This is a genomic window from Actinoallomurus sp. NPDC052308 (assembly GCF_040679195.1).
GTDB classification, from domain to species: Bacteria; Actinomycetota; Actinomycetes; order Streptosporangiales; family Streptosporangiaceae; genus Actinoallomurus; species Actinoallomurus liliacearum.
In genome coordinates, this window is record NZ_JBFAUM010000017.1 from 1 (window position 1) to 57,671 (window position 57,671).

Consider the following 57,671-nt stretch of genomic DNA (forward strand, 5'->3'; position numbering starts at 1 on the left):
TCGGCATCGGCGGCGACAACAGTAAGGGCTCCGCCGGCACCTTCTACGAAGGCGTGATGACCTCCGGCTACCCCTCGGACGCCACCGAGGTCGGCGGGACCGCCGACCACCCGGGCGCCCCGGGAGAGCAGTGCGACCAGCCCCCGCCGAGTGATCGCCTGTTCATCGACCACGAACACGCCTGTCACGCCCCCGACATCCGGTCGCCGTCGGTTCCGACTGCGGTCGGTCGTTCAGAGGTTCGCCAACTGGTCGAACCTGGCCACCAGGATCAACTGCTTGACCCACAGGTTGGGCGCCCAGTTGTTGATCCAGTCCGGGTTGTTCGGGTCGCTGAGGTCGGCACCGTAGGTCTTCAGGACGTCGTAGCCGTGGTTCATGCAGTTGTTGCCCCACAGGTAGTAGCCGCGACTCTTGTTGGCCTGGCCCTGCAGGTCGGCGGCGTGCACGGAGCTGTTCGAAGTGTTCTTGCAGGTGTACTGCTTGTAGTACCCGTCGGGATGCTCGCCGGATTTGGCGTTCCGGAAGGCGTCCTTGACCTTCTGCCAGGTGCCGTTGTCCTCCCAGGCCCCGTTGTTCTGGCCGGGATTGATCTTCTTGGAGTTCGGTCCGCCCTCCTCGCCCGGCTGGCCCTCGGTCGCGCCGAAGAACCAGTGGTCCTTGGGCGGCTCCTGAAAGGCCCAGCCGACGTGGCCGGCGCCCTTGGCCCCCTTGGGAGCGACGAAGACGCAGACGCGGCCGGCTCCGAGGGCGTGGGCGGGCGAGGTCGAGGTGAGGGTGACGCCCGCGGCGAGAACGGCCGGGGCGATGGCCAGGGTGAGCTTTCGCATGACCTTCATCTGCCGGCTCCGTTCAGGGCTGGGTGATCTGCCAGTTCTGGATCTGGATGACCCCGCAGCCCAGGGCCAGCTCTCCCCAGCCGTGGGTGACGGTGCTGGCGTGGCGTTCGATGCCCGGCCAGCACCAGATGTGCAGGGTCCAGGCACCGTCGCCGGAGCAGTAACCGTGAATCCGGTTGTCGTGCTCGTACTGGGCGTTGCAGTCCAGGCTCGCCGCCTTGGCGGGCGTGGCGGCCTGCGCGGGGGTCGCCGCGGCGAGCGCTGTCAGCGCCATCCCGGCGAGCGCGCCGGCGAGTGCTGTTCTGGTGCGCATCCGATCTCTCCTCGGGTGACCGGCGGGGCGGTGCGCCCCGCCGTACGTCCGACTCTGCGGGAGAGACGTTGAGGAAACCTTTGATCGATCTTGCCGTGGTCCTCAACAAAGCGGTCGGGTACGGTCAGAGCGGCTGTCCGGAGGAGGGGCCGTCGCGGCGCCGCCGGCCGTGGTGGAGGGTGTCCGTGGAGTTCCAGGTTCTCGGCGCGGTCCGGGCGTACGCCGCGGGACGCCCCTTGGATCTCGGGCATCCGCGACAGCGGTGCGTCCTCGCCGGGTTAATCCTCGAGCCGGGCGTCGTCCAGCCGACCGAGCGCCTGATCCGGCTGGTCTGGGGGGAGAGTCCGCCCGATTCCGCGCGCAACGTGCTGTACGGCTACGTCTCACGGCTGAAGAAGCTCCTCGGCGCGCACGGTGTCACGCTGGCGCGCGACACCGGCGGATACGTTCTCGACGTCCCCCGCCACGCGGTCGATCTGCACCGCTTCCGCGCCTTCGTGGCCGACGCCCGGCGGGCCGACGACCGCTCCACCGCGTCGGCGCTGCTCCGCGAGGCGTTCGGGCTGTGGCACGGCACGCCGTTCGCCGACCTGTCCAGCGAACGTCTGGGCAACGTCCGTGCGGCCATCGAACAGGAGCGGCTCGAGGCGCTGCGGCTGTGTCACGCGATCGAGCTGGACCTGGGCCACCACGCCGAACTCCTCGGTGACCTGCGGGAACTGACCGATGACCACCCGTTCGACGAGACCGCCGCCGGCCACCTGATGCTGGCGTTGTACCGCTGCGGTCGGCAGGCCGACGCCCTCGCGGCGTACGAGAGGATCCAGCGGGCGCTCGCGGACGAGCTCGGCGCCGATCCGGCCCCCGAACTACGGGAGCTGCACCAGCGGATCCTCCGGCACGACCCGAATCTCGCGCCGGCCGCCGTACGGACCGGCTCCGGCGGTGCGCGGCACGTACGGCGGCCGGCGCAGCTGCCGCACGGCGTGCACGGCTTCATCGGCCGGGACGCGGAGCTGCGGCGCCTCGGCGCGCTGGCGGAACGCCCGGCGGACGAGGACGGCCCGGGCATGGTGCTGACCGGTGTCACCGGCACGGCGGGGGTGGGCAAGACCTCCCTGGTCGTGCACTGGGCCCAGCGGACGGCCGACCTCTTCCCCGACGGCCAGCTCTTCGCCGACCTGCGCGGGTACGACGCCGAGCAGGCACCGCTCCCGCCAGCCGACGTGCTCGGGCAGTTTCTGCGGGCGCTCGGCGTGCCGTCGAAGGACATCCCCGCCGACATCGGGGAGCGCGCGGGACTCTACCGGTCGGTGCTCGGCGGCCGCCGCGTCCTCGTCGTGCTCGACAACGCCGCGACGTCCGACCAGGTGCGGCCCCTCCTGCCGGGCGGCCGGTCCTGCATGACGGTCTTCACCAGCCGCAGGCGACTGTCCGGGCTGGTCGCCAGGAACGGCGCGCACGAGATCACACTCGACGTGCTGGACCGCCGCGAGTCGCTCGAACTGCTCACGGGACTGGTCGGTGAGCGGCGCGTGAACGACGAGCCAGAGGCCGCGGATCAGGTGGTGTCCCACTGCGCGCGACTGCCGCTCGCGCTGTCCATCGTCGGCGCGAAACTCGCCGGGAACGCGCGCGGGCGCCTGCGCGACACCGCCCGCGCGCTCGCCGCGGACGACCGGCTGAAGGCCATGGCGCTCGACGACGACCCACAGGCCGCCGTCGACGCCGCCATCGGGCTGTCCTACCAGGCGCTCCCGGAGGACTGCCGGCACTACTTCCGGCTCATCGGGCTGGTGCCGGGCCCGGATTTCACCCCGCACGCGATCGCCGCGCTGACGGGATCATCCCTGTCGGCGACGTCGGCGGCGCTCGACCGGCTCACGGCGTACCACCTGATCGAACAGCACACGGCGGACCGCTACCGCTTCCACGATCTGCTGCGGCTCTACGCCGCCGACCGTGCCGCCGCCGATGAGCCCGCGGCAGTGCGCGACCAGGCGGTACGGCGGCTGTTCACGTGGTACCTGCAGACGGCCGAGGCCGCGGTGCGCTCGCACGACCTGCAGTTCGTCCGGCTGCCGCGCGACGGTGGCGACCCGGTGCCACCGGAGCTGAAGTTCCCTGACCGCCCGGCCGCGGTCGGCTGGCTCGACGCGGAGCGGCCGAACCTGTTCGCCGCCGTTCACCGCGCCACCCGGTCCGGTCCGTACGCCCTGGCGTGGCACCTCGTCGACGCGCTGCGCGGGTTCTCCCGGCTCCGGCCGAGCGGCATCGAATGGCTCTCGGCGACGGAGGCCGGGCTGGAGGCCGCCGCCCGTCACGGTGACGAGTCGACGAGGGCGGCGATGCACCTGAGCGTGGCGGACGCGTCCGCGAACCTCGGTGACGAGGAGCGCTCGCTCGCGCACGACGGCGACGCCCTGGACCTCAGCCGGCGCAGCGGCTGGCTCGCCGGGGAGGTCACCGCGCTGGGCGGCCTCGGGCGCGTGCACTGGGCGCGCGGAAGCCTGCACCAGGCGCTGAACCACCTGGACGAGGCGCTGGCGATCTACCGCAGGCTCGGGCACCGCGTCGGCGAGAGCGTCAGCCTCGGCAGCCTGGGCCGCGTCTACCACGACCTCGGGCGGGTCGAGACCGCCCACGCCACGTACACGCGGGCCCTTCGGCTCAGCCAGGAGATCGGCGCCCGGGTCGGGGAGGCGCTGACCTCCATGTACCTCGGGGTGGCCGACGACTGGCTGGGCCGGCCCGAGCGGGCACGCGAGCACCTGCACCGGTCGCTGGCGGCCAGCAGGGAGATCGATTTCCGGCTCGGGGAGGCGCTCAGCCTGTCGCACCTGAGCGGCCTGGACGGCAGGGCGGGGCGGTACGACCAGGCGGCGCGGTACGCCCGCCAGGCGTTCGCCGTCTTCCGTGACACCGGCGATCAGCGGGTCGAGGCCGAGTGCCTGAACGCGATGGCCGACCATCTGCCGCCGGCCGGGCACGAAGAGGCGAGCGCGTACCACGAGAAGGCCCTGACGACCGCGCGCCGCGTCCAGTACCGGCGGGGGGAGATCCAGGCGCTGATCGGCATGGCCGCGGGCGCGCTCCGCGGTGATGGGCTCGACCGCGCCCTGGCCCACGCGACGGAGGCGCTGGTCCTCGCCCGGCGGGGCGACTACCGGGCCTTCGAGGGGGAGGCGCTGACGATCATCGCCGAGGTCCGGCGGCGATCGGGGGAGACGGGGCAGGCCGTCGACGACTGCCGGCGAGCTCTCGAGATCCACGAGGGCACCGGCGTGCTCGGCGGCCAGGCGCGAACGCTGCGGATCCTCGGTGCGGCCCTGGGCGCGGCGAAGGGACGGGCCGCGGCCGAACCCCTGTGGCGGCGGGCCCTCGAGCTGTTCGAGACGCTCGGGTCGATCGAGGCCGAGCAGGTACGCGCGCTTTTGATGAACCGGTCCGACTGACCCGGGCGGGTTCCCGAAGCCCCATCTTCGCTACGATTGCGATAGTAATAACTATCGCGGTAGTAGTTCATCTCCAAGTCGTAGGGGTACGGGTGTCTCATCTGACGTATACCGAGGCCGCCGTGGTCGGGCTGTTCCAGGGCGTGGCCGAGTTGTTCCCGGTCTCCAGCCTCGGGCACAGTGTCCTGATCCCGGCCCTGGTCGGTGGCCGGTGGGCACGGGACCTGAACGTCTCGACGCCCGAGTCGCCTTATCTCGCCTTCATCGTCGGCCTGCACGTGGCCACCGCGCTGGCGCTGCTGGTCTTCTTCCGACGAGACTGGCTCCGGATCATCGGCGGTTTCCTCTCCTCGCTGCGCGATCGCCGCATCGAGACCCCGGACCAGCGCCTGGCCTGGCTGATCATCGTGGCGACCATCCCGGTGGGCATCGTCGGGCTGTTCGCGGAGCACGCGTTCCGGACCGTCCTCGGCAAGCCGGTTCCCGCCGCCGTCTTCCTCACCCTCAACGGTGTGGTCCTCTACGCGGGGGAGCGGCTGCGCCGCGGGGAGTCTCGCACCGCCGACCGGGCCGTCGCGGCCTCGGTCGGGACCACGGCGACCGACCTGGCCGTGGAGTCGGACCGGCGCCTGGCCCGGCTCGGTTTCGGCCGGGCCGCGACCATCGGCGCGGCGGAGATCCTCGCGCTGCTGCCCGGCATCAGCCGGTCGGGCGTCACGATGGTCGCCGGTCTGCTGCGCGGGCTGTCCCACGAGGACGCCGCGCGCTTCTCGTTCCTGCTGGCCACTCCGGTCATCCTCGCGGCCGGGCTGCTGAAGATCCCCGACCTGGCCGGTCCGCTCGGCAACGGCATCCACGGCCAGGTCCTGGTCGGCAGCGTGCTGTCCGGCGTCGGGGCGTACGTGTCGGTGCGTTTCCTCACGCGGTACTTCGAGACCCGGACGCTGACGCCGTTCGCCGTCTACTGCGTCCTGGCCGGGCTCGGCAGCCTGATCTGGCTCGGAGTCGGCTGACGGACGGCGGCCGTCCGGCCGGTGTAGGCGGCGAGGATGGTCTCGGCGGTCCCGGACCTGTGGTGGCGGTGGACCTCCATGGCCTCCATGCTGCCCCGGAGATCGGTGGCGGCGTCCAGCGCGCCCCCGCCCGACAGCGCCACGCAGGCGACCAGGGCCGCCGCCATGCCGGGCAGCAGCCGAGAGCGTCTCGTCGGCGGAGCGGTCAGTAGCGCCGCGACGCGCCGGGGGACGGGACCGGCGGTCGCGGAGAACGCCCCCGCCGGGGCGGAGCCCGAGCCCGACCGGCCGCCGGCCAGCGCCGCCCGCGCGATGGCGCGGGCCACGAGGCGCCGGTCCCCGACCGCGCCCGCCGCCGACTCGTCGGCCCAGCGCTCGAGGTGGTACCGGAGCGGCGCGCGCAGCGCGATCAGCGCCGGATGCAGGACGGCCGCCACGTCCACCACCAGGGTGAACCAGTGGTGGCGACCGGACAGATGCGCGCGCTCGTGGGCGAGCAGCACCTCGCGTTCCCGGGCGTCGAGGGCACGGAGCATGCCGGTCGTCACCACGACGGTGCCGGGGCGTCCGGGTACGGCGTAGGCGTCCGGGAGGTCGTCCGGCAGCACGGCGAGGCCGCCGCGCCGGGACGGTGCGGTCTTCGCGGCCAGCAGCAGGGCGGTGACCCGCCGGTGGAGCGTCCAGCCCGCGAGGCCGATCGTGACGGCCAGGGCGAGGCCGGCCGCCCAGGCCAGCGGCAGCGGGATCGGCGACATCCGCCGTAGCAGGAGCGGCGACAGGTGCTCGGCGGCCGCCACGAAGCCGAGCCGGAGCAGGCCCGCGCCGGTCAGCAGGCCGAGTGCCAGCATGGTGCAGCCGGACAGCAGGGCACCGGTGGCGGCCAGGAGCCAGGAGGCCGGTCGGGGTGCCAGGCGGTCCGCGAGGAGACGGACGAGCGGCACCGCGAGCAGGGGGATCAGCAGCGGCATCCAGACGTCGACGACCATGCCGTTCATTATGGGCCCGGAAGACGGTGGCGGGTCGAGGGCTGCGCCCGGTCGTCGGTCGATCTACTATCGAGGTAATACCTGAGGTGTCTGGAGCAGGACGTGACCAAGGAGCATGAGCCGGGGCGGCGACCCGCCGGCATGCTGGAGGACGCCGTGCTGGCCGTGCTGTGGCACGGCGGCCGGCCGATGAGCCCCGCGGACGTGCAGGCGGTGCTGCCCGACACGCCGGCTTACACGACGGTGATGACCACCCTGGCGCGGCTGCACCGTAAGGGTCTGGCGACGCGCACCCGTGAGGGACGCGGCTTCGTCTACTCGCCCAACGTCGACGAGGCCGCCCACACGGCCACCGCGATGCACGACCTCCTGAGCCGCCGTCGCGACCGGGCCGCGGTGCTGGCCCGATTCGTGTCCGAACTGAGTCCCGAGGACGAGGTCCTGCTGCAGCAACTGCTGCGTCAGGAAGACGCCGAGTGACGTACGGCCGAATGCTACTATTCATGTAGTAGTTGCTCCTCGCATCGGAGGTCTGCTGTGAAGGACCGGCGTTTCCGCCGCGCACTGCTCCTCACGGCGACGCTCCTCACGACGTGGTCGGCGGCCGGCTGCGGGAACGACGGGGTGACCCACGCCGACGGCCCGCACCCGGCGGTCCGGGAGGTGCCGCGGCCCGCGCACGTCGTCGTCGTGGTGCTGGAGAACAAGTCCGACCGGCAGGTGATCGGCGCCCCCGACGCGCCGTACATCAGCTCGCTGGCCGGGTCCGGCGCGCTGTTCACGAACTCCTACGCGGTACGGCACCCGAGCGAGCCGAACTACCTGGCGCTGTTCTCCGGGTCGACGCAAGGGCTGACCGACGACTCCTGCCCGCACGCCTACTCGGCTCCGAATCTCGCCTCGGAGCTGTCCGCGGCGGGGCTGACCTTCGCGGGGTTCGCCGAGGCCTCGCCGGTCTTCGACCGGACCGCCTGTGTCAGCGGCCGCTACGCCCGCAAGCACGTCCCCTGGGCGGACTTCCCGGACCTGCCGGACGCGGTCGGCCGGTCCTTCGCCGACTTCCCGTCCGACTACTCGGCGCTGCCCACGGTGTCGTTCGTCATCCCGGACATGTGCGACGACATGCACAACTGCCCGGTCAAGACCGGAGACTCCTGGCTCAGGAGCAATCTCGACGGCTATGTCCGGTGGGCGAGCACCCACGACAGTGTGCTCATCGTCACCTTCGACGAGAACGACGGATCACCCGGCAACAAGATCGCCACGATCTTCGCCGGAGCGCGGGTCAAGCCCGGGAGGTACCCGGAGAAGATCGACCACTACAGCGTGCTCCGGACGATCGAGGACGCCTACGGGCTCTCCCACGCCGGGATGAGCGCCTCGCGCAGCCCCATCACCGACGTCTGGACGGCCGGCCCGAGCTGACCCCGGAGGCGGAGGTCTCCCGGTAGGTTTCCGGGTAGGGGAAGTCCGCGGCCGAGCGGCGCCTCTCCGCGCGCGGGGGAGGGGGCGACCGTGGTCGAGGCGACCGAGGAGGACTGGGGCACCGGTTCCTCCCGTTCGCTCCGGCGGCCGGCGTGCGCCAGGGGGTGAGGCGACCGTGACGAAGCGAGGACCGGCCCGGCCCCGGTGGGGCCGTGGCGGCGCGGCGATGATCGCGTTCACCCTGGTGCTGCTCCCGCCGTGCGCCTGCGCGCGCCCTGGCGACACCGCGACGGCGCGTCGCCCCGCCCCCGGCGGAGCGTCCTCGCCCGCGACGGTCCACCGCACCGTGTCCCTGGGCAGGTCCGTACGCGGCCGCCCGCTCGTCGCCGTCGAGTCGGGCGACCCGGCGGCCCCGCGCAAGGTGCTCGTGGTCGGCTGCGTGCACGGCGACGAACCGGCGGGGATCGCGGTCGCCCGTGCCCTCATCGAGGGTCCCGCCCCGGCCCACGCCGACCTGTGGGTGATCCCGGTTCTCAACCCGGACGGGGTCGCCGCCCGTACGCGGGGCAACGCCCACGGGGTCGACCTCAACCGGAACTTCCCCGCCCGATGGCGGTCTCTGTGGCCGGCGGGTTCGGAGTTCTTCGCGGGCGCCGGGCCGTTGTCGGAGCCGGAGTCCCAGGCCGCCGCCGCGTTGATCCGCAGGGTCAGGCCCACCGTGGGGATCTGGTTCCACCAGCACATGGCCGTCGTCGACACCTCGGAGGGGCCGAAGGCCGTCGCGCGGCGCTTCGCCCGTGAGGTGGGTCTGCCCGCCCGGCCGCTGACCGACTACCCCGGCAGCGCCACCGGGTGGGAGAACACCGTGGTGCCCCACAGCGCCTTCGTGGTGGAGCTGCCGGCCGGCGAGGCCCCCGCACCGGCGGTCCGCCGGTACGTCGCCGCCGTCCGGACGGTCACCGGCCCGTGACCGTGGGGCCCGCGACCTTCGTACGACCGTCCCGGCCGCGGTCCCGCCGTGCGACCTATCGGCGCACGCGTCCTTCCGCGCGGGCGGCGAGGAGGTCGGTGAGGAGGGTCTCCCATTGCCAGGCGGTGGTGGCGAGGTCGTAGCGGGCGGCGGCCTGGTGGGCGGCCGCGCCCATGGCGCGGCGTTCGCCGGGGTCGTCGATGAGCCGGCCGAGCGCGTCGGCCAGGGCGTCGGTGTCGCCGGGTGGTACGAGGAGCCCGTTCCGGCCGTGGGTGATGATCTCGCGGGGGCCCTGAGGGCAGTCGAAGCTGACGACCGGGACGCCGCAGGCGAAGGCTTCGATGATGGTCATGCCGAAGCCTTCGAAGGACGAGGACAGCGCGACGATGGAGGCCTGGGCGAACGCCGCGTGGATGTCGCTGGTGCGGCCCATGAACGCGACCTTGTCGCCCAGGTCGTGGTAGGCGGCGACGGTGCGCAGCCTCTCGAGTTCGGGGCCGGTCCCGTACAGGCGCAGGGTCCAGTCGGGGTGGGTGGCGGTGACTTTGGCGAAGGCGGCGATGAGCCGTTCGTAGTGTTTGACCTTGGCCATGCGGCCGGCCGCGGCGATCACGGGGGCGTCCAGGCCGGAGATCGGCTTGGCGCCCGCGGGCAGGGCGTTGGGGATGACCTGCAGGCGGGTGGGCGCGTCGGCGAGGAAGTCGGTGTAGGCGCGCCGGTCGGCCTCGGTGAGGGTCACCAGGGCGTCCAGGCGTGGGTACCAGCGGCGCATGTGCTCCTTCAGGCCCGGGCGGTGCGCGTCCAGGTGAAGGTGTTCCTGACCGACCACGACGACGTCGCGCGGGGCGAACCGGGCGGCCAGCAGATTGAACGCCGGGCGGGTCGTGACCAGCACATCGGTCTCCAGCCCGCGCAACGCCCGCCACATCCGGTAGTCACCGCGCAACGTGACCTCCGGCCAGATCCTCTCGCCGCGGGGCACCAGCCGGCTGTTGTGCCGGCCCAACCGGGTGTCGAGGCGACCGGGACGTGCTCCCTTGCGAAGGTCCATCAGCGTGCGGACGCCGATGCGCTCATCGATCGGGAAGAACGGATCGGTCCGCCGCCGGTGCAAGGTGATGATCTCGATCTCGTGCCGCGCCGCGAGGCGGTCGGCCAGGGTGAGCGTGGCGCGGATCGTGCCGCCCATGCCGTAGGCGGACCCGAGAAGGAACGTGATCTTCATGCGCGGCATCTCCAGGGGGTGGACGTCATCCCGGCCGGGCCCTGCCCGCGCCGGGATGTCGGGGGTTAATGCCGGATCGGTGGGCAACTCATGACCAGCGGAAATAGGTACTATTCAAATAGTATTACCGCGATAGTACTACTCGATACGTAGACTGTGGCCGGAAGAAGGAGCACACCCCGTGAACCGAATGAACGGCGATGGCGCCGCCCCCCGCCGGCCTCCGGGCATGCTGGAAGACGAAGTACTCGCGGTGCTGTGGGCGCTCGGGCGGCCGATGACGCCCGCCGAGGTGCAGTTGGAGCTCGGCGACCGGCTGGCCTACACGACCGTCATGTCGACACTCACTCGCCTGCACCGCAAGAACCTGGTCACCCGCGAGCCGACCGCGCGAGGCGGGTACTCCTACGCCCCGACGATGGATGAGGCCGACCACACCGCCCGTGCGATGACCGAACTGCTGGACCGCCGCCGTGACCGCGCCGGGACGCTGGCCCGCTTCGTCTCATCGCTGCCGCCGGAAGACGAAGCGCTCCTCCAGCGGCTGCTCCAGGCGGAAGGCGGTGCCTGACATGCACTTCGTCGTCTACGCGCCGTTCGCGGCCTCGGTGCTGCTGGCCGCCTGCGGGCCGCGGCTGGCGGCCCGGATGCGACCGGCGACCGGCACCCGCCTGCTGCTGACCGCCGGCCTCGTATGCGCCCTGACGTCATCGCTGTCACTCGCGCTGTTGGCCGCCACGCTCATCGGGCGGCTTCCCCTGGTCGCGGCGGTCGGCGCCTGGTCCGGCGAGCGGTTGCACCACGCCGACCCGGTCACGCCCGTCATCGCGAAGCTCGCGATGCTCGCCCTGGCGATGCCGGCGGCCGCGGTCGTCTGGACCACCGCACGCCGCGCCGCCGCCCTTCACCGCACCCGGCGCGCCTGCGCCCGGCTCGCCCCGAACACCGGCCGCCTCGTCGTCCTGGACCAGCCCGCGATCGAGGCGTTCGCCGTTCCCGGCGGCCGTGAAGACCACGGCCGCATCGTGGTGTCGACCGGCATGCTGCGCATCCTTGGCGCCGCCGAGCGCCGGGTCCTGCTCGCCCACGAGACCGCCCACCTGAACCACCGGCACTACCGCCACCGGACCCTGGCCGCCCTCATCACCGCGGCCGACCCCCTGCTGGCCACGCTCCCCGCCGCGATCCACCACCTCACCGAACGCTGGGCGGACGAAGACGCCGCCGCAACCGTCGGCGACCGCCCCCTCGCCGCCCGCGCCCTGGCCCGCGCCGCCCTCGCCGCCCGCCACGACGGCCGGCCCTCACCTCGAAGCGCCGTGTTGTGCTTCGGCCGCAACGACGTGCCAGGCCGTGTCCGCGCCCTGCTCGCCGGAACCCCGGCACGCCGCCCGATCATCGCCGCCGTGCCGGCCGCCATCCTCACCGCATGCCTGGCCGGCGTCGGCGTGGCCGGTCACGACACCGCCCATCTGTTCGACCAGGCCCGCGACGGCTACCACGCCGAACGGCTCGGTATCGCCACCGCCACCCGGCACGAGGCGCGCCACCTCCTCGCCGTCCTCGACCACCGCATCGACGAGTCGCGCTGACCGCCGGCTCATCGGCGCCCCGAGGCGGACCGGGCCGGGCGATTCCGTTCGGGACGCGTCGGGGAGGGCCGCCGGCACGGGACCCGGTTCGTGGCCGGCGACCGCTACGTCGGTGTGACCTCGAGGGTCCCGGTGGCGCTCCGGGACTCGGCCGTGTGCCGGCGCTCAGCCGGGATGCGTGCCTCGGCCACCGGTACGCGGGATTTCGGACGGCAGGTCGCGGCCGGTCGCAGGCCCGTGGTCCCGCTCCCGCCGGGCGACGAACATCGGGGCGAGCTGCAGGTACCAGAGGAGCGCCAGGCCGACGCTGCCGAGGAGCAGGGAGACGAGCATGCTGAGCCTATCCAGGAGACTACTACAACGATAGTAGAAGATGGCGTCGATGGGAACCGGCCGTGCCGGCCCAGGCCGGCACGGTGGGAGAGTCCCAGCCTCCGGTCGATCACCGGCCGGACGCGTGTGCTCCTCGGCGGCCGGCGGTGGTGTCCCTGCGGGTCACGGTCAGGTAGCCGACGAACCCGAAGATGATCAACGCCAGGACGAGGCTGACCGGACCGGTGCCCAGGGCGAGGCCGCCTCGGCCGCGCGATACGCCCAGCCAGTCGGCGAACGACGCGCCGAGCGGCCGGGTGAGGACGTAGGCGACCCAGAAGGCGGCGATCGCGTTCATCCCGAGCAGTCCGTAGGCCAGGGCCGGAACGGCGATCAGGACGGCGAACATCACGCCCGAGGCGAGGTAGCCGAGATGGAGCGTGACCGCGGTCATGTCGCCCGTGGCGGTGCCGAGCGCGAACGTGGTCATGACCGTGGCCCAGTAGAACAGCTCACGCCGCGCCGTCACGATGCTGTGGATCGACAGCGTCCGCTCGCTCGCGTACCAGATCGCGAAGATCGTGGCGAGGGCGACGACGAAGAACGCGGTGGAGATGACGTACGGAACGCCGAGGGCGACGTGCAGCACATCGGCGGCCATCGTGCCGAACACGCTCACCAGGACGATGGCCGTCCAGTAGATCCAGGCGACATAGCGCCGGACGTAGAACTGCAGCGCCAGCGAGGCCGCGAGGACGATGCCCGCCCCGGCCACCGCGACGATCGGATCGAGGCGATGGGCCAGGTAGTCGGAGGTCGTCTCGCCCATCCCGGTGGTCAGGACCTTGACGATCCAGAAGTAGGCCGTCACCTCCGGGACCTTGCTCATCGTCCGCCGGCTGACGGCGTGGGGGTTGTTTCGCAGTTGACTCGTCGCCATGTGGCTCGTCGACCTTGTCCTCTCGTGTTCTCATCCGGTGGGGTGGTCAGGTGGGCCGCAGCAGTCCGGTCTGGTAGGCGAGTACGACGGCCTGGACGCGGTCGCGGAGACCCAGCTTGGGAAGAATGCGGCTGACGTGCGTCTTCACGGTCGCCTCGGAGAGTCCGAGCGACACCGCGATCTCGGCGTTGGACAGGCCCCTGGCCATCTCGATCAGCACCTCGCGCTCCCGGTCGGTGAGCCGGGCGAGACGCGGGTCGCCGGCCGGGCCCGGCCGCGCGGGGTTCTGGCGGGTGAACGTCTCGATGAGCAGCCGGGTGAGGCGGGGCGCGACGACGCCGTCGCCCGCGGCGACCGTGCGGATGCCCGCGATCAGCTCGGCGGGCTGGACGTTCTTGAGCAGGAAACCGGCGGCGCCCGCGTGAAGCGCGGCGAAGGCGTACTCGTCCAGGTCGAACGTCGTGAGGATGAGGACCCGCGAGGCAGCGTGGTCACGGGCGATCCGCTCGGTGGCCTCCAGACCGTCCATGCCCGGCATCCGGACGTCCATCAGCACGACGTCGGGGGCGACCGAGGCCACCTCGGCGAGGGCCTCGGCGCCGTCGCCGGCCTCGCCGACGACGGTGATGTCGGGTTGCGTCTCCAGTACCAGCCGGAACCCCATGCGCAGCAGGGGCTGGTCGTCGACGAGCAGGACGTTGATCACCGGGTGACCTCCAGCTGGGACGGCTCGAAGCGGGCGTGCACCCGCCAGCCGCCATCGGGCAACGGGCCGGCCGTGAGCCGGCCGCCGTAGACCGCGACGCGTTCGCGCATCCCGGCGATGCCGTGTCCGGCGCGCCGCCGGCCGGCCGGAACGGCGGCGTCCGGCCGCCCGTCATCGGTGACATCGACGTCCACCTGCTCCGGGGCGTACTCGATCCGAACCCGTGCCGTGGTGCCGGGAGGGGTGTGCTTCCGGACGTTCGTGAGCGCCTCCTGGACGAGGCGGTAGATGGTGAGTTCGGCCCCGGAGGCCATCGCGGGCGGCCGCCCGGCCACCACGAACTCCACCGGCAGCCCCGCGGTGCGTACCTCGGTGAGCAACGCGTCGAGCTGACTCAGACCGGGCTGCGGACGTCTCAGCCGAGCGGCCGGCTCGTCCTGGCGGAGCACCTCGAGGACGCGCTGCATCTCCGCGATGGCCTGGCGCCCGATCTCCGACGCCTTGGACACGGCGTCGGCGGCCCGCTCCGGCGCGGTCGGCAGGGTGTAGGCGGCGCCGTCCGTGAGGGCGACCATGACCGAGAGGCTGTGGGTGACGATGTCGTGGACGTCGCGGGCGATCCGGGCGCGTTCTTCGGCGGCGACGATCTGGGCCTGCTGGTCGCGTTCCTTCTCAAGGCGGGCGGCGCGATCCTCCAGCGACGCCAGGTATGCGCGGCGCGTGCGCATGTTCAGCCCGATCACGGCGGCGGCGGTGGTCATCCCGGACAGCAGGACGAACGCCTTCCACAGGTGAACCCGCGGAACCCACTGGTCGGTGGCCATGGCGACGCCGAGTTCCACGACGCCCGCGGCCACGAGCAGCCGGCGCAGCGTCGAGTGGGCCGCCACCGAGTACAACGCGATCAGCACGGCGAGGTCTCCGGTCGGCAGGAGCACCCCGCCGAGCCACTGAACGAACGCGAGCGCCGCGACCACGGCGAAGGCGGTGAACGGTGCGCGCCGCCGCCAGGCGAGCGGGATGAGCAACGCGACCTGCAGGACCCAGCCGAGCAGCACGTGCCCTGGCGGATCCTTGATCAGATGAGGCGTCCCGATCAGGAGCAGCGCGAGGGCGAACGCGCCGTCGACCACGGTGGGATGCCCACCGGTGAGCGCACGGACGCGAGGGCCCCAGCGCGCCACGAGCGCGCCGGGGCCGACCTCGGGTGAGTCGGTCATCGAGGGTCAGGCGTCCCTGCGCTTGAGCAGGTACGCGGCGACCGCCATCGCGATGACGGTGTAGAGGACGAAGACGCCGAAGCCCGTCCACGGGCCGAGCGATCCGGGGTCGGGCGCGTTGGTGAGCAGGTCGCCGCCGGCGTTGCTCGGCAGGTACGGCGTGATGTGCTTACCCCAGGACGTGAGGTTGAGGACCTCGCCCAGGACCGGCAGGACCAGCAGGATCCCGAACAGCGCGGCGATCGCTCCGGCGGTGCTGCGGATGATGGCGCCGAGCGCGGTGCCGAGGAGTCCGACGACCGTGAGGTAGAGCCCCACCCCGGTGACGATCCGCAGTGCCTGCGGCGAGGACAGCGTGGCCTGGACGTGCTGGGAGGACAGGATCGCCTGGCCGCCGAGGAAGGTCACGAAGGACACGATCTCCATCAGGACCAGGACGACCACGCTGAACACTGCGGCCTTGGCCCACAGCACGGGAAGCCTGCCGGGGACGGCGGACAGCGTGGCGCGGATCATCCCGGTGGAATATTCACCGGTGATCACCATGACGCCGAGCACGCCGACCGCGAGCTGAGCGATCACGTACGGGCGCAGCGGCACGGTCACCGCCATGGTCGCGGCGTCGTGGAGGGGACGGGCGTGGTCGCCGACGCGGCTGGCGAAGCCCCAGCTGAAGAGCAGACCGAGGCCGATGGTCGCGGCGATCGCGGCGAACAGCGACCAGAAGGTGGAGCGCAGGGTCCTGAGCTTGATCCACTCGGAATTCAGCACCCGGACCTGGGTGACCTTGCCAGGCTGAACGGTCGCGGTGGTGGCGGTCGTCATGCCGCGGACCTCTCTGTGCTGCGGGCGGGCGCCCGGTACTCGACGGAGTCGCCGGTCAGCTCCATGAACGCCTCTTCCAGCGAGGCCTGTTGCGGAGCCAGTTCGAACAGCGTGACGCCGTCGTCCGAGGCGATCTGGCCGATCTGGTCGCTGGTCAGCCCGCTGACGAGCAGGGTGCCCTCCTCGGTGTTCGACACCGTGACGTCCGGGCCCGCCAGCAGGTCCCGCAGCCGGGCGGCCTGGGGGGAACGGACCTTGACGCGGCCCGTCGAGGCGCGCTCGATGAAGTCGGCGACGGAGGTGTCGGCGATGAGCCGGCCACGGCCGATGACGATGAGGTGCTCGGCGGTCAGCGCCATCTCGCTCATGAGGTGGGAGGAGACGAAGACCGCCCGCCCTTCGGCGGCCAGGTGCTTGAGCAGGTTGCGGATCCACAGGATTCCCTCGGGGTCCAGCCCGTTGACCGGCTCGTCGAGGATCAGCGTCTTCGGATCTCCCAGCAGCGCCGACGCGATGCCGAGGCGCTGGCCCATGCCGAGGGAGAAGCCCCCGGCGCGTTTGCGGGCGACCTCCCGCAGTCCGACCAGGTCGATGACCTCGTCGACCCGGCGGCGCGGGATGCCGGTGGTCGCGGCCAGCGCGAGCAGGTGGTTGTAGGCGGTCCGGCCGGTGTGGATGGCCTTCGCCTCCAGCAGCGCGCCGACCTCGTGCAGCGGCGCCGCGTGGTCGGCGTACGAACGGCCGTTCACGGTCACCGAACCCGAGGTCGGCCGGTCCAGGCCGAGGATCATGCGCATCGTCGTGGACTTGCCCGCGCCATTGGGCCCCAGGAATCCGGTGACCACCCCCGGTCGGACGGTGAACGACAGGTCGTTCACCGCGGTCTTCTCGCCGTAGCGCTTGGTCAGGCCCTTGGCCTCGATCATCATCGTTCCTTCGGAAGAGTCGGCGGCGTTTCGAGGAGAAACGGTAGGGCCCGCGCCTGGCCGGATCGTCGCCCCTGCGGAGGAATCCGGCAGGTCACGAGAGTCCACCGCCCGATGTACGGCTACATCCCGGGATGGACGGCCGCGCCGCCTCACATCGGTCGACCGGCGGCCTGGCCGGTGCGGCGGCGCCGCCGGACGAAGACGATCACGCCGACGATGACGGCCACCGCCACGATCCCGGCGATGGCGTACGACGGGCCGTGGAAGGCGTCGGCGACACGCTGCCAGTTCCGCCCGACCGCGTATCCGGCGATACCGAGCGCGGCCGTCCACGGGATGCAGCCGGCCAGCGTGTAGACGCCGAACCGGCCCGGTGGCATGACTGCGAAGCCGGCCGGCAGGGAGATGAAGGTGCGAACCACGGGCAGCAGCCGGCCGAAGAAGACCGCCTTGCCGCCGTACCGGTCGAACCAGCGGGTGGCGCGGTCGATGTCCTCCTCCTTGAGCCAGACGTACCGGCCCCAGCGGCGCAACGCCGCCTGACCGCCATACCGCCCCACGGCCCAGGCGACGTAGCTTCCGGCGACGTTCCCCAGGGTTCCGCTGACGATCATCAGGGTGAGATCCGGGCTCGACCCGGGGACGGCCCCGGCCGCCAGAGCCCCGGCGAACAGCATGATCAGCTCGGACGGCACCGGAACGCAGGCGGATTCGGCCGCCATCAGGAGGAAGACGGCGGCGTATCCGAAGGTGGCGATGAAGTGCTGCATTGCCCTCGTTTCCGGTCGATCACGTGGATCGGCTGGTTGCTTACGATCCAATTACTATCGAGATCGTACTATCGCAATAGTAGTTGATGTTCGAGATGAAGGTGGTGGACCGTTTGCTCCTGGAACCCGATGTAAGCGTCGTTGTGATCGTCTACAACGACGCGGCGCGGCTCCCTCGCGCGGTCCGCTCGGTGCTGCGCCAGTCCCTGCCCGGCGTCGAGGTGATCGTCGTCGACGACGCGAGCACGGACGCGACGCCCGAGGTGGCCAACGTGCTGGCGGCGGCCCATCCGGACCGGATCCGGGTGCTCACCCTCCCGACGAACTCCGGCGGGTGCGGGCGACCGCGCAACGTCGGGATCGAGGCCGCCCGCGGCCGGTACGTGATGTTCCTCGACAGCGACGACACGCTCGACCGGCACGCCTGCCGGAACCTCGTCACGACCGCGGACGAGACCGGCGCCGACCTGGTCTCCGGTCGCTGCGTGCGCGTGCTGCCCGACAAGGAACAGAACTGGTACCCCTGGCTGTACCGGGAGCGCCGGATGTACGACAGCGTCCTGGACAACCCCGATCTGCTGTACGACACCCTGTCGACCAACAAGTGCTACCGCCGCGAGTTCCTCGACCGGGCCGACCTGTGGTTCGTGGACCGGCTGCACTATGAGGACCTGCTGTTCAGCGCGCAGGCGTACATCGCCGCGCGGAAGATCGTCACCATCCCGCAACGGGTCTACAACTGGTTCGTGATCCCGCGCGGAGAGACGCTGTCGATCACCAACCGCCGCGCGGAGCTGCGCAACTTCGCCGACCGGTTGGAGATCCACCGCCGGATCGACGCGGTGTTCCACGCGCACGGGGCCGATGAGCTCGCCAGGTTGAAGAACGTCAAGTTCGTCAACCACGACCTGCTGCTCTACCTGCGCGAACTGCGCAGCCGCGACCCGGAGTACCGCCAGGCGTTCCTCGAACTTGCCCGGTCCTATCTCGCCGGGATCGACCCCGAGGTCTTCTCCGACTGCAACCAACTGTCCGCCATCGGCGCCTACCTCATCCGGTGCGGCGACATCGAGGCCGCCGTCGCGGCGGCCGACTACGCCTCGAAGAGAGGCCGGAAACCCGTCCTGTCCACCGAACCGGTCGAGCGTGACGGGCGGATCTACTGGACCGGCGACCACCTGGGGACCGAGCTGGGCCGCCGTGTCCTGGACGTCACGGACCTGGGCATCCACTCGGTTCCGCTGGACAGGCTGAACCTGGGCGGCCGGGTCACCGAGATGCGGCCGGCCGGGCGAGACCTCCACCTCGCCGGCACGGTCGTCAACCCGCTGGGCCGCCTCGACGGCGCCACGGAGCCGTCCGGCACGCTGGAGATCCGCGACCGCCACCGGAAGTCCCGCGCCTTTCGCGTCCCGGTGACCGTCCGGAACGAGAGCGGTCGCATCCGATGGGAGACGTCGTTCGCGCCGGCCCGCAGGATCCGCCCGTTCGGCCTGGTCGACCAGACCTGGGGGCTGTGGCTGCGGCTGAGGTTCGGCGACGACGACGTCAGCGTGCGGCTCACCTCCGAGGGGAGCGCCCACGACGGCGTGGCCGTGCCCGTACGGCCGCGGCTGACCCGCATGGCCGGCGACCACCTGGAGGCCTACGTCGCCGAGTCCGGTGAGCTGGCCCTCCGCATCGTCGGCAACGGGTGGCCCGCGCTGCTGACCCTGCCCGCGCTGCGCCGGGCAGCCCGCACCACACTGGGACGGCGCTGGTGGCAGCGGCTTCTGAATCTCGAACGAACGCTGCTCCGCAAGCTGACCGGCCGCAAGACGAAGATCGCCGTCTTCAACCGGTTCCTCGTCCGGCTCCCGGTCAGGAAGGGGACGATCGTCTTCGAGAGCCACCTCGGCGCCCAGTACTCCGACAACCCCAAGTACATCCACCGGGCCCTCCGCGAGTGGGGTGCGCCCTACCAGGCCATCTGGTCGTACCGCGGCTCCAGGCGAGGCTTTCCCACCGACGCCCGGCTGGTCGAGCGCGGCTCGTGGGCCTACTACCGGGCCCTGGCCCGCGCCGAGTACTGGATCGACAACCAGGGCTTCCCCGCCGGGCTGACCAAACGACCGGAGACGACCTACATCCAGACGTGGCACGGCTCGGCTTTCAAGCGGATGGGCTTCGACGAGCCGACGGTCAAGCAGGGCACCCGCGCCGAGCACGAACGGCTGGCCGCGATGATCGGCCGCTTCGACCACTTCGTCGTTCGCTCCGAGCATGACGTGCGCACCCTCGTGAAGGGACTCGGCGTCACGGCCGACCTGCTGCGGATCGGATATCCGCGCAACGACGCGCTGGTCACCGGGGGCGACCCCGAGGAACAGGCGGCGCTGCGCCGTCGGCTCGGCCTTGAGGACGACGAGCGCACCATCGTGCTGTACGCGCCGACCTTCCGGACCGACGAGAACGGCCGGCCGGCCGAGCGCTTCGAGATCCCGTTCGACCCGCAGCGCTTCGCGCGCGAGTTCGGCGAATCCCACGTCCTGCTGATCCGCGCGCACTACCTCAGCCGGGCCGTCGTGCCCCCGGCCCTTCGCGGCACCGTGATCGACGTCGGCGGCGAGCACGACGTCACCACGCTGATGCTGCTGGCCGACGCCCTGATCACCGACTACTCGTCCGTCATGTTCGACTATGCCCTGCTGGAGCGACCGATGATCTTTTACACGCCCGACGGCGAGGAGTACGTCACCCGGCAGCGCGGCGCGTACTTCGACCTCGCGGAGCACGCGCCGGGCCCGGTGGTCGAGGACGAGGACGGGTTGCTCGCCGCGGTCGCGGACCTCGACGGCGCTCGCCGGGACTACGCCGAGCGCCGCCGCCGCTTCGCCGAGGAGTTCGGCGAGTACGACACGGGGACCGCCGGGAAGTCGATCGTCGAGCGCTTCTTCACCGGAGGCGACCGTGGCTGAGACCCGCGACATCTTCCTCGTCTGCAACAACGTGGAGGAGCTCGGCGGCCTGCAACGCTGGGCGCACGACATCGGCCGGCTGTTCGCCGCCCGCGGTCACCGCGTGCACCTGGTGGGCATCACGCACGCCGACCGCCCGCACGACTACGGCCGCGACCTGCCGTACACCGTCACGGTCCTGCACGAACGGCAGCCGGCGCCGGCGCGCGGACCGCTCGGCGACCGCCTGCGGACGCTGCGCCATCGCCGGATGGTCCGGCGCGGCGCCGCGCGCCTCAGCGCGCTGTTCCGTACGGCGCGCTCCGGGGGAGTGGTCATCGCGGCGCAGGTCTGGGCGATGGAATGGGTGGCCCGCGCCGACACCGCGGGCATGCCGGTGATCGGCATGAGCCACGAGTCGTACGAGGCGACTCGCCGGTCCTCGCGGTACGAGCGGGTGAAACGCCACTTCGCCGACGCCGACCTCCTGCTCGCGCTCACCGACGCCGACGCCGACGCGTGGGCCTTCGACGGCATGTCGAACGCCGCCGCGATGCCGAACCCGCTGCACGTGACACCACGAACCGTCTCTCCGCGCACCGAGCCGGTCGTCGTACGCCACGGTCGCCTCTCGTTCGAGAAGGGCCAGGACATGCTGCTGGAGTCCTGGGCCGAGGTCGCGTCGCGCCATCCGTCCTGGCGGCTGCGGCTGTACGGCTCCGGTCCCGAGGACGCGGCGCTGCGCGAACAGGCCGCCGGACTCGGCCTGTCCGGCAGCGTGGAGTTCGCCGGTCCGACCTCCGACATCGAGAGCGCCCTGACCGGCGCGTCGATCTTCGCGTTGTCCTCCCGGGAGGAGGGCTTCCCGATGTCGATCATCGAGGCGATGGCGTACGGGCTGCCCACCGTCGCCTTCGACTGCGCGCCTGGTGTGAGTGAACTCCTCACCGACGGCCGCGACGGCCTGATCGTCTCGCCGGGGAACACCGCCGAGTTCGCCGCCGCGCTGGATCGGCTGATCCGCGACGCCGGCCTGCGCGACTCGCTGGCCGAGGCGGCCCGGGAATCCGTCCGGAGGTACGAGCCCGACGCCATTCTCGATCGCTGGGAGCGGCAGTTCGCCCTCGTCGCCGGCGGGAAGGACCGCGCCGTGCCGCCCCGGGCGGTGGCGGCACGGTGACCCGGAGCAGCGCCGGGTTCCCGGTCGCCGGCGTTCTGGCGTTCGGCGCCGCGGTCGCCGCCTACGCGACGATCGTGTCGGCCCATCCCCACGACCTGTGGCTGATGTCGGACCTGCGGGTCTACCGCTGGGGTGGTCTGCTCGCCCGGCACTCCGACCGCCTGTACGACGCGAGGATCGACGGGTTCGCGTTCACGTACGCACCGATCGCCGCGGTGATCTTCGCCGGCCTGTCGGTACTCCCGATGGCCGCGCTGCGGTGGCTGATGACACTGGCCGGCCTGGTGTCGCTCGTGGCGTCCGTCTGGTTCGCCTGGCGGACGCTCGGCCACCGCCGCGGCCCGGTGGCGCTCGGCGCGGTGCTCCTGGTCGCCGCGGCGGCGCTGTGGACCGAACCGGTGCAGAAGACGTTGTGGTTCGGCCAGGTCAACCTGATCCTGATGGCGCTCGTCCTGGCCGACCTGCGGCAGGGCGACGGCCGCCGGTGGAAGGGCGTCGGGATCGGCCTGGCGACGGGCGTCAAGTTCACACCCGGCATCTTCATCGCCTACCTGGTCCTCACCCGCCGGTACCGCGCCGCCGCCGTCGCGACGGCCACGTGCCTGCTCACGGTCGCCGTCGGCTTCGCGGTCCTCCCGCACGAGTCGTGGGAGTTCTGGGGGAGGCGGCTGTTCATGGCGCCCGACCGCGTGGGACCGGTCGACTGGGTGGGCAACCAGTCGCTGGACGGCGCGCTGGTCAGGTGCCTGGGCGGCGAGCAGGTGGCCCGACCGTACTGGCTCATCGCGTCCCTGGTGGTCGGGGTGTGCGGACTGGCGCTGGCGGCGGGGGAGAGCCGGCGCGGCCGGGAGCTCAACGGGATCGTGACGTGCGCGCTGACGGGCCTGCTCGTCTCGCCGATCTCCTGGTCGCACCACTGGGTGTGGATCGTTCCCGCGCTGGCCCTCGTCGCCCACCGAATGGTCGGACCGCTGCGACGGACGTGGCCGTGGATCGTCGGCGGGGTGGTGCTCGAGGCCCTCTTCGGGGCGTGGTTCCACGCGGTGTCCGGGCTGCCCGCGCTGCCGCAGGGCCTGATCCGTACCGTCCCGTTCGGAGCGCACCGGGAGGACCGCTGGCACGGGACCCAGCTCGTGATCGGGAACCTTTACGTCCTGGTGGCCTCGGTGGTCCTGGTGGCGCTCCTGGTCCTGGCCGTGCGCCGCCGGTCGGCCGCTGTTCGTGTTCCGGTCGCCTGAGCCCGGCCGACGCTTTTGCCGTACCGGTGGGACACGGGGGACAGAGCCGGGAAACGCTTTGCGTTCGCGTTCATAGGCTCCCGCCATGCCCGGTGACCAGGCGGCCGAGCCGCCCAGATGATGAGACGTGTGCTCGTGACGGCCGTCGCGGCGCTGGCGGCCGGGTGTGCGTCGGACGCGGTCCGGCAGCGTCCTCCCCAAGCGCCGCCACCACCGGTGGCCGCGCCCCGCGGGACCCGGCCCGACGTCTATGCCCACGATCGGCCCGGCATGCTCAGTCCGGTCGTGCGCGGGTTCCCCGCGCGCGTGTACGTGCCCGACAGCCGGAGCGATGACGTCATCGTCTTCGACCAGCGCACCTTCAAGAGGGTCGGACGGTTCCGGGTCGGGCGGACCCCGCAGCACGTGGTGCCGTCCTGGGACCTGAAGACGCTTTGGGTCAACGACAACGACTCGGGCGACCTGGTGCCGATCGATCCGCGCACCGGCCGGCCCGGTCGGCCGGTACCGGTCCAGGACCCGTACAACCTGTACTTCACCCCGGACGGCAGGTTCGCGATCGTCATGGCGGAGCGGCTGCAGCGGATCGACTTCCTGGACGCCCGTACGATGCGGCCGGTGCACCGGGTGAACGTGCCGTGCCGGGGCCCGAACCACGCGGACTTCTCCGCCGCCGGTGACTTCTTCCTCACCGCGTGCGAGTTCTCCGGCGACCTCCTCAAGGTCGACACCCGCCGGCAGAAGGTGATCGGCACGCTGCGACTCGGCCGCGGTTCGATGCCTCAGGACGTCAAGCTGGCCCCGGACGGCAGCGTCTTCTACGTCGCCGACATGATGGCCGACGGCGTCTGGGTGATCGACGCCGCGACCTTCCGGAAGATCGGGTTCGTCCGCACCGGCCGGGGCGCGCACGGGCTCTACCCCGACCGTGCCTCGAAGTACCTGTACGTCTCCAATCGGGGTGAAGGGTCGATCTCGCTGCTGTCCTTCGCCGACCGGCGCGTCGCCCGTACGTGGCGGCTGCCCGGAGGCGGTTCGCCGGACATGGGCGGCGTCTCTGCCGACGGAAAGATCCTGTGGCTGTCCGGCCGCTACGACGGCGTGGTCTACGCCATCTCGACCACCGACGGGCGGCTGCTCCGCAGGCTCCCGGTCGGCAAGGGTCCACACGGGCTCTGCGTCTACCCCCAGCCCGGCCGCTACTCCCTCGGTCACACCGGCGTCCTGCGGTGACCGGTCCCGCCGGCCGTTCGGAGCGCTCCGGCCACCGTCGCCACGGGCGGTGGTCCCAGGTCCCGGTGGGTGCCGGGTCGTCGTGAGGGCCGGAATACAGTGGGGCGTATGGCGGCTCCGGAGAGCGACGCGGTCGGCCGGCCGCGGATCGGGGTGTCGAGCTGTCTGCTCGGCGACCCGGTCCGGTTCAACGGCGGGCACAGCCGCTGCCGCTTCCTCACCGACGAGCTCGCCCCTTACGTCGACTGGGTGCCGTTCTGCCCGGAGATGGAGATCGGTCTCGGGACGCCGCGGGAGACGCTGCGGCTGACGGCCGACGATCGGCTGGTCAGCCGGAGCCTGGCCGCCGACCACACCGCCGCGATGGCCGCCCTGCCGTTGGCCTCGGGCCTCGACGGTCAGGTGTTCAAGGCCAAGTCGCCGAGTTGCGGCGTCCGGGGCATCCCGCGGTACGCCGCGGACGGACGGCCCGCCGATCGGCGCGGCCGGGGCGTGTACGCGGCGCGGCTGATCGACGCGGACCCGCTGCTGCCGGTGGAGGACGAGGGCCGGTTGAACGACGCCGGGCTCCGCGAGGCGTTCGTCGAGCGGGTGTTCGCCCGCGCCCGGCTGCGCGCGCTGTTCGACGGCGACTGGCGCCCGCGTGACCTGGTGGCCTTCCACACCCGCCACAAGGTGCAGATCCTCGCGCACGACCCCGCCGGATACCGGCTGATCGGGCGGGTCGTCGCACGGGTCGGCGACCGGCCGCGAGCGGAGATCGAGGCCGCCTACCGTGAGCTGTTCGACACCGCGCTGGCCCGCAAGGCCACGCGGGGGCGCAACGCGAACGCGCTCCAGCACGTGTTCGGCCAGATCAGCGAGGTGCTCGACGCCACACGGCGGCAGGACATCGTCGCGAGCATCGAGGAGTACCGCCTCGGCGGCGCGCCGCTCAGCGTGCCCGTCGCCCTGCTGAGCCATCACGCCCGCGGGGACGGCCTCGCCTGGGCCGCGGACCAGACCTACCTGGCGCCCTTCCCGGCCGCCCTTCGCCTGCGCCATCACCTCTGATCGCCGCCTGGGGCGGCCGAGCGCCGGGAGGACGTGACCGCCTCCCGGAGCCTCCGCCGTCCGCCGCGCTCGCGGCCGAGTTAGTTAGCGGGCATAATGGTTATATGTCTATAACTGATGGCGTCGCCGCTCATAGCGGGACACATCGCCAGGATCCGGGTCGGCGTCGGCGCTGGCTCATCCTGGGGATCTGCTGCATGAGCCTGTTCATCGTCGGGCTGGACAACACGATCGTGAACATCGCGCTGCCGTCCATGCAGCACGATCTGCACGCCTCCGTCTCCGGCCTGCAGTGGGTGATCGACGCCTACACCGTCGTGCTGGCCGCGCTGCTCATGCTCTCCGGCTCCACGGCCGACCGCGTCGGCCGGCGCCGCACCTTCCAGACGGGCCTCGCGCTCTTCACGCTCGGCTCGCTGCTGTGCTCGCTGTCCCCGAGCCTCGGCTGGCTCGTCACCGCCCGCGTCGTGCAGGCCGTCGGCGGCTCGATGATGAACCCGGTGGCCATGTCCATCATCACCAACACGTTCACCGACCCCCGGGAACGCGCGCGGGCCATCGGGGTCTGGGGCGGCGTGGTCGGTCTCAGCATGGCCATGGGCCCGGTGGTGGGCGGCGCGCTGGTCGCCTCGGCCGGCTGGCAGGCGATCTTCTGGATCAACATCCCCGTGGGCCTGCTCGCGATCGTCCTGTGCGCGCTGTTCGTGCCGGAGTCGCGCGCGCCGCGCGCCCGCCCGCTGGACCCGATCGGCCAGCTCCTGATCTGCGCGCTGCTCGCCGGCCTCACCTACGGGGTCATCGAGGCGCCGTCCGCCGGCTGGGCCTCCGCGCAGACCCTGTGCTGCCTCCTCGGCGCCGCCCTCGCCCTGGCCTGCCTCCTGCCGTACGAGCTGCGGCGTGCCGAACCGCTGATCAACCCGCGGTTCTTCCGGAGCGCCCCGTTCGCGGGAGCGACGGTCATCGCGATCTGCGGCTTCGCCGCGCTGGGCGGCTTCCTGTTCCTCAACACGCTCTACCTGCAGGACGCGCTCGGCCACACCGCGCTCCACGCCGGACTGCTCACCCTGCCGATGGCCGGGCTGACGGCGGTCTGCGCGCCACTGTCCGGGCGGATCGTGGGCAACGCGGGCCCGCGGCTGCCTCTGGTCGTCGCCGGCGCGGCCATCACGCTGAGCGCCCTGATGCTGACCGGCCTCACCGCGCACACCCCACTCTGGCGGCTCATGGTGGCGTACGTGCTGTTCGGCCTCGGCTTCGGCATGCTCAACGCGCCGATCACCAACACCGCCGTCTCCGGGATGCCGCGCACGCAGGCGGGTGTCGCCGCCGCGGTCGCGTCCACCAGCCGGCAGATCGGCCAGTCGCTCGGTGTCGCCGTCATCGGCTCTCTGGCCATGTCCGCCGTGCACGGGTCGCTGCGCACCGGGTTTCCGACCGCCAGCCACGTCGGCTGGTGGGTCGCCGTCGGATGCGGCGCCGTGATCCTTCTCCTCGGTATCATCACCACCGGTCGCTGGGCCAGGCGGACCGCCGAGCGTACGGCCGAGCGACTCATCCACGGCTCGACCGAAACGGCGGAGACCGCATGAGCGAGCGCGACACCACGTCCGGTGCCCTGGACGCCGGTCCCGGGGCCGTGCGCGACGCGGTCGCCCCGGCCGCCGCCGACCCGGACGCGGTCGCCCGGGTCTGGGCGGCGATGTGCTCGCTCGTCCTCAAGCAGGAGGACCGGCGCAAGGAGGTCGCCGAGACCCTCGGCATGAGCTTCTTTCGCGCGAAGGCGCTGCGCCGGCTGCTGCCCGGTCCGCTGACCATGCGTGAGCTGACCAGCAGGCTGGCCACCGAGAAGCCGTACACCACGCTGGTCGTCGACGATCTGGAGCGGCGCGGCTTCGTCGAGCGCAGTGTCCATCCGGACGACCGCCGCTGCAAGATCGTCACTCTCACGCCGGCCGGGGTGGCAGCGGCCGAGCAGGCCGAACGCATCCTGGCCCGGCCGCCGCGCTCGCTCCTCGCCCTCGCCCCCGAGGACCTGGCGGCCCTCGACCGGATCATGGCTGCGCTCCGGTCCCCGCAGGGTTGAGAGAGGACGTCATTCCGCCGCGTGCGCGGGGCTCTTCTCGAGGCGTCCGGGGTGGCGGTGCCGCCAGGTCCAGAAGACGGCGCAGGACACGAGCGACCAGCCCGCCAGGACGAGGAACGGGAACGCGTGCTGGTGGTGGGGGAAGTAGATCGCCGTGTGCTGGGCGTTGACCGACGCGCCGGGCGGAAGCCAGCGGCCGATGGTGCCGAGAGGGGAGGGGAGGAGGGCCCAGGAGACCGCGCCTCCCGAAGACGGGTTGCCGAGCAGGACCATCAGGCTCCACGTGGGCAGCATCGCCCAGCGCCCGAACAAGGTCCTGAACATCGTGAAGACCATGCCGCAGGTGAACATCGTGAACGACAGGATCAGCCAGGACTGGACGAAGGGCAGGCGTAGGGCGTCCAGGAGCCAGGTCACGATCGCCACGATGACGAACCCGCCGAGCAGCGAGTACGCCGCCGTGAAGCCGATCCGCTCGAGCGGCGTCAGCGCCTCCGCGTGCACGCTGAGCTGGACGGCGCCGACGAACCCGAGGATCACGGCGGCGATCGAGATGTAGAACACGGCCAGCCCATGCGGATCGCCGCGCTGCAGCGGCTTGATGTCCCGTACGGTGACGGAGACGCCCGTGGCCCGGCCCACTTCCGGTGTCGTCTGCGCCAGCAACTGGGCCACCGAGGCCCCCGAGGCCCCGGCCACGTCCACGGTGACCTCCCGGCCGGAGTCGCGGAACTCGAAGATCGCGAAGACCCTCTGGGCGTCCACCGCGTCGACGGCCGCCGCCCGGCTCTCGTACGGGTAGATCTTGACCGAGGCGTTCAGCGCCTTCTCCAGCCCGGTGATGAACGCCTTGGCCGCCGCCGGCCGGTGGTTCCCCACGATCGCCGCCGGGACCGAGTGCGGCGTGGGGTTGGCCATGGAGTAGGTGTACGAGCCCGCGAACAGCCCGGCGGCGGCCGAGATGATGAACATCAGCACGATCGCGGGCAGGAATGGTGACCGTTTGAAAGCCGCCCAGCGTTCCGCGCGGGTGGGCGGCCTGCCGTGCGCGCCGTGGACCGGCGTCTCGGACATGCCACCACGCTAATCAGCGGATGCCGGCGGGGATGTCTTGGGGGCGCTCCCCGCAGGGTGGGGGCTTGGTGGCTGTGAACCCTTGGAACAGGCACTTCAGGGGGCTTGGCCGTTGCCCTCGGAGTGTCCAGACGGGCTCAGGCGGTCGGTCAGGAAGGCGAGGATCTCGTCCCTGGCCTTCAGGGTGGGATGACCGTCCTCGTCGATGAGGTGGGCGGTGACGACGCTGTGGGGGGTCTCGACCACGTCTCGAAAGAACGGGGGCGGGTCGGTGTTGGCGGAACCGCCCGAGAGGACACGGCCGTCGAAGGCGTCGCCGAGGAGTGTCCGGTAGGCGGCGAAGCGCCGGCCGGTGCACCAGCGGTCGTCGTCGAAGCGGTAGGCGAGAACCTTCAGTCCATCGCGCGCGACGCGCTCTTGGACCGCGCGCGCGTCCTCGTCGCTGATCTCCAGCCCGGCGGGGTCGTCCAGCGGCAATGACGGGTGGTTGACCACTGGCGCGATGACGGCCGGCTCGAGCGCCATGGTGAGGGCGAAGTTGCCCGTGAAACACAGTCCGATCGCGCCGACTCCCGGACCGCCGCGTTCGGCGTGGGCCTGGCGCGCAAGTCCACGGAGCCACGCCGTGACAGGGCTGGTGCCGCCCCCGGCGAACGCTCGGAACTCGGCGCTGACACACGCACGGCGGACGACCTCCCTGCCACCCTCGGCCGTCGGATAGGCGCCGTCGACCCCGAAGAGTGAGGGGACGTAGACGGCGAAGCCCGCATCCCGCACCCATCGCGCCAGCCGAAGGACGTCAGGGCTGATGCCAGGCATCTCCGGCATCAGCACGACGGCCGGCCCGCAACCCGCGGCGTAGACCGTCTTCACCACCCCGTCCACCTCCACGAGCCGGCGGGAGAAGTCCGTGATCGCGTCGTCAAGGCGTTCGTTCGCAGCGCTCATGGGGACAGCGTGGACCGATGTGCGCGTACCAGGCGATAGGCCAGACCGCCATGCATGGGGGTAATCTCGCCAACGGCATGGTGGCGAGGAGGCGGGCGTGAGCGCACTGCGGGTCGGTGTCCTGGCCTATCCGGGCTGCTTCGCGTCCGAGGTGTTCGGCGTGCCCGATCTGTTGACGATGGCCACGCGCGTGGCCGGCCCGGACCGCGCCGGATATGAGGTGTCGATCGTTTCGCCTCGTCGTCGCGTCGCCGCATCGGGCGGTTCGGCGCTGGCCATCTGTGCGCCGCGCGAGGTCGACGTCCTTGTCGTGCCCGGGTTCGAGCTCGCGCCGGGCCTCGACCTGGACGCCCGGCTCGCCGCCCTCGCCCTTGAAGTCGCCGTGATCCGCTCACACGCGGCCACGGGCAACGTCGTCGTCTCGATCTGTGTCGGCGCGTTCCTGCTCGCCGAGGCCGGACTGCTCAACGGGCGCCAGGCCACCACGGCATGGCTTTTCGCCGACGAATTGGCCCGACGCTGCCCGGACGCCGATGTCCGGCCCGAACGTCTGGTCGTCACCGACAAGGGCGTGACGACGACGGCGGCCTTCAGCGCCATGTACGACTTCGCGCTGGAACTGATCCGCGAACACAGCGGTGCCGGCGTGGCACGGACGACCGCGCGGGTGGCGCTCGTCGACGACGCGCGGTCATCCCAGACTCCCTACGTCGACGCACGACTTCTTCCGCGGCCCGGAAACGAGTTCTCCCGCAGGGTCATGCGCCGACTCGACCAGAACCTCGCCGCCCGGTACGACCTGGCCGCGTTGTCGGAGACGTTCAATGTCAGCACCCGGACGCTGCTGCGGCGCTTCGCCGATGAGACCGGCCAGAGCCCGCTGGAGTACCTGCAGTCGTCGCGGGTCCGTCGCGCCCGCCACCTCCTTGAGACCACGGATCGAACCGTCGCCGGCATCCGCACCGCGGTCGGGTACAAGGACGCCGGAACCTTCGCTGCTCTCTTCGCGAAGCACACCGGACGACGCCCAGGGGACTACCGCGCGACCTTCCGGCGTGGCACCGGCCGATGACGGCCTCCCCCGGATGACAGGTGGGCGGGCCGGGGGAGCGGCGTCGCCGCCAGGTCGGTGACGGTAGGAGCCGTTCGAACTCGGCGCGGAGACGCGATCCCCCGGCGCGCTTACGGCTGGGGCGTATCTGCCGAATCCCGCTCGCTACGAACGGGATTCGTCGGACACGTCCTAGCGGCGCGACGGCAGGACGACGACGGCGTCGCCGACGGGACGCTGGCCGGTGGCGTCCGAAGGCGAGTTGATCATCTGGCCGCCGACGACCATCGTCGACGAGCCGCCGCCGTCGAGGTTCATCGCCTGGACCGCGCCGAGGCTCTTCATCACCTGCCCCGTCTCGGCGATGGACAGGCCCTGGCTGAGGGACGCCTGCCGGCCGTCCGCCTCGGCGAGCAGAAGCCGTCCGCGCCGATCCGTGCCGATCATGGTGCGAGGATTACGGCGCAGTACCCAGCCGTAGTAGAACGACGGGTCATCCGGGTGAACCAGCCCGTCGGCCTGCGGGGCGATGGCGACCCTGCCGTCGGTGACCAGCTGCGGCCCGCCGTTGACGACCGAGTCGTTCGGCCCGAAGCGCACCGTCCGGCCGCCGGGGCCGGTGATCTGGGTGCGGAGGCGCAGCCGGTGCCCGACGACCGCGTGCTCGCCGAGCCAGGACGCCTCGGTGCCGATCGCCTCGATCACCTGACCGCCGGCGGGCACCGACGTCGTGGTGCGCGGGCCGGCCGACACGACCGTGCCGTGTGCGTCCAGTACGGCCTCGGTGCCGGGCCCGGTCGGCAGCGGCCCGCCGAACTCCGGCGTGAACACCGCCATCTCGTTCGGGTCCGTGCAGGTGACGTCGTGCCGGGGCAGTGACGTCGGGCTGTCCTCCGCGTCGCCGCCGCAGTCACGGATCACTCCGGGCGTGCGGTTGAGTCCCTCGACCCGGTGCGTACGGCCGTGTTCGTCGACGAGGTCGATGCCGGTCCACAGCTTCTTGAGCTCGACCCGGCGGCCGCCGTCCCGCAGGATCGCCGCCACCCGGCCGTTGGTCGCGTCGTGCAGCAGCCTGCCGTGTTCCACGACGATGCCGGCCGTGTCGCCGGGCACCCCGTCGTTCTCGGAGATGACGAAGAACCCGCCGTTCACGGCGGCGAGGGCTCCGGTGTCCTGGGCGATCTGGGTGGTCGTCCGGCGGCCCGCGAGCGTGGCGTCGTGCGACTCGGCGACGCTGCCGCGGAACCGGTGGAAGTCGATGGTCAGGGCGCGGACGACCCAGGGCCCGGTGGTCGAGTCGCCGTCGAAGCCGGTGTAGACCACCGACGGCTTGAAGCGCGCCGCCTTCAGTTGCTTGGCGGCGGCGTTCGCGGCGTCCTGGGTGGCGTACCGGCCGACCCGTACCCGGTAGCCGATCACGCCCGCCTTGACGTCGGCGAACGCGGGCGTGGACACCGGCTGCGCCTGGCCGGTCCAGCCGGCCGCCGTGAGCTGGGCGACGACCGCGTCGGCCGCCGTGTGCGTTCCCAGCACCGCCGTGACGGCGTCCGGGTCGGGTGACGGCGGAACGTCGGAGGAGGTGGGGATGCCGACCTCGATGGTCCAGTAGTCGTCGGGCGACACCCGGCCGCGCGTGATGGTCGTGAGGGTGACGCCCGGGGCGACGTCCTGGGTGGTTCGGGTCTCCGCCAGACCGGCGGGACCGAGCGGCAGCGAACCCGGATTCGTCGCGGACCGGCCGGTCTCCGCGAGCGCGGGGGCCGTACCGGGGGTGGCCGCGCGCGCCGCCGTTCCAGTCGTCGACAACAGCGTGAGGGCCGCGGCACCCGCGAGCCACCCCCGCCGAACTCCCTGCTTCACGACGCCTCCTCGGTGCCGGTGGTCCCGGCTGGACGATCACCTGATGTTGATCAATGGCGTCGGCATCCTACGGAACGCTGGATCGCTCCAGAAGACCTTGAAAGTGGCCGAATGCCGAATTCGATGCGTTGGCGGGGCACTCGGGTCTCTGATACACAGAGCTGTCTTTTCAAGGGCGGCATACGAGCCGGAGGTGGCCTTGAGGCCATTGCGGGCATCCGATCCGCGCATGGTCGGGCACTACCGGATGCTCGCCGAACTGGCCCGAACGGCGGCATCCTGGCCGCCGCGAGCTACGACAAGACCGCCCGACTGTGGAACGTCTCCGGCCTACGGTGAGGAGAGGCGTCCGCGTACGGCGGCGCTAGCATGGCTTTTGGCGGACTTATCGCGACAGATCGACCGAAAAGGTCGATCGGCGTACGCCGGTAGGCGACCATCCCATCGGACGAAGAGAGCATGAGCGTCACCCGCACCACACCATCGCCGAGGCTGCCCGCGCCGGATCCCGCCGTCCTGGCGGCGGTCGAGGCCGCGGTACCGGGGATCACCCGTTCGCGTGCGAGTGACCGGCTCGGCATGGCGCACGACGCGTCGCACTATCTGCTGACCCCGCAGGCGGTCCTCGTGCCGCGCAGCGCCGAGCAGGTCGGCGCGCTGATGCGCGCCGGTCTGCCGCTGACGTTCCGGTCCGGCGGCACCAGCCTGAGCGGGCAGGCGGTCACGGACCACCTGCTGGTGGACACCCGGCGGCACTTCCGCGGCATCGAGGTGCTCGACGGCGGCTCTCGCGTCCGGGTGCAGCCGGGCGCCGTGCTGCGGCAGGTCAACGCCAGGCTCGCCCCCCACGGCCGCAGGCTGGGGCCCGACCCGGCCAGTGAGGCGGCCTGCACGATCGGCGGGGTCGTCGCCAACAACTCCAGCGGTATGACCTGCGGCACCCACGCCAACACCTACGAGACCCTCGAGTCGATGGTCCTCGTGCTGCCCAGCGGGACCGTCCTCGACACCGGCGCGCCCGACGCCGACGCCCGCCTGCGTGCCCTCGAACCCGACCTGGCGGCGGGCCTGGAACGCCTGCGGGACCGGATCCGCGGCAACCCGGAGTCGGTGCGCCGAATCAAGGCTCAGTTCGCGCTGAAGAACACCATGGGCTACGGGCTGAACAGCTTCCTCGACCACGACTCGCCCGCGCAGATCCTCGCGCACCTCGTCATCGGCAGCGAGGGCACCCTCGCCTTCGTGGCCGAGGCGGTCCTGCGCACGGTGCCGGCGCACCGCCTGGCCGCGACCGGCCTGCTCGTCTTTCCCACGCTGCGGACGGCGATGGCCGCGGTGCCCGAGATCGTCGCGGTGCACCCGGCCGCCGTCGAGCTGCTGGACGCCGAGTCCCTGCTCGTCGCTCAGGAGGATCCCAAGGCCGAGGACGTCCTGCGCACGCTGACCGTGGAGGACCACGCGGCGCTGCTGGTGGAGTGGCAGGAGTCGGACCCCGAGCTCCTTGCCGACCGCGAACGCGCGGCCGAGCGGTTGTTCGCCGCGTTCGACCTGGCCGCTCCGGCGCGGCTCAGCGGGGACGCCCGGGGCCGGGCGGCGCTCTGGCACATCCGCAAGGGCCTGTACGCCTCCGTCGCCGGCGCCCGACCCAGCGGCATGACGGCGCTGCTGGAGGACGTCGCCGTCCCCGTCCCCGCCCTCGCCGACCTCTGCGACGACCTCGCGGAGCTGTTCGCCAAGTACCGCTACGAACGCAGCGTCGTCTTCGGGCACGCCAAGGACGGCAACCTGCACTTCATGCTGAACGAGCACTTCGGCACGGACCTGCGGCGCTACGCGGACTTCACCGAGGACATGGTCGACGCCGTCCTCGGCCGTGGCGGCACGCTCAAGGCCGAACACGGCACCGGCCGGGTCATGGCCCCCTTCGTGCGGCGCCAGTACGGCGACGAGCTCTACGCGGTGATGCGGGAGGTCAAGCGGCTGTGCGACCCCGGCGACACGCTGAACCCGGGGGTCGTGCTGACCGACGACCCGCAGGCCCACCTGCGGGACCTCAAGTCCGTCGTCACCGTCGAACCCGAGGTCGACCGGTGCGTCGAGTGCGGCTACTGCGAACCCGTCTGCCCCAGCCGCGACCTCACCACGACGCCGCGCCAGCGCATCGTGCTGCGCCGTGAGCTGGCCGCCGCCCGGGCCGCCGGCGACGGAGACCTGGCCCGGCGGCTGGAGCGGGAGTACGAGTACGACGCCGTCGAGACCTGCGCCGTGGACGGCATGTGCGCTACCGCCTGCCCCGTACTGATCAACACCGGCGACCTCACCAAGCGGCTGCGCGGTCAGAGCCACGGCCGCGTCGCCCAGGCCGGCTGGAAGACCGCCGCCGACCACTGGGGGACGGTGACGCGGGCGATGGAGAAGGCGCTCGACGTCGCGGCCGCGGCACCGCCCGGGGCCGTCGAGGCGGCCGCCCGGGCGGCCCGCAGGATCGGCGACCCGGACACCGTCCCGGAGTGGAGCCGCGACCTGCCGAGCGGAGGCTCGCCCCGCCGGCCCGCGCCCGCGCCGGACGCGGACGCCGTCTACGTGCCCTCCTGCCTGAACACCCTGTTCGCCCCCGCCGAAGGCGGCCCCGGCGTCATGGCCGCGGTGCTGCGCCTCAGTGAACGGGCGGGCCTGCGGCTGCGCGTGCCCGAGAACATCGCGAACCTCTGCTGCGGCACTCCGTGGTCGTCCAAGGGCTTCACCAAGGGGTACGAGGTCATGCGCCGCAAGGTGCGCGAGTCCCTGCTCGCCGCCACAGACGGCGGCCGGATCCCGGTGATCAGCGACGCCGCGTCCTGCACGGAGGGGTTCCGCCGGCTCGCCGCCGCGGCCGGGCCGGCCGTCGAAGTGCTGGACGCGGTGAGCTTCGTGGCGCAGCGCGTCCTGCCCCGGCTGCCCGCGGCCCGGCGCCTGCCCTCGCTGGCCCTGCACCCGACCTGCTCCTCGACCCGGCTCGGCCTTGAGGGGGACATCACCCGCATCGCCGAGGCGGTCGCCGAAGAGGTCGTCGTGCCCGAGGGCTGGCAGTGCTGCGGCTTCGCCGGCGACCGCGGCATGCTCCACCCGGAGCTGACCGCCTCGGCGACCCGCGCGGAGGCGGAGTCGGTCGCCCGCGGCGACTTCGCCGCCCACGCCTCGGTCAACCGGACCTGCGAGATCGGCCTGACCCGCGCGACCGGCGAGACCTACCACCACCTGCTCGAACTCCTCGACCAGGGCACCGTCTGACCGGGCCGTCCCGGCCGCCGACACGGCTCGGCGCGCTCGGTGGGAGGACCATCCTGATCACCTCGGGTCGGCGCCGACGCACCCGCGGTGACGGGCCGGGAATACCCAGGGTGACTCCTGCCGTTGTAAACGTCATCTCTGGATGACATCCCCCCGCCCCGCGTACCGGACGTCCCCTCCTTCCCTTGGCGTCACCGATCACAGCGGGCGGCCCTTCACAGGAGTTCTTCCCCTCATGGAGATTCACACCGATGCCCTCGTCGTGGGCGGAGGTCTGGGCGGCGTCGCCGCCGCGCTCGCACTCGCCAAGGCCGGCTCCTCGGTCGTCCTGACCGAGGAGTACGACTGGCTCGGCGGTCAGCTGACCAGCCAGGCCGTACCCCCGGACGAGCACAGCTGGGTCGAGCGCTTCGGCGTCACGGCCACCTATCGCGCGCTGCGTGACGGGATCCGCGACCACTACCGCGACCACTACCCGCTGACCGGGTCGGCCCACGCGTGGGACGAGCTCAACCCCGGCGCCGGCTGGGTCAGCCGGCTCTGCCACGAGCCCCGCGTCGCCGTGGCCGTCATCGAGGCCATGCTCGCCCCCTACCGCGGCTCCGGCCGGCTGCGCGTGCTGCAGCCGTACCGGCCGATTGGGGCGGACACCGAGGGCGACCTCGTCACCGCGGTGACCTTCGCGCACCGCGACACCGGCGCGCGGGCGACCGTGTCCGCCGAGTACGTCCTGGACGCCACCGAGACCGGTGAGCTGCTGCCGCTGACCGGCACGGAGTATGTCACAGGCTTCGAATCGCAGGCGGACACCGGCGAGCCCAGCGCTCCGGCGGAGGCCCAGCCGCAGAACATGCAGGCCATCTCGGTCTGCTTCGCCATGGACCACGTGCCCGGCGACCACACGATCGAACGGCCGAAGACCTACGACTACTGGCGCGCGTACCAGCCGGACTTCTGGGGCGACCGCCTGCTGTCGTGGCGGGCGCCGATCCCGCGCACGCTGGAGCCGGTCGAGCGGACCTTCACGCCGAACCCCGAGGGCGACCCGATGGCCGTCCTGGGCGACCAGCAGCGCTTCGGCGGCGACCTGGACCTGTGGTCGTTCCGCCGGATCGCCGCGCGGGGCCTGTTCGCGGACGGCGCCTACGCCAGCGACATCACGCTGGTGAACTGGCCGATGATCGACTACTTCGACGGTTCGATCATCGACGTGCCGGACGCCGACCGGCACGTGGAGGCCGCGCGGGAGCTGTCGCGGTCGGCGCTGTACTGGATGCAGACCGAGGCGCCGCGGCCGGACGGCGGCACCGGATACCCGGGGCTGCGGCTGCGCGGCGACGTCACCGGTGGCGCCGACGGCCTCGCCCAGGCCCCCTACATCCGGGAGTCGCGCCGGATCCGCGCGCTGTACACCGTGCCCGAGCAGGACCTGTCCCTGGCCGTACGCGGCGACAAGGGCGCGGTCCGGTACGAGGACTCGGTCGGCGTCGGCATGTACCGGATCGACCTGCACCCCTCGACCGGCGGCGACAACTACATCGACGTGGGCTGTTCGCCGTTCGAGATTCCGCTGGGCGCCCTGATCCCCCGGCGGATGCGCAACCTCGTGGCCGCGGCCAAGAACGTCGGCACCACGCACATCAGCAACGGCGCGTACCGCCTGCACCCCGTCGAGTGGAACATCGGCGAGGCGGCGGGCACCCTCGCGGCGTTCTGCATGGAGCGGTCCGCGACGCCGTACGCCGTCCGCGAGAAGGCGGACCTGCTGTCCGACTACCAGGAACGGCTCGTCCGGTCCGGGGTGGAGCTGCACTGGCCGGACGGGGTGCACGGCTACTGAGCCGCCATGATCCAGGGGGCGTCCGGCAATGGGGCCGGACGCCCCCTATCGCGCGTCCGGGCCGGGCCCGGCCGTCCTCAGGCGGACGCGGTCCCAGGAGTTGTTGGCGTAGCCCTTCGGATTCCAGACCGCGGCGGGGGATTCCGGCTGCGTCGCGCCGGTGGAGTCCCAGGCCCGCGCGGTGACGACCGTCTCACCGGCCGGCAGATCGACGGTGAGGCGCCAGTGCTGCCACGCCCAGGGGCTCGGCGGCGCGTCCAGTTCGGCCTGGGCCCAGGTGTGGCCCCCGTCGAGGGAGACGTCCAGCCGGGCCACGGTCCGGTCCTCGCCGGCGTACGCGTAACCGGTGATCTCCGTCGGCCCCGGCGGCAGCGGCGTGCCGCCGTCGGGCGCAAGGATGGCGCAGTTGACGGCGACCGGGCCGAGTGAGATGCCCGTGCCCGGAGCGGTCCGGTCGGGGTCCGCATCCGGCGGCAGGACGCGGTAGGCGACGGCCTGGAAGTAGTTGTCCGACGGTTCGGCCTGCGCGGTGACGCGCTCCAGCCACTTGACGCTGCGCGCGCCGATCCATCCGGGGACGATCACCCGCAGCGGGGCGCCGTGCGCCTCGGGCAGGGGCCGGCCGTTCATCCCCCAGGCCAGGAGGACCTCGCCGGAGATCGCCTTGGCCAGCGGGACGGAGCCGCCGAAGGGCTGTGGCGGATCGACGAGCCGCGAGACGTCGGGTGCGGCGAAGGCGACGTGCCGGGCGCCGGACCGCGTGCCGGCGGCGGCGAGCACGTCGGCCAGGCGTACGCCGGTCCAGCGGGCGGTGGAGGTGGCGCCGGGTCCCCACGGGTCCTCGCCGGGGATGTCCCGGACCTCGAGCAGGCCCGCCCGGCGGTTGCCCGCGCACTGCACGGTGGCGACGAGCTCACGCTCCTCGAACCGTTCGCGCAGCTCGTTCAGCGACAGTGTCAGAGGCCGGTCCACCAGGCCGTCGACGCGCAGCCGCCAGGCCTCGGCGTCGACGCGGGGGACCGGGCCGTGGTTGCGGCTGTAGAAGCTCTCCGTACCGGTGAGCGTGTGCCGGGCGAGCGCGTGCCGCGGAGGCTCGGCGTTGAACGGTTCGCACCGGTGCACCAGGATGTCGTCCCGCTTCCCCCAGGGCCCCATGCTCGAGCGCTACCCGCGCGGACGGCCTCCACCCCGGCGCCTTCCTTGGGCGGCACCAAGTTCGTGCCCGGAGTTCTTTGCCGAGGCAGAGGCCCGAGTCGGACGGCCACGGATCGGGTACGCGGGCGCGGCTCAGCCGGGGGACATCGACGGGTTGGGCGACTCGGCGAAGGCGCACTCGGGGTGGACGTCGCGGTCGATGATGTTCCCGACGGTGGCGTGGACACGGACCGGGCCGGGCCGGAGCGCCGTCACCTGGAACCAGCCGTCGGCCGTGGTGGTGAGACAGGCCGCGCCGCCGTCGGCGACGCCCCACATGTCGTTGGCGTGGATGCGGACCGTCTCGGTGCCGGCCGCCGGGAAGTCCAGGATGAACGACGAGACCGCCAGCGTGCGCAGCGTGGCCGGGCCCGAGGCCAGCGGAACCCCGTCGGCCACCTCCCAGACCTTCCAGTGCGCGTCGTGCCAGACCTCATGCAGGTACGAGGGCGGGTTGGCCAGCAGCGCGGCCTCAGAGAGGCCGCCCCGGTCGAGCGGGACGTCGGGCAGCGCGACCAGGCCGACGGCGTTGGCGTTCAGCCAGGCGCGGTAGCCGTCCGCGGTCAGCGGCCTGTAGAGGGCGGGGGAGTAGCGGAGGTCGAGCTGCCGTTCCCAGCCGCGTGCGAGCGGGAACCGCTGGGCGAGGAACACGGTCTCCCAGTGTTCGCGGGTGAAGGGGACCTCGAGCCGGCCCGCCGCCGGTTTCCGGGTCGCCAGGAACGACTGCAGCCCGGCGTAGTAGGTGGCGTTGGACGACGGGTCTCCGGCCGAGTTGGCCAGGGCGGTCGCCACGGGCACCAACTGCCAGCTGAGCAGCGGCACGATCAACAGCGCCAGCACGAGTCGGCGGCGGTAACGGAGCAGCAGGTAGCCGGCCGCCGGCAGCGCGAGCGTGCTGCCCAGCCGGGCGATGTTCGCGCCGACCGGGTTGGGCACGAAGAAGAGCGCCGCGCTGAGGGTGCCGTAGATCACCGCGAAGCGGCGGATCAGCGTGCTGCTCCGGGGTGCGATGGCCAGGGTCAGGATGCTGAACAGCAGCACGCCGAGGAGGTTCACCAGGGGAAAGGGGAACCGGCCGCTGCCGCCGCCGGTGACGAACGAGACGGCCATGCCCAGGGCGGCGGAGCCGAGCGGAGCGACTCGCCGCCAACCGGCCTGAGGCGCCCAGCTCAGGCCGGCGAGGAGCAGGAACAGCCCCGCGAGCGGGCTGGACAGCGAGCAGCAGGCGGCCATCAGCAGTACCAGCGACGGGAGGCCTTCCAGCGCGGCGAGCAGCGCGGCGAGCCCGAAGGCCAGCCCGAGGGCGAAGGGCAACTGCCCGATGATCAGCTCGCCGACGATGCCGATGGCGAGCGCCAGGCGGAAGAAGATCTGCGCGCTGTCGCGGGGGCCGGGCAGCAGCCTGCAGGCCGCCCAGGTGATGACGGTGCAGGCGAGCAGGCCGGTCATCCGCGCGCCCAGGACCGCGGCGATCGGCGGGAACAGGACGCTGTAGCCGGGCAGGCTGTGTCCGTCGTACCACTGGTTGTTGAACGCCACCAGGCCCGCGTTACGCGCCACCCAGGTGCGGAAGTACTGCGCCGGCAGGTCCGGGCCCCGGAGGTTGAGGGCGATGACGAGAAGGCCGAGTGAAAGGGTCACCATCCACGGGTGGCGCACCGGTACGGCGAGCCATCGGCGGGCCCACCCCCAGCGGTGGTCCGGCGCGGGTGCCGTGGCCACGCGGTCAGCGGCCCGGCCGATCGCGTCTGGGCCGCCGCTCGGACGTGGACGCATGGATGTCGTCACTGCTCTCCTTCCCCACCGGGCTCAGCGCACGCCCGCCAACTCTCCCATCCTCCACCACCGACGTCGCAGGTCCTGGCGTCGGCCCTTATCCGGCGCGCCCGATACTGGCGCATCGGGCGCCGCACCACGGCCGGGGCTTCGGATGGTCACGTTGTTGACACGGTCCGTCATGCGGCCTTTATCCATGCTAAGCAGTGATGTACCGTCAGTGTCGGAACAGATACACAATGTGAGATCATCTCAGGGCGACGAGGGGGTGCGACTTCAGGACGCCTCGCGCCGCCCGGTTCCCTGATCTTCGATCGCCGGCAGGCCCGCCCGACACCGCACTAGGAGACCTCTCCTCATGTCGACGACCGCCTCGGTTCTGGTTCCCCGTCGCTGGATCGCACTGATCTTCATCGCTCTCGCCCAGTTGATGGTCGTCCTGGACGCGACCGTCGTGAACATCGCGCTCCCGTCGGCACAGCGGGCGCTGGACATCTCGGATGCGAACCGGCAGTGGATCATCACCGCCTACACGCTCGCGTTCGGTGGGCTGCTGCTGTTCGGCGGCCGCGTCGGTGACCTGATCGGCCGCAGGCGCGCCTTCCTCATCGGCCTGATCGGTTTCGCGGGCGCGTCGGCCGTCGGCGGTGCCGCGGTCGACGAGGCGATGCTGCTCGGCGCCCGCGCGCTGCAGGGCGCGTTCGGCGCGCTGCTCGCCCCCTCGGCCTTATCGCTGCTGGCCGTGACGTTCACGGTCGCGAAGGAGCGCGCCAAGGCGTTCGGCATCTACGGCGCGATCGCGGGCGGCGGCGCCGCGATCGGCCTGATCCTCGGCGGCCTGCTCACCGAGTACCTGAACTGGCGCTGGGCGCTGTACGTCAACGTGCCGATCGCCGTCATCGGGCTCGTCGGCGCGCTGGCGTTCGTCCGCGACCCCGCACCGCATGACGGTGCGCGCCTCGACATCCCCGGTGTCGTGCTCGTCACCGGCGGGCTGGTCGCCCTCGTGTACGGCTTCACCCGCGCCGAGTCGGCGGGCTGGGGCGACCACGGCGTCATCGGCCTGCTGGCCGGGGCGGGCGTGCTGCTCGGGGCGTTCGTCGTGGTCGAGGCGCTGACGAGGGCCCCGCTGCTGCCCCTGCGCGTCGTCCTCGACCGCAACCGCGGCGGCGCCTATCTCGCGGTCGGCCTGTCAGTGATCGGCATGTTCGGCCTGTTCCTGTTCATGACCTACTACCTGCAGACCGTCCGGCACTACTCGCCGGTCCGGACCGGCCTGGCGTTCCTGCCGCTCACCGCCGGAATGATCATCGGCTCGACGCAGATCGCCGCCCGGCTGATGAACCGCGTACCGGCGCGCCTGCTGATGGTCCCCGGACTCATCATCGCGGAGTGCGGCATCGCGCTGCTCCTGCGCCTGCGGGCCGACAGCGCCTACGTCGACATGGTGCTGCCCTCGCAACTGCTGCTCGGCCTCGGCCTCGGCACGACGATGATGCCCGCGATGAACCTGGCCACGCTCGGCGTGAACGTGCGGGACGCCGGCATCGCCTCCGCGATGGTCAACACCTCGCAGCAGGTCGGCGGCTCGCTCGGCACCGCCCTGCTGAACACCATCGGCACCACCGCGGCGACGAGCTACATCGCGGCCCACGCCGCCGGCCGCCCGTCGCCCGCACTCGCCGCGGCCGGGCTCGTGCACGGTTTCCAGGTCGCCCTCTGGTGGGTGATGGGCGCCGTCGGCCTGGCCGCGATTCTCGTCGCGGCGCTCGTCAACGGCAGGGGCGCGCCGCGCGCCGCGGCGCCCGTCCGATCCGCCGCCGACCTCCCGCGTGAGGAGAGGAGCGCCGAGGCCGAGCCGCCCCGGGAGCTGGCCGCCGTCGGGACGTACGCCGAGGCGCCGCGGGACGACGGCACGTGGGGCGAGTCGCGCCTGGTGTACGCCCGGACCGCGTCGGCCGGAGCGTACGACGGGCCCGACGGGGCGCGGGTCGGCGGCCGGGTGCACGGTGCCGAGGGCGGCCCGGTGTCCGGTGCCGCGCTCACCCTCATCGACCTCGGCGGACGCCAGGTCGACCGGGCCGTGACCGGGCCCGACGGCACGTACGCGCTGCGCGCGCCGGGCGGCGGCCCGTACATGCTGATCACGGCGGCCGACGGGCATCAGCCGCGGGCGGCCACCGTGGTCCTCGGCGACGGCCCCCTGAGCCATGACGTGTCGCTGTCCGGCACCGCGAGCCTCGCGGGGGTCGTACGCGCCGCCGCGACGGGCCGGCCGGTCGCCGCGGCGGTCGTCGTCGTGACGGACGCCCACGGCGAGGTGATCGGATCCGCGCAGACCGGCGACGACGGCGCGTTCGTCTTCGACGACCTGGTCGCGGGCACGTGCGTCGTGGCGGTCAGCGCGGGCGGCCACCGGCCGGCGGCGCTGCACGTGGAGGTCGGCGCGGGCGGCACCACGCGCTGTGAGGTCGAGCTGCCCGCCGGCGTGCGCGTGCGCGGCACCGTACGCGCCGGCAGCGACGATCTCCTGCTGGCCGACGCGCGGGTCACGCTGGTGGACGCCGCCGGCAACGTCGTCGCCACGGCCACCACCGGCGCCGACGGCGCGTACGCCTTCGAGAACCTCGACCCCGGCTCGTACACCGTGATCGCCACGGGTTACCCACCGGCCGCCATGGCGGTGGTGGCGGGGGAGAACGGCTCGGAGACGTTCGGCCTGACCTTGCGCCATCCCACCGAGGAGGAGGCATGACGGACGACCGGGGCCTGCGCGCACGGGTCCGGACCACGGACGGCTGGGCGGTGCCGCACGCGGTCGTGACGGTCGCCGACATGACCGGGCACCAGGTTTGCCGCGCCGAGGCGGACCCCGAGGGCGTCGTCCGCACCGAGGCGCTACCGGCCGGCCGCTACACCGCGATCGTCACGGCCATCGGGTACACACCGTCGGCCTCGACCGCGCGCGTGGGCGCGGCGGGCACCGCCGAGCTCGGCACGGTCGTGCTGGACCGCCAGACCGGCACCGACCTGCCGCCACCGGGCCCGTGGTCTATCGACCCGGCGCACTCCAGCATCCTGATCAGCGTCCGGCACCTGGGCCTGTCGAGCATCCACGGGAGGTTCGGGGAGTTCGGCGGCCGCATCGACGTCGGCCGGCCCGTCGAACGCTCCCGGGTCGACGCCGAGATCAAGGCCGCCTCCATCGACACCGCCAACTCCCTGCGCGACGAGCACCTGCGGGGCGGTGACTTTCTCGACGTCGAGCGGTTCCCGGTCATCACCTACGCGGGCACGCGCGTCGTCCCGGCCGGCGGCGATCGATGGACCGTGCACGGGGAGCTGACGTTGAAGGGCGTACGCCGCCCGGCGGAGCTGGACCTGACCTATCTCGGCACCGGCCCGGACCTGTGGGGCGGCGTCCGCGCGGCGTTCCGCGCCACCACCGAACTGCGCCGTGAGGACTTCGCGATGACCTACAACCAGATCATGGCGGCCGGGATCGGCGCGATCGGCACGACGCTCCGCGTCGTCCTGGACATCCAGGCGGTGCACGGCACCTCGCCGCCCCCGGTCTGAGGACGGCCCCACGGGACGCGCCCGTCCGGGTCACCGCCGTCCGCGGCGGTCCGCGAGCACCTGTGCGACGGCGTCTCCGGCGGCGGACTCACGGGACACGCGCCGTCCGGGTCACCGTCGCCTGCGGCGGTCCGCGAGCACCTGCGCGACGACGTTGCGGCCGGGCACGCCGGTGACGCCGCCGCCCCCGTGCGTGGCCGACCCGGCCTGGTAGAGCCCCCTGATCGGCGTGCGCAGGTCGGCGTAGCCCGCCGCGGGCCGCGCGTGGAACATCTGGCCGGGCGTCAGCTCGCCGTGGAAGATGTTGCCGCCGATCAGGTGGTACTCGTGCTCCATGTCGTACGGACCGATCACCTGGCGGTGCAGGATCGAGGAGGTGAAGCCCGGCGCGACGGCCTCCATCCGGGCGATCACCCGGTCGGCGTACGCGTCCAGCTCCGCCGCCGGCTGCTCGGCGTGCCAGGTGTGCGGCACCCACTGGGTGAACATCGACACGACGTGGTGGCCCTCGGGCGCCAGGGAGTCGTCGAACACGCTGGGGATGCAGATGTCCGCGAACGGCAGCGCGGCGGCCCGGCCGGCCACGGCGTCCTGGTAGGCCCCCTCGATGTCGTCGAGCGACTCGGCGAGCACGATCGTGCCGCCGTGCGCCTCCGGGTCGAGGCCGGAGACGCCACGGAACTCCGGCAGCCGGTCCACCGCCAGGTTGATCTTGACGGTGCCGCTGCGGGTCTTCCAGCGCTCGATGTCCGCGACGAAGTCGGCCGGCAGGTCGCGGCGGTCCACGAGCCGCAGAAACGAGATCTTCGGATGCGCCGTCGTGATGACGGTGCCGGCCGTCAGCGCCTCGCCGGACTCCAGTGTCACGCCGGTGGCCCGGCCGGCGCGGACATCGACGCGGGCCACCGGCGCGGACGTGCGGATCTCGGCGCCGAACCCGCGGGCGGCCGCGGCCAGCGCCCGGGTCACGCCGCCCATGCCGCCGCGCGGGAACCCCCACGTCGTCTCACCGACGTGGTGGTGCAGCATGACGTACGCCGTGCCGGCGGACCGGGGGCCCGCCCAGGTGCCGATGACGCCGGACACCGACAGCACGCCCCGCATCGCGTCCGAGTCGAAGTGGTCCTCGACCAGGTCGGCGATGCTGTCGGTCAGGATCCGGGTCACGTCGACCGCCGAGCGCACGTCGACGCGGCGCAGGGTGCGCAGCAGCGCGGCCTGCCGCAGGAGGTCGGCGGGCCGGCGGGAGCCGAGCTTCGGCGGGATCTGGTCCAGCAGCGGGGCGAGGATCCGGCCGAGTTCGCCCATCCACGAGTCCCAGCGTTCGTAGGCCGCGGCGTCCTTGGAGGAGAAGCGCTCGATCTCCGCCCGGCGCCGCGCCGGATCGTCGGGCAGCCGCAGATGCCCGCCGTCGGCGCGCGGCGCGAAGTACGGACCCTGCGGGTACACGTGGTAGCCGTGCCGGTCGAGCCGCAGGTCGCGGACCAGGGCGGGCGGCAGCAGGCTGACCACGTACGACAGGGAGGTGACCGTGTAGTCCGGGCCGAAGGGATGCTCGCTCACGGCGGCCCCGCCCACGACCTCGCGTGCCTCACAGACGCAGACCCGCAGGCCCGCCTTCGCCAGGTAGGCGGCGGCCACCAGGCCGTTGTGCCCACCGCCGACCACGACGACGTCGTACACGGCGACTCCTCACTGATCCTCGAGCCAGTATCGGTCGGCTCTCGGGACCGGACAAGGGCCCGTCGTCCGGGCTCACCGGCCGGCCGGGGCGTCCCCGGTGGGGGAGGGGCCGGGCTCCACCGCGGACCGGCGCGCCCGGCGCGTGGGCGTTCCGAGCACGTAGAACAGCACGCCGAGGCCGACGCACAGGGCGAGCGGCACCAGCTGACTCACCACATAGCCGAGCCGGTCGTGGGCGAAGCCCTCGGGCAGAGAACCGGCGGGGTCGCCCGACGTGCCGAACCAGCCGACCCCCAGCCCCGGCCACACGAGTTGCACGAGGGTGAAGACGACGAACAGCGTCGGCAGCGCCGACACCAGGCCCGCGGCGGGTGCGCGGTACGGCCGTTCGACGTCGGGCAGCCGGCGGCGCAGGACGTACAGGCTGGGGAAGGCGAGCAGGTAGGAGATGAAGGTGGTGGAGATGGCCAGGCCGAGGACCGCGGAGAAGTACTTCTGCGCGTCGCCCTTGCTCAGCAGGAACGCCGCCGCCATGACGACCGTCGACACGACGGACGACAGGATGTTCACCCGGACCGGGGTGCCGAAGCGGGCGGAGAACCTCCCGAGGAACGCCGGTCCGGCGCCGTCCGCGCATGCCACCGCCTGGGCCCGGTCGCCGCCCATCGACCAGGTGATGCCGCTGGTCAGCACCCCGATGATGAGCCCGAGTGCGGCGATCTTGCCCATGACCGAGCCCGCGCCGGTCAGTGTCACCGAGCCGTCGGCCGCGACGTGCCCGCCGTAGACCGTGAACACGGCCTTGCACGCGTCGACGAACCCGCCCAGGCTGCCGATGGCCGCGTGGGGAAGCACCAGGAGGATGCCGAGGATCGGCGCGCCGTACAGGACCACCGCGAGCACGCCGGAGCGGGCGATGGCGACGGGCACGTCCCGGTGCGGGTCGGTCATCTCCTCGGCCGCCGTGCTGGGCAGTTCGAAGCCGACGTAGTTGAAGACGAGGACCGGCACCAGCCCGACGAACCCGATGTAGGTGGGCTTGAGGTCGGCTCCGCGCAGGTGGACGCCGTGCTCGGCGCCGTAGACGACCACCGAGACGAGGAAGGCGCCGATCAGGACGACGCGGGCGACGGCCCCGATCGTGGGCAGCCACTTGCCGACGCGGAACGCGAGCAGCACCGCCAGCGCGCCGATCCAGACGAAGACCGCGCCGCCGGCGTACTTCCAGCCGCCCGGCAGGGCGAAGAAGAACTTCTCCCAGGTGGTGACGGCGACGATCGTGAGCGTACCGCCGAGCCAGACCGGGTTGGAGAGCCAGTAGAGCACCTGGTTGACGCCGGCGGCGAACCGGCCGAAGGCCAGCTTCGTCCAGACGTACGGCCCGCCCTCGAACGGGAACGAGGACCCGAGCTCGGCGGCGAGCAGCCCGTACGGCAGGAAGAAGAACACCGCCAGGAACAGCAGCCAGACCAGGCCCTGCGGGCCCTTGGCGGCGACCGTGCCGAGGGTGTCGAGGCCGACCAGCGCGCAGATGAGGAACGCCGCGATGTCGAGCCGGAAGAACGCCTTCCGCAGGTGGGTCTTCTCGTGTTCCCAGCGGCGGGTGAAGTCGCCCCGGTCATCGGCGGCCATGGGCACTGCCTCTCTGCCGGGCCGGCGGCCGGGAGACCGATCCGCCGGTCGGTCTCCCGCCTGTCTACTCCAGGCGGCCGGATTTGGGAAGGGTGGCGTGCCGGTGGTGGCGTGCCGGTGGTGGCGTGCCAGTGGTGGCGTGCCGGTGGCGGCGGGCGGGCGCCCCCTCGACGTGGGGGGGCCCGGGGGGGGAGCCGCGCGGGGCCCCGATGGATCACGGTCAGGATGCGTTGATGGCGACGTCGTCGAGCACGAAGCTCGTCTGCAGGGACGAGTCCTCGGTGCCGCTGAACGACAGTGTCACGGTCTGGCCGGCGTAGGACGACACGTCGAAGGTCTTCTGCGTGTATCCGGACGCGGCGTTGACGTTGCTGTAGGTGGCCAGCGTGGTGCTGCCGACCTTGACCGTCAGCTTGTCGTAGGCGGTGCTGCCGGTCTCGCTCGTGTCGATGTGCAGGTAGAAGCTGAGCGAGGCCTTGCAGCCGGACGGGATCGTCACCGACTGGGTGGCGCTGTCGGTGTGGGTGGTGCCGTAGCCGTCGAGCCAGGCGAAGTAGCTGCCCGAGTGCGAGGTCTCACCGCTGCCGTTGGCCGAGACGACGCCGGAGGTCGTCGTCCACGGTGAGGTGCCGCTCTCGAATCCGCCGTTGCTCACCTTGTTGCCCGGTGAGGAGCACCCGCCGCCGACCGGGTTCACCGTCCAGGTGAAGGACGCCGACCCGGAGGCGCCGGTGGAGTCCTTGGCGCTGACGGTGACGTTCGAGGTGCCCGCCGTGGTCGGCGTGCCGGAGATCAGGCCGGTCGAGGAGTTGATCGACAGCCCGGCGGGCAGGCCCGTCGCGCTGTAGGTCAGCGTCTGGCCCGAGGCGGAGTCGGTCGCCTGGATCTGCAGGGTGACCGCCGTGCCGACCGTGCTCGTCCGGTTGCCCGGGTTGGTCACCGTGACGGTGTTGCCGCCGGTGGATCCGCCCTGGAAGGCCGTCGCCCCGTTGGGAGTGCCCAGCCCGGTCGGCCCGTCGTACCCGGAACCGGCGGTGCACAGGTAGGACGGGCTGCACGAACCGTTGCTGCCCGAGGTGACGTCGTTGAGCGCGCCGGTGTGAGCGTACGGGTAGGACGCCGGGTAGGTGCCGGCCGCCGGAGACCCGCCCAGCGCGTAGACGCCGGCGATGATCGGCGAGGAGGCGCTGGTGCCGCCGACGACGAGCCACCCGCCGACCTGGTAGCTGTCGTAGACGGCGAGGCCGGTGTTCGGGTCGGCCACGGCCGAGACGTCGGCCACCGTGCGCTTGGCGCAGCCGGAGTCCTTCTGCCAGGACGGCTTCGAGTCATAGGAAGAGCAGCCCGAGCCCGCGCCGGACCAGGCCGACTCGCTCCAGCCACGCGAGTTCGACGCCCGGGACAGCGAGGTTCCGCCCACCGCGGTGACGTACTGCGAGGCCGCCGGGTACTCGACGCCGTAGCCGCTGTCGCCCGACGACACGGTGATCGCGACGCCCGGGTGGTTGAAGTAGGAGGAGTCGCTGCTCGGGTCGGTGCTGTCCTCGGAGCCGCCGTAGCTGTTCGACACGAACTTGGCGCCGAGGCTGACCGCGGTGTTCACCGCGGTGCCCAGGTCGGCCATGCTCGGCTGGGTCGCCTCGACGAGCAGGATGTGGCAGCTCGGGCAGACCGCCGACACCATGTCCAGGTCCAGCGACTCTTCCTCGGCCCAGCCGGAGTCGGCGGACGGGAGGCTGCTGCCGCCGGTCTCGTTGACCTTTTTGAAACAGCCGTTCGCGGTGGTGCAGGCGGACAGCCCGTACTGGGAGCGGTACGTCGCCAGGTCGGATTCGGCGTTCGGGTCGTCATAGGCGTCGACGATCGCGACCGTCTGCCCGGATCCGGCCGACGAGGACGGCAGGGCGTACGCGCTCTGCAGGTCGGAGGGGCCGTATCCGGACGGTGCCAGGTTCGGGTGGACACCCTGGCGGGCGGCCACGTCGGTGCGTACGAGGGACAGACACGCCATCTGGCCACGACGGCTGGGGGCCGCGCACGCGCGCTTCACCGGGGCGACGTGATGCGGTCCGGAGGCGGCCGGGGCGGCGCTCGCCGGCGCGGTCGCGGCGGTGAGCAGGGCGATGGGCAGGGCGAGTGCGGCGATGAGGGTCAGGAGGGTGCGCCGCAGGCGACGGGCTCGGGTGGATGGGGGTGACATCCTTGCTCCCTTTCTGGCGGGAGGCCGGATGCGGCGGGGTCTACCGCCCTCCGGCCGGTGGCACCACGTTTGGTGGTGCTGCGCGGAACATAGGAATTCGTCACCTGCGGGTCAATACGACTTTACGTGCTCTTGACTGTTGGTGTCCGGTTCCGGACTTCGACACCATGTCGGTCGACAGGGCGGTAAGAGTACGAGGAGGGCGAGAGCGTGCGGATCGGACTACTGGGAACTGGCCCGTGGGCGGACCTCGCGTACGCCCCGGCGCTGCGCGGCCACTCCGAGGTCGACTTCGTCGGAGTCTGGGGCCGGCGCCCCGAGGCGGCCGGCGCGCTCGCCGAGCGCTTCGGCACCCGTCCGTACGAGGACGTGGACGCCCTCATCGAGGACGCCGAGGCGATCGCGATCGCGCTTCCGCCGGCCGTCCAGGCGCCGCTGGCCGTACGCGCCGCCCGGGCCGGTCGTCACCTGCTGCTGGACAAGCCACTGGCGATCGAGGTGTCCGACGCGCGCGCCGTCGTCGCCGCGGTCCGGGAGGCGGGTGTCGCGTCGGCGGTGTTCTTCACCGCCCGCTTCGCCGACGAGGTACGGCAGTGGATCGCCGAGCAGGCCCGGCGCGGCGGCTGGTTCATCGCGCACGCGGCGTGGATCGGCGCGCTCGACGGCGGGCCGTTCGCGGACTCGCCGTGGCGGCGCGAGAAGGGCGCCCTGTGGGACGTCGGTCCGCACGCCCTGTCCGTGCTGCTTCCCGTGCTCGGCGATGTGCGCGCCGTGGCCGCGGCGACGACCGGTCCCGGCGACACCGTGCATCTCGTCCTGCGGCACGACGGCGGCGCGTCGAGCACCATCACCCTCAGCCTGACCGCGCCGCCCGCGGCCGCGGGTTCGACGGTCGAACTCCGCGGCGACCACGGCGTCACCGTGATGCCTTCGAACGAGGGAACGCCGGTGGCCGCGCTCGACCGGATGATCGACACGCTGCTGGACTCGGCGCGCACCGGGCGCTCCCACGACTGCGACGCGGCGTTCGGCCTGCGCGTCGTCGAGGTCCTGGCCGAGGCCGCCGGGCGGCTCCCGGCGGACGCCTCCGGCACCGCTCCGACGAACGAGCGGGACGCCTCCTAACGCGGCCGGCCTCCGTGCGCTTGATACCTAGACATTCTAAGCCTAGTATTTCTAGGTATGGATGCCGTACGTGGACACCTGGACGGTCTGGTGCTCGCGGTGCTCGCCACGGGCCCCGCGCACGGATACCGGTTGATCGACCTTCTCCGAGAGCGCAGCGGCGGCTTCTTCGAGCTGCCCGAGGGGTCGGTCTATCCGGCGCTGCATCGCCTGGAGCGGGCGGGCCTGGTCGAGAGCGGCTGGTCGGCGGAGGAAGGCCGGCGGCGCCGGGTCTACGCGCTCACCGCGCGGGGCCGGCACGCCGTGGACGAACGGCGCCGGGAGTGGCGGTCGTTCTCGGCGGCGGTCGACGCGGTCTTCGGAGCGGGGGCCTGACCATGCCGAACTCGACACACGACTACCTCGAAACCCTGCTGACCAGGCTGTGCGTCGGCGCGGGACGCCGGCGCCGGATCGTCGCCGAGGTCTCGGACCATCTGGCCGAGTCGATCGAAGAGGAGAGGCGCGGCGGAGCCTCTCCTGAGGAGGCGGCCGAGCGCGCGCTGGCCCGGTTCGGCGACCCGCGAGCGCTCGCCGCCGAGTTCAACGCCGACTTCGTCCGGCACTCGCTGACCCGGGCGGCGTGGGCGCTGGTCGGCTGCGGCGCCGTGACGTTCGCGGCGGCGGGCCTGGCCCTGAACACCGCGCCGCCGGCGCGGCCGTGGCCGTCGCCCTTCGTCTTCTACGCCGTCCCGGACCTGCTGGTGCAGGTCGCCGTCGTCTGCGGGCTCAACGGCCTGTTCCTGTCCGTGGTGGCGCCGTGGCTGCGCGGCACGGCGCTCGCCGGGAGACCGGCGGCACTGGCCGGGCGCAGCCTCGCCGCGGCCGCCGTCGCGTTGCTCCCGGTCGGGGTAGTGGCCGCCGGGAACCTGCGGCCGTCCGTGCCGTTCGCCGAACGCCTGCCACTCGCCGCGGCCGCGATCGGCATCCCGATCGCGGTGTACGCGGGGCTCCGGGCCGCCGGGCGGACGTCCTGGCTGGGACCGGCCCGGCACGGTGAAGACACCCTCGACGTGATCGCCGCGGCCTGCCGTGCGCTGGCCGATCGCGTGCCCGTCGCAGGTCGGATGCTGCGGTTCGCCGAGGCGCTGTGGCGGGGGGCCCGCCGCCGGGCGCCGCGGCTGACGCGCTGGCTCGACCTGCGTCACCATCCCTGGCGTGCGGCGGCGACCACCTCGGTGGCCGCGGGACTCATGATCAAGGCGCCCGACTTCCTCATCGGCGATCCCGACTTCATCGCGGTCGGCATCGAGGCGGTCGCGGTCTTCGGCTGCTTCGCCGCGCTCGGCGGGCTCCTCGGCCTGCGCGGCGACCCCGCGCGCGACACGCCGGAACCCGAGCGCGCGCCGGTGCTCACCGGCTGAGCCCTTCCGGCGGCCCCGGCCGGCCGGCGCGCCGGCCGAGCCTGGCCGCCCCGGCCCGGTCGGTGACGGCTGCTCGCCGGCCGAGCCCGGCGGCCTCGACCCGGTCGGTGACGGCTACTCGCCGGCCGAATCCTCAGGACAACCTCGCCCGGTCGGCGGGCCGGTCGCACCTCGGCCGGTCCGCGGGCCGAGCCATGCCGAAACACAGGAGAACCATGCCCGTCTCCACGTCCTCATCGACCGCCACGACCACCGCGGCCATCAGCGCGGTCGGGCTGTCCCGCCGCTACGGCGAGGGGCCGACCGGCGTCGACGCGCTCCGGGAGGTGGACCTGACGGTCCCGGCGGGGTCCTTCACCGCGGTCATGGGCCCGTCGGGCTCCGGGAAGTCGACGCTGCTGCACTGCCTGTCCGGGCTGGACACCGCGACCGGCGGCCAGGTCTTCCTCGGCGACATGGAGATCACCCGCATGGGCGAGCGCGAGCTGACCCGGCTCCGCCGCGAGCGGGTCGGGTTCGTGTTCCAGGCCTTCAACCTGCTGCCCTCGCTGACGGCACGGGAGAACATCCAGTTGCCGCTCCAGCTCGCCGGGCGGCGCGCCGACCCGAGCCTGCTGGAGACCATCGTGGGCCTGCTCGGGCTGACCGAACGCCTCGACCACCGTCCGGCCGAGCTGTCCGGTGGGCAGGTCCAGCGGGTCGCCGTCGCCCGCGCGCTGATCACCGAGCCGCGGGTCGTCTTCGCCGACGAGCCGACGGGCAATCTGGACCGGCGGTCGGGAACGGAGCTGCTGCGCCTGTTGCGCCGATGCGTGACCGAGCTCGGCCAGACCGTCGTGATGGTCACGCATGACCCGGCGGCCGCCGCGCACGCCGATCGGGCGCTGTTCCTCGCCGACGGCCGCGTCGCCGGGGACCTGGCCGGACCGACGCTGCCGGCGATCCTCGACCGGCTGGACGCCCTGGAAGAGAACGGAGCGGAGCGATGATGGGCGTCCGCACCGTGCTGCGCCGGGGCATCGCCGCGCGCCGGGTCCGTACCGCCACGACGGCGACGGCGATCGCCGCCGCGGTGGCGTTCCTGTCCGGGACGTACGTGCTCACCGACACCATCGACGTGGGGGTGCACCACGCGGCCGCCCGGTCCGCCGGGAACGTGTCCGCGATGGTCACCGACGCCGGCGGGCTCAAAGGGTCGATTCTCGCGGGCGCGCCGACCATCCGTCCCGACCTGGTCGCGAAGGTGCGGGGCGTGTCCGGGGTGAGCGCCGCGGAAGGCATCGCCGCCGGGTACGCCATGCCGCTCGATCGCCACGGCCACGCCGTCTCGTCTTCCGCCGCCGTGGGCGTCTCCGTGCCGGCAGACCCGAGGCTGCGTCAGTTCACCCTGCGCGACGGGCACTGGCCGCGCAGCGCGGACGAGGTCGCCGTCGACGCCACCACCGCGGGCAGCCTCCACCTGACGCCGGGCCGTACGCTGCGGGTCGCGCTGGCAGGCGGGGCGCGGACCTTCACCGTCAGCGGCGTCGTCGGATTCGGTTCCGCCGGAACCGTCGCCGGTCTCAGCGTCGTCGGGTTCGCGCCGGGGAGCGCGCCCGGGCTGCTCGGGACCGGCGGGCGGTACGCCGCCGTCGAGGCCGCGGGCCGGGCGGGAGTGCCGGCCGCCGCCCTCGCGCACCGCATCAAGGCGGTGGTGGGCGCCGCCTACACCGTACGGACCGGTGCTCAGCAGGCCGACCGGCTGGCCGGCGACATCTCCGGAGCGGCCTCGGTGGTCGGCGCCATCCTGGGCGCCTTCGCCGTGATCGCGCTGATCGTCGCGACTCTGCTGATCGCCAACACGTTCACGATCACCGTCGCCCAGCGCACGCGGGAACTCGCCCTGCTGCGCTGCGTCGGGGCGAGCCGAGGCCAGACGGCGCGGCTCGTGCTCGCGGAGGCCGCCGCGATCGGGCTGGCCGGTGGCGTCGTCGGCCTGTTCGGGGGAATCGGGCTGGCCGCCGGCCTGCGCGCCGCCCTCGGCGCTCTGGGTCTGCCGCTGCCCGCCACGGCACCGGTCCTGCGGACGCACACCGTCGTGGCCTCGCTGGCGGTCGGCGTCGGCGTGACCGTGGTCGCGGCGGGCGCCGCCGCGCTGCGGGCGTCCCGCTCGCGGCCCCTGGCCGCGCTGTCCGCCGACCTGACGACCACCGGCACCCGTCCGCCCGGATGGACGCGCCGGATCGTCGCGACGTGCGTCCTCCTCGCGGGGGTCCTCCTGCTCGTCACGACCTCGGGGAGGGGGTCCATCGCGATCGGCGCACTGGTGCTCCTCCTGGGCGCGGGTCTGGCCGGGCCCATGCTGGTACGCCCGCTCACCGCGCCGGCACGCCGCCTGTTGTCGGCCGTCACAGGCGTCTGCGGACACCTGGCCGACCGGCAGATGCTGCGCAACCCGCGCCGGGTCGCCGGCACCGGCGGAACCCTCGTCGTCGCGGTCGCCACCGTCTCCCTCGTCGCCGCGCTCGCGGCGACCATCACCTCCAGCCGCGCGCTCGACGCACGGCGATCGCTGCGCGCCGACTACGTTCTCAGCACCACACCGGGGACGGGCGCCGGACTGGATCCGGCGCTGACCGGCCGGATCGCGCGATCACCTGGTGTCGCCGCGGCCTCCGGGATCCCGTGCGGGATCTTCCAGGCGCCCGGCACGTCCGACAAACTGTGCGGCATCGACCCGGAGGCCTATCCGCGACTCGTCGATCCGCACGTGCGCGCCGGCAGCATGGCCGACCTGCGACCGGGGACCATGGCCGTCAGCGCCACCGTGGCCGCACGCACCGGCTGGCACCTCGGCCAGACGATCCCGATCACCTACCCGACGGGCGGCACCCGGCCGGTGCGCGTCGTCGCCCTGTACGACTATGACCAGGTGGCCGGCGCCTTCCTCATCCCCCTCGCCGACTACACGCGTCACTACCCGCCCGCGCAGCAGGCCGACCAGACGATCCTCGTCCGGGCCGCCGAGGGCGCCCGGCGACAGGTGCGCGCGGAACTCGTCGCGCTGCGCGGCGACTACCCGCAGGCGAGCCTCGACGACAGGGCCGGCTACGGCCACCGGGTCGGTGCCGGGATCGACCTGATCGCCACGATGATGACCGGTCTGCTGGCCCTGAGCCTCCTCATCGGCCTGATCGCCGTGGCCACCGCCCTGGCGCTCGGTGTTCTGGAGCGCACCCGCGAGATCGGGCTGCTGCGCGCGGTGGGGGCCGAGGCCCGCCAGATCCGCGCGATCGTCCGGGTCGAGGCGCTCACGACCGTGGTCACCGGGTCGCTCACCGGCGTCGTGCTCGGCCTTTCGATCGGCTGGCCGCTCGGCCGGGCCCTGGAGGGGCGCGCCTTCGGCCCGCCGGGCGTCCCCGTCCCGCTCCTGGCCGTCGTTCTGCCCGCCGCGGTGGTCGCGGGGCTCCTCGCCGCCGCCGTCCCCGCACGCCGCGCCGCGCGCCTGCACGTCCTCACCGCCCTGCACACCGAATGAAGTTCCCGACGGGACCGGCCGGGCCGCCGGGTCAGACGAACAGCGGCTCGGCCTGGACCCGCTCGACCAGCGCGTCCATCGCGGCGTCGTCGGGCGCCTCGCCGAAGCGGGCGGCGGCGTCGAGGACGCGGGGGAGCAGGTCCACGTCGCCGACGCTGTTGACGAAGACGCCGGGTCGGCTGAGCGCCCACCAGACGGCGAGGTCGATGTCGTCCTGCCGCTCGAGCGGTTCGTACCAGGTGGACCGGGTGTGCGGGCGGCCCATCCACGGGCGCAGGGCGATCGACTTGATCGTCTGCATCGCCACCCGCCGCTCCTGGCACGTCCGGTACAGGGCCTCGAAGTTGTCGGCGTAGTAGGGATTGCGCATGGTGACGTGGTTGTAGGGCAGCAGCACCGAGTCGAAGTCGAACCTCTCCAGGCTGCGCCGGTGGGTGGCCGCGATCTGCGTGCCGTGGCCGGTCACGCCGATCCACCGCACGAGTCCTTCCTCCCGGGCCGCGAGGGCCGCCTCGATCGCTCCGCCGGGGCTGAGCGCGACGTCCCACTCGATCGGGTCGGCCAGGGCGTGCAGTTGCCACAGGTCGACGTGGTCCACACCAAGGCGGTCCAGCGACCGGTGCAGCTCTTCGCGCGCGCCGGCCGCCGTACGCTCGCCGGTCTTGGTCGCCAGGAAGAACCGGTCCGGCTCCCGCCGCAGAAGTGGGCGGAGGCGCACCTCGGCCTCGCCGTAGGACGCGGCCACGTCGATGTGGTTCACGCCGTACTCGAGGAGGACGTCGAGGGTCCGGTCCGCGACGCTCTGGGACACCGCGGCCAGTGCCGCGGCTCCGAAGATCACACGCGTGCTGGTGTGGCCGGTACGCCCGAACTCCGCCGTCTCGATCGGCATCTGCCGCCCTCCCAGGCCAGGCGGGCGTCCGGTGCCGACGCCTCATCGGGGGAACGGCCCGCGCGGTGCCGTCCACGTTACCGCGCGGGCCACATCCGTCCCACCGGTCACATTCCTTCTAGGACCCGTAGACCTGGAGCTCCCAGAGCGAGTAGCCCCACTGGGTCGCCCGCTTCGTGCCGTACACGCGGACGTAGCGGCCCGATCCGGTGACGTCGACGGTCTGGGTTCCTCCGGTTCCGGTGGTCGTGGAGTAGACGGTCGTCCAGGTGTTCGCGTCGGCCGAGACCTGGATCTGGAACGCGGTGGCGTAGGCGGTCTCCCAGTTCAGGGTCGCCCGGCAGATGGATCGGGTGGCGCCGAGGTCGACCTGGAGCCACTGGGGATCGCTGAAGGCCGACGACCACCGGGTGCCCAGGTTCCCGTCGACCGCGTTGGGCGCCGGGAAGGCCACGGACTCGGCCGACGACGCGGTCGCGGTCCTGCCCTGGGCCAGGTTCGTCGTGGAGCACCCGCCGCCGGAGCCGCCGGACGGCGTGGTCCACTGCTGCTGCGCGGAACCGGTGCAGGTCTCGATGTCGAGCCGGGCACCGGTGTTGCCGCCGGGATCGGTCAGGCACAGGCCGGAGTTGGGATTGACCAGTTCGCCGTTCTGGGGCTTCCAGACCTGGGCGTTCGTGCCGTTGCAGGGATACCAGTCGACGTTGGTGCCGCTCGTCGTCCCGGCGCTGACCACGTCGAGGCAGCCGCCCTGCACCCGCAGCGTGTCGTCGCTGTAGGTCGACCAGACCTGGCCGGCACTGCCGTTGCACGCGCTGACGCCGATCGGGTTGCCCTCGGTGTTCAGCGCGTTCTGGTTGGTCAGGCACAGGCCGTTGATCCCCTTGACCGCGCCCGTCGCGGTGGCGGTGGCGGTGGGGGTCGAGTTGCCGCCCTGTTCGTACACGGCCACGTAGGCGACGCTCATCGAGGCGCCGGACGTCGTGGCGGAGGTCGGCGTGGTGCAACCGCAGATCCCGTCGGGGTAGTTGCCGCCCATCGCCAGGTCCCAGATGATGAAGAACCCGTGGTCGATGGCCTGCTGCCAGGCGGTGGCGCCCACCGAGGCCTCGGTGATGGTGCTCTCCACCGTGCCGTCCATCAGGAACTGCAGGGTCTCGGCGGCGGTGTTGGTGCGGTCGACGACCACCGAATAGGTGTGGTAGCCGGTCTGGCAGGTCGAGGTGGTGTCCGGGCAGGGGATCAGCGCGTGCCCGGGGCTGTTGGCCGAGTCGTGCAGCGTCTGGGACGCCTCGTTGAGGCCGTTGACGTCCTCCATCATGTCGATCTCACCGGAGGTGGGCCAGCCGCCGCCGGCTCGCATCGGCGAGCCCAGCGCCCAGAA

The 57,671-nt window shown here is 72.4% G+C and carries 45 protein-coding genes and 1 pseudogene (1 of these 46 running past the window's edge); 25 read left to right on the forward strand and 21 right to left on the reverse strand.

Annotated elements, in window-relative coordinates; translation table 11 throughout:
* Positions 1–5: 5 nt before the first annotated feature.
* A pseudogene (locus AB0L00_RS30620) lies at positions 6–77 on the forward strand (arabinofuranosidase catalytic domain-containing protein); the annotation flags it as partial.
* A 156-nt stretch (positions 78–233) separates the two neighbouring features.
* Here AB0L00_RS30620 and AB0L00_RS30625 read toward each other — a convergent pair.
* Entirely contained in the window at positions 234–839 is a 606-nt protein-coding gene (locus AB0L00_RS30625; protein ID WP_364440703.1) for a hypothetical protein, read from the reverse strand.
* A 13-nt stretch (positions 840–852) separates the two neighbouring features.
* Positions 853–1,152: a hypothetical protein gene (locus tag AB0L00_RS30630; RefSeq protein ID WP_364440537.1), complete on the reverse strand. Its 300-nt coding sequence runs from the start codon at positions 1,150–1,152 to the stop codon at positions 853–855.
* 185 nt (positions 1,153–1,337) lie between these two features.
* On the opposite strand from AB0L00_RS30630, the gene AB0L00_RS30635 reads away from it, so the two are divergent.
* Positions 1,338–4,607 carry a BTAD domain-containing putative transcriptional regulator gene (locus AB0L00_RS30635; RefSeq protein WP_364440538.1) on the forward strand — a complete coding sequence of 1,090 codons (3,270 nt, stop codon included), beginning with the start codon at positions 1,338–1,340 and terminating at the stop codon, positions 4,605–4,607.
* Positions 4,608–4,699: 92 nt separating this feature from the next.
* Complete coding sequence (locus AB0L00_RS30640) at positions 4,700–5,620, forward strand: undecaprenyl-diphosphate phosphatase (RefSeq protein WP_364440539.1); 921 nt, start codon at positions 4,700–4,702, stop codon at positions 5,618–5,620.
* Here AB0L00_RS30640 and AB0L00_RS30645 read toward each other — a convergent pair.
* Positions 5,569–6,606, reverse strand: a complete 1,038-nt coding sequence (locus AB0L00_RS30645; protein WP_364440540.1) for a M56 family metallopeptidase — start codon at positions 6,604–6,606, stop codon at positions 5,569–5,571. The two genes, AB0L00_RS30640 and AB0L00_RS30645, sit on opposite strands and share 52 nt — an antisense overlap.
* Before the next feature lie 102 nt (positions 6,607–6,708).
* Between AB0L00_RS30645 and AB0L00_RS30650 the strand changes: the two genes are divergently transcribed.
* From AB0L00_RS30650 to AB0L00_RS30660, 3 genes are all read left to right on the forward strand, one after another.
* The gene (locus AB0L00_RS30650; RefSeq protein WP_364440541.1) at positions 6,709–7,086 is read left to right on the forward strand and encodes a BlaI/MecI/CopY family transcriptional regulator; all 378 of its coding nucleotides are present in this window, start codon (positions 6,709–6,711) and stop codon (positions 7,084–7,086) included.
* Positions 7,087–7,143: 57 nt separating this feature from the next.
* Entirely contained in the window at positions 7,144–8,031 is an 888-nt protein-coding gene (locus tag AB0L00_RS30655) for an alkaline phosphatase family protein (RefSeq protein ID WP_364440542.1), read from the forward strand.
* Positions 8,032–8,206: 175 nt separating this feature from the next.
* The gene (locus tag AB0L00_RS30660) at positions 8,207–9,001 is read left to right on the forward strand and encodes a M14 family zinc carboxypeptidase (protein WP_364440543.1); all 795 of its coding nucleotides are present in this window, start codon (positions 8,207–8,209) and stop codon (positions 8,999–9,001) included.
* A gap of 55 nt (positions 9,002–9,056) precedes the next feature.
* Here AB0L00_RS30660 and AB0L00_RS30665 read toward each other — a convergent pair whose 3' ends face one another.
* Positions 9,057–10,226, reverse strand: coding sequence for a glycosyltransferase family 4 protein (locus AB0L00_RS30665; RefSeq protein WP_364440544.1), 1,170 nt, complete (start codon positions 10,224–10,226; stop codon positions 9,057–9,059).
* A 190-nt stretch (positions 10,227–10,416) separates the two neighbouring features.
* Between AB0L00_RS30665 and AB0L00_RS30670 the strand changes: the two genes are divergently transcribed.
* Entirely contained in the window at positions 10,417–10,797 is a 381-nt protein-coding gene (locus AB0L00_RS30670) for a BlaI/MecI/CopY family transcriptional regulator (protein ID WP_345349560.1), read from the forward strand.
* Between the two features lies 1 nt (position 10,798).
* Positions 10,799–11,818 (forward strand): M56 family metallopeptidase, encoded by a 1,020-nt coding sequence (locus tag AB0L00_RS30675; protein ID WP_364440545.1) that lies wholly within the window; start codon positions 10,799–10,801, stop codon positions 11,816–11,818.
* A gap of 165 nt (positions 11,819–11,983) precedes the next feature.
* On the opposite strand, the gene AB0L00_RS30680 is transcribed toward AB0L00_RS30675, so the two are convergent.
* The 7 genes from AB0L00_RS30680 to AB0L00_RS30710 all read right to left on the reverse strand — a co-directional run bounded on the left by AB0L00_RS30680 (position 11,984) and on the right by AB0L00_RS30710 (position 17,520).
* On the reverse strand, positions 11,984–12,151 hold the full coding sequence (locus tag AB0L00_RS30680; protein ID WP_364440546.1) for a hypothetical protein: 168 nt from the start codon (positions 12,149–12,151) through the stop codon (positions 11,984–11,986).
* Positions 12,152–12,260: 109 nt separating this feature from the next.
* Positions 12,261–13,070, reverse strand: coding sequence for a hypothetical protein (locus AB0L00_RS30685; protein WP_364440547.1), 810 nt, complete (start codon positions 13,068–13,070; stop codon positions 12,261–12,263).
* A gap of 46 nt (positions 13,071–13,116) precedes the next feature.
* Positions 13,117–13,776: a response regulator transcription factor gene (locus tag AB0L00_RS30690; RefSeq protein WP_364440548.1), complete on the reverse strand. Its 660-nt coding sequence runs from the start codon at positions 13,774–13,776 to the stop codon at positions 13,117–13,119.
* A complete protein-coding gene (locus AB0L00_RS30695; RefSeq protein ID WP_364440549.1) occupies positions 13,773–14,996 on the reverse strand; it encodes a histidine kinase in 1,224 nt (407 codons plus the stop codon). Before AB0L00_RS30695 ends, AB0L00_RS30690 begins: the two co-directional genes overlap by 4 nt.
* 6 nt (positions 14,997–15,002) lie before the next feature.
* On the reverse strand, positions 15,003–15,821 hold the full coding sequence (locus tag AB0L00_RS30700) for an ABC transporter permease subunit (protein WP_364440550.1): 819 nt from the start codon (positions 15,819–15,821) through the stop codon (positions 15,003–15,005).
* Entirely contained in the window at positions 15,818–16,747 is a 930-nt protein-coding gene (locus tag AB0L00_RS30705) for an ABC transporter ATP-binding protein (RefSeq protein ID WP_364440551.1), read from the reverse strand. Before AB0L00_RS30705 ends, AB0L00_RS30700 begins: the two co-directional genes overlap by 4 nt.
* Before the next feature lie 152 nt (positions 16,748–16,899).
* A complete protein-coding gene (locus AB0L00_RS30710; protein ID WP_364440552.1) occupies positions 16,900–17,520 on the reverse strand; it encodes a DedA family protein in 621 nt (206 codons plus the stop codon).
* An 86-nt stretch (positions 17,521–17,606) separates the two neighbouring features.
* Between AB0L00_RS30710 and AB0L00_RS30715 the strand changes: the two genes are divergently transcribed.
* From AB0L00_RS30715 to AB0L00_RS30745, 7 genes are all read left to right on the forward strand, one after another.
* The gene (locus AB0L00_RS30715; protein WP_364440553.1) at positions 17,607–20,477 is read left to right on the forward strand and encodes a CDP-glycerol glycerophosphotransferase family protein; all 2,871 of its coding nucleotides are present in this window, start codon (positions 17,607–17,609) and stop codon (positions 20,475–20,477) included.
* Complete coding sequence (locus AB0L00_RS30720; protein ID WP_364440554.1) at positions 20,470–21,636, forward strand: glycosyltransferase; 1,167 nt, start codon at positions 20,470–20,472, stop codon at positions 21,634–21,636. Before AB0L00_RS30715 ends, AB0L00_RS30720 begins: the two co-directional genes overlap by 8 nt.
* Complete coding sequence (locus AB0L00_RS30725) at positions 21,633–22,874, forward strand: glycosyltransferase 87 family protein (RefSeq protein ID WP_364440555.1); 1,242 nt, start codon at positions 21,633–21,635, stop codon at positions 22,872–22,874. Before AB0L00_RS30720 ends, AB0L00_RS30725 begins: the two co-directional genes overlap by 4 nt.
* Before the next feature lie 129 nt (positions 22,875–23,003).
* Positions 23,004–24,107 carry a hypothetical protein gene (locus AB0L00_RS30730; RefSeq protein ID WP_364440556.1) on the forward strand — a complete coding sequence of 368 codons (1,104 nt, stop codon included), beginning with the start codon at positions 23,004–23,006 and terminating at the stop codon, positions 24,105–24,107.
* 108 nt (positions 24,108–24,215) lie between these two features.
* On the forward strand, positions 24,216–25,160 hold the full coding sequence (locus tag AB0L00_RS30735; protein ID WP_364440557.1) for a DUF523 and DUF1722 domain-containing protein: 945 nt from the start codon (positions 24,216–24,218) through the stop codon (positions 25,158–25,160).
* 104 nt (positions 25,161–25,264) lie between these two features.
* Positions 25,265–26,749, forward strand: coding sequence for an MFS transporter (locus tag AB0L00_RS30740; RefSeq protein ID WP_364440558.1), 1,485 nt, complete (start codon positions 25,265–25,267; stop codon positions 26,747–26,749).
* Positions 26,746–27,243, forward strand: coding sequence for a MarR family transcriptional regulator (locus tag AB0L00_RS30745; RefSeq protein ID WP_364440559.1), 498 nt, complete (start codon positions 26,746–26,748; stop codon positions 27,241–27,243). Before AB0L00_RS30740 ends, AB0L00_RS30745 begins: the two co-directional genes overlap by 4 nt.
* Before the next feature lie 9 nt (positions 27,244–27,252).
* Here the strand turns inward: AB0L00_RS30745 and AB0L00_RS30750 are convergent, their stop codons facing one another.
* Positions 27,253–28,317: an ABC transporter permease gene (locus AB0L00_RS30750; protein ID WP_364440560.1), complete on the reverse strand. Its 1,065-nt coding sequence runs from the start codon at positions 28,315–28,317 to the stop codon at positions 27,253–27,255.
* 96 nt (positions 28,318–28,413) lie between these two features.
* Positions 28,414–29,265, reverse strand: a complete 852-nt coding sequence (locus tag AB0L00_RS30755) for a dienelactone hydrolase family protein (RefSeq protein WP_364440561.1) — start codon at positions 29,263–29,265, stop codon at positions 28,414–28,416.
* 97 nt (positions 29,266–29,362) lie between these two features.
* On the opposite strand from AB0L00_RS30755, the gene AB0L00_RS30760 reads away from it, so the two are divergent.
* The gene (locus AB0L00_RS30760) at positions 29,363–30,337 is read left to right on the forward strand and encodes a helix-turn-helix domain-containing protein (RefSeq protein WP_364440562.1); all 975 of its coding nucleotides are present in this window, start codon (positions 29,363–29,365) and stop codon (positions 30,335–30,337) included.
* 171 nt (positions 30,338–30,508) lie between these two features.
* Here AB0L00_RS30760 and AB0L00_RS30765 read toward each other — a convergent pair whose 3' ends face one another.
* The gene (locus AB0L00_RS30765; RefSeq protein WP_364440563.1) at positions 30,509–32,176 is read right to left on the reverse strand and encodes a phosphodiester glycosidase family protein; all 1,668 of its coding nucleotides are present in this window, start codon (positions 32,174–32,176) and stop codon (positions 30,509–30,511) included.
* Between the two features lie 459 nt (positions 32,177–32,635).
* On the opposite strand from AB0L00_RS30765, the gene AB0L00_RS30770 reads away from it, so the two are divergent.
* Together AB0L00_RS30770 and AB0L00_RS30775 are read left to right on the forward strand one after the other, a co-directional pair.
* Positions 32,636–35,446 (forward strand): FAD-binding and (Fe-S)-binding domain-containing protein, encoded by a 2,811-nt coding sequence (locus tag AB0L00_RS30770; RefSeq protein WP_364440564.1) that lies wholly within the window; start codon positions 32,636–32,638, stop codon positions 35,444–35,446.
* A 235-nt stretch (positions 35,447–35,681) separates the two neighbouring features.
* Positions 35,682–37,286: an FAD-dependent oxidoreductase gene (locus tag AB0L00_RS30775; protein WP_364440565.1), complete on the forward strand. Its 1,605-nt coding sequence runs from the start codon at positions 35,682–35,684 to the stop codon at positions 37,284–37,286.
* 45 nt (positions 37,287–37,331) lie between these two features.
* Here the strand turns inward: AB0L00_RS30775 and AB0L00_RS30780 are convergent, their stop codons facing one another.
* Positions 37,332–38,441, reverse strand: coding sequence for a sulfite oxidase (locus tag AB0L00_RS30780; RefSeq protein ID WP_364440566.1), 1,110 nt, complete (start codon positions 38,439–38,441; stop codon positions 37,332–37,334).
* Between the two features lie 132 nt (positions 38,442–38,573).
* Positions 38,574–40,202 carry a hypothetical protein gene (locus AB0L00_RS30785; RefSeq protein WP_364440567.1) on the reverse strand — a complete coding sequence of 543 codons (1,629 nt, stop codon included), beginning with the start codon at positions 40,200–40,202 and terminating at the stop codon, positions 38,574–38,576.
* 412 nt (positions 40,203–40,614) lie between these two features.
* Here AB0L00_RS30785 and AB0L00_RS30790 point away from each other — a divergent pair, with 412 nt between their 5' ends.
* On the forward strand, positions 40,615–43,011 hold the full coding sequence (locus AB0L00_RS30790; RefSeq protein ID WP_364440568.1) for an MFS transporter: 2,397 nt from the start codon (positions 40,615–40,617) through the stop codon (positions 43,009–43,011).
* A complete protein-coding gene (locus tag AB0L00_RS30795; protein ID WP_364440569.1) occupies positions 43,008–43,835 on the forward strand; it encodes a YceI family protein in 828 nt (275 codons plus the stop codon). The genes AB0L00_RS30790 and AB0L00_RS30795 overlap by 4 nt, the downstream gene beginning before the upstream one ends.
* 111 nt (positions 43,836–43,946) lie before the next feature.
* Here AB0L00_RS30795 and AB0L00_RS30800 read toward each other — a convergent pair whose 3' ends face one another.
* The 3 genes from AB0L00_RS30800 to AB0L00_RS30810 all read right to left on the reverse strand — a co-directional run bounded on the left by AB0L00_RS30800 (position 43,947) and on the right by AB0L00_RS30810 (position 49,350).
* Complete coding sequence (locus tag AB0L00_RS30800) at positions 43,947–45,518, reverse strand: NAD(P)/FAD-dependent oxidoreductase (RefSeq protein WP_364440570.1); 1,572 nt, start codon at positions 45,516–45,518, stop codon at positions 43,947–43,949.
* A gap of 72 nt (positions 45,519–45,590) precedes the next feature.
* On the reverse strand, positions 45,591–47,150 hold the full coding sequence (locus tag AB0L00_RS30805; RefSeq protein ID WP_364440571.1) for an APC family permease: 1,560 nt from the start codon (positions 47,148–47,150) through the stop codon (positions 45,591–45,593).
* 220 nt (positions 47,151–47,370) lie between these two features.
* Positions 47,371–49,350, reverse strand: a complete 1,980-nt coding sequence (locus tag AB0L00_RS30810; protein ID WP_364440572.1) for a putative Ig domain-containing protein — start codon at positions 49,348–49,350, stop codon at positions 47,371–47,373.
* Between the two features lie 210 nt (positions 49,351–49,560).
* Between AB0L00_RS30810 and AB0L00_RS30815 the strand changes: the two genes are divergently transcribed.
* From AB0L00_RS30815 to AB0L00_RS30835, 5 genes are all read left to right on the forward strand, one after another.
* Positions 49,561–50,475, forward strand: a complete 915-nt coding sequence (locus AB0L00_RS30815) for a Gfo/Idh/MocA family oxidoreductase (RefSeq protein WP_364440573.1) — start codon at positions 49,561–49,563, stop codon at positions 50,473–50,475.
* Positions 50,476–50,532: 57 nt separating this feature from the next.
* The gene (locus tag AB0L00_RS30820) at positions 50,533–50,850 is read left to right on the forward strand and encodes a helix-turn-helix transcriptional regulator (RefSeq protein WP_364440574.1); all 318 of its coding nucleotides are present in this window, start codon (positions 50,533–50,535) and stop codon (positions 50,848–50,850) included.
* Positions 50,851–50,852: 2 nt separating this feature from the next.
* Positions 50,853–51,878 carry a permease prefix domain 1-containing protein gene (locus tag AB0L00_RS30825; protein WP_364440575.1) on the forward strand — a complete coding sequence of 342 codons (1,026 nt, stop codon included), beginning with the start codon at positions 50,853–50,855 and terminating at the stop codon, positions 51,876–51,878.
* A gap of 215 nt (positions 51,879–52,093) precedes the next feature.
* Positions 52,094–52,867, forward strand: a complete 774-nt coding sequence (locus AB0L00_RS30830) for an ABC transporter ATP-binding protein (RefSeq protein WP_364440576.1) — start codon at positions 52,094–52,096, stop codon at positions 52,865–52,867.
* Complete coding sequence (locus AB0L00_RS30835; RefSeq protein WP_364440577.1) at positions 52,867–55,395, forward strand: ABC transporter permease; 2,529 nt, start codon at positions 52,867–52,869, stop codon at positions 55,393–55,395. The genes AB0L00_RS30830 and AB0L00_RS30835 overlap by 1 nt, the downstream gene beginning before the upstream one ends.
* Positions 55,396–55,426: 31 nt before the next feature.
* Here the strand turns inward: AB0L00_RS30835 and AB0L00_RS30840 are convergent, their stop codons facing one another.
* Together AB0L00_RS30840 and AB0L00_RS30845 are read right to left on the reverse strand one after the other, a co-directional pair.
* The gene (locus AB0L00_RS30840; RefSeq protein ID WP_364440578.1) at positions 55,427–56,287 is read right to left on the reverse strand and encodes an aldo/keto reductase; all 861 of its coding nucleotides are present in this window, start codon (positions 56,285–56,287) and stop codon (positions 55,427–55,429) included.
* 118 nt (positions 56,288–56,405) lie between these two features.
* Positions 56,406–57,671 carry the 3' portion of a discoidin domain-containing protein gene (locus AB0L00_RS30845; protein ID WP_364440579.1) on the reverse strand. The gene runs 522 nt beyond the window's last position, so the window shows 1,266 of its 1,788 coding nt (coding positions 523–1,788); its start codon lies off the right edge, out of view; it ends in the stop codon at positions 56,406–56,408.

What these genes read in the sequence shown, in the direction of transcription:
- AB0L00_RS30805 (WP_364440571.1), bottom strand. Translation starts at nt 47,150, where the DNA reads ATGGCCGCCGATGACCGGGGCGACTTCACCCGCCGCTGGGAACACGAG.
- AB0L00_RS30695 (WP_364440549.1), bottom strand. Translation starts at nt 14,996, where the DNA reads ATGACCGACTCACCCGAGGTCGGCCCCGGCGCGCTCGTGGCGCGCTGG.
- AB0L00_RS30675 (WP_364440545.1), top strand. Translation starts at nt 10,799, where the DNA reads ATGCACTTCGTCGTCTACGCGCCGTTCGCGGCCTCGGTGCTGCTGGCC.
- AB0L00_RS30840 (WP_364440578.1), bottom strand. Translation starts at nt 56,287, where the DNA reads ATGCCGATCGAGACGGCGGAGTTCGGGCGTACCGGCCACACCAGCACG.
- AB0L00_RS30830 (WP_364440576.1), top strand. Translation starts at nt 52,094, where the DNA reads ATGCCCGTCTCCACGTCCTCATCGACCGCCACGACCACCGCGGCCATC.
- AB0L00_RS30715 (WP_364440553.1), top strand. Translation starts at nt 17,607, where the DNA reads ATGTTCGAGATGAAGGTGGTGGACCGTTTGCTCCTGGAACCCGATGTA.
- AB0L00_RS30665 (WP_364440544.1), bottom strand. Translation starts at nt 10,226, where the DNA reads ATGAAGATCACGTTCCTTCTCGGGTCCGCCTACGGCATGGGCGGCACG.
- AB0L00_RS30735 (WP_364440557.1), top strand. Translation starts at nt 24,216, where the DNA reads ATGGCGGCTCCGGAGAGCGACGCGGTCGGCCGGCCGCGGATCGGGGTG.
- AB0L00_RS30645 (WP_364440540.1), bottom strand. Translation starts at nt 6,606, where the DNA reads ATGGTCGTCGACGTCTGGATGCCGCTGCTGATCCCCCTGCTCGCGGTG.
- AB0L00_RS30790 (WP_364440568.1), top strand. Translation starts at nt 40,615, where the DNA reads ATGTCGACGACCGCCTCGGTTCTGGTTCCCCGTCGCTGGATCGCACTG.
- AB0L00_RS30630 (WP_364440537.1), bottom strand. Translation starts at nt 1,152, where the DNA reads ATGCGCACCAGAACAGCACTCGCCGGCGCGCTCGCCGGGATGGCGCTG.
- AB0L00_RS30775 (WP_364440565.1), top strand. Translation starts at nt 35,682, where the DNA reads ATGGAGATTCACACCGATGCCCTCGTCGTGGGCGGAGGTCTGGGCGGC.
- AB0L00_RS30700 (WP_364440550.1), bottom strand. Translation starts at nt 15,821, where the DNA reads ATGACGACCGCCACCACCGCGACCGTTCAGCCTGGCAAGGTCACCCAG.
- AB0L00_RS30820 (WP_364440574.1), top strand. Translation starts at nt 50,533, where the DNA reads ATGGATGCCGTACGTGGACACCTGGACGGTCTGGTGCTCGCGGTGCTC.
- AB0L00_RS30625 (WP_364440703.1), bottom strand. Translation starts at nt 839, where the DNA reads ATGAAGGTCATGCGAAAGCTCACCCTGGCCATCGCCCCGGCCGTTCTC.
- AB0L00_RS30810 (WP_364440572.1), bottom strand. Translation starts at nt 49,350, where the DNA reads ATGTCACCCCCATCCACCCGAGCCCGTCGCCTGCGGCGCACCCTCCTG.
- AB0L00_RS30710 (WP_364440552.1), bottom strand. Translation starts at nt 17,520, where the DNA reads ATGCAGCACTTCATCGCCACCTTCGGATACGCCGCCGTCTTCCTCCTG.
- AB0L00_RS30825 (WP_364440575.1), top strand. Translation starts at nt 50,853, where the DNA reads ATGCCGAACTCGACACACGACTACCTCGAAACCCTGCTGACCAGGCTG.
- AB0L00_RS30745 (WP_364440559.1), top strand. Translation starts at nt 26,746, where the DNA reads ATGAGCGAGCGCGACACCACGTCCGGTGCCCTGGACGCCGGTCCCGGG.
- AB0L00_RS30680 (WP_364440546.1), bottom strand. Translation starts at nt 12,151, where the DNA reads ATGCTCGTCTCCCTGCTCCTCGGCAGCGTCGGCCTGGCGCTCCTCTGG.
- AB0L00_RS30685 (WP_364440547.1), bottom strand. Translation starts at nt 13,070, where the DNA reads ATGGCGACGAGTCAACTGCGAAACAACCCCCACGCCGTCAGCCGGCGG.
- AB0L00_RS30670 (WP_345349560.1), top strand. Translation starts at nt 10,417, where the DNA reads ATGAACGGCGATGGCGCCGCCCCCCGCCGGCCTCCGGGCATGCTGGAA.
- AB0L00_RS30750 (WP_364440560.1), bottom strand. Translation starts at nt 28,317, where the DNA reads ATGTCCGAGACGCCGGTCCACGGCGCGCACGGCAGGCCGCCCACCCGC.
- AB0L00_RS30755 (WP_364440561.1), bottom strand. Translation starts at nt 29,265, where the DNA reads ATGAGCGCTGCGAACGAACGCCTTGACGACGCGATCACGGACTTCTCC.
- AB0L00_RS30835 (WP_364440577.1), top strand. Translation starts at nt 52,867, where the DNA reads ATGGGCGTCCGCACCGTGCTGCGCCGGGGCATCGCCGCGCGCCGGGTC.
- AB0L00_RS30770 (WP_364440564.1), top strand. Translation starts at nt 32,636, where the DNA reads ATGAGCGTCACCCGCACCACACCATCGCCGAGGCTGCCCGCGCCGGAT.
- AB0L00_RS30795 (WP_364440569.1), top strand. Translation starts at nt 43,008, where the DNA reads ATGACGGACGACCGGGGCCTGCGCGCACGGGTCCGGACCACGGACGGC.
- AB0L00_RS30780 (WP_364440566.1), bottom strand. Translation starts at nt 38,441, where the DNA reads ATGGGGCCCTGGGGGAAGCGGGACGACATCCTGGTGCACCGGTGCGAA.
- AB0L00_RS30740 (WP_364440558.1), top strand. Translation starts at nt 25,265, where the DNA reads ATGTCTATAACTGATGGCGTCGCCGCTCATAGCGGGACACATCGCCAG.
- AB0L00_RS30705 (WP_364440551.1), bottom strand. Translation starts at nt 16,747, where the DNA reads ATGATCGAGGCCAAGGGCCTGACCAAGCGCTACGGCGAGAAGACCGCG.